The sequence below is a fragment of the Empedobacter sp. UBA6305 genome (genome assembly GCF_002440405.1).
GTDB lineage: Bacteria > Bacteroidota > Bacteroidia > Flavobacteriales > Weeksellaceae > Empedobacter > Empedobacter falsenii_B.
On the sequence record NZ_DJTP01000026.1, the window covers coordinates 1 to 57671 of the forward strand.

Annotated in this window: 48 protein-coding genes and 5 tRNA genes (1 of these 53 running past the window's edge); 26 read left to right on the forward strand and 27 right to left on the reverse strand. The window is 31.7% G+C overall.

What is annotated here, in order from left to right; translation table 11 throughout:
• The first annotated feature begins 1004 nt into the window (after window positions 1-1004).
• From B3M86_RS06735 to B3M86_RS06750, 4 genes are all read left to right on the forward strand, one after another.
• A complete protein-coding gene (locus tag B3M86_RS06735; protein WP_291067858.1) occupies window positions 1005-3164 on the forward strand; it encodes a S9 family peptidase in 2160 nt (719 codons plus the stop codon).
• Between the two features lie 171 nt (window positions 3165-3335).
• The gene (locus B3M86_RS06740; RefSeq protein WP_219034009.1) at window positions 3336-4820 is read left to right on the forward strand and encodes a peptide MFS transporter; all 1485 of its coding nucleotides are present in this window, start codon (window positions 3336-3338) and stop codon (window positions 4818-4820) included.
• Between the two features lie 29 nt (window positions 4821-4849).
• Window positions 4850-6934 (forward strand): peptide MFS transporter, encoded by a 2085-nt coding sequence (locus tag B3M86_RS06745; protein WP_219034010.1) that lies wholly within the window; start codon window positions 4850-4852, stop codon window positions 6932-6934.
• 15 nt (window positions 6935-6949) lie between these two features.
• On the forward strand, window positions 6950-7393 hold the full coding sequence (locus B3M86_RS06750; protein ID WP_125348917.1) for a thioredoxin family protein: 444 nt from the start codon (window positions 6950-6952) through the stop codon (window positions 7391-7393).
• Here B3M86_RS06750 and B3M86_RS06755 read toward each other — a convergent pair.
• The gene (locus tag B3M86_RS06755; RefSeq protein ID WP_286494961.1) at window positions 7383-9347 is read right to left on the reverse strand and encodes a ComEC/Rec2 family competence protein; all 1965 of its coding nucleotides are present in this window, start codon (window positions 9345-9347) and stop codon (window positions 7383-7385) included. The two genes, B3M86_RS06750 and B3M86_RS06755, sit on opposite strands and share 11 nt — an antisense overlap.
• 76 nt (window positions 9348-9423) lie before the next feature.
• Between B3M86_RS06755 and B3M86_RS06760 the strand changes: the two genes are divergently transcribed.
• Entirely contained in the window at window positions 9424-9861 is a 438-nt protein-coding gene (locus B3M86_RS06760) for a DUF2141 domain-containing protein (protein ID WP_260391932.1), read from the forward strand.
• Window positions 9862-9877: 16 nt separating this feature from the next.
• Here B3M86_RS06760 and B3M86_RS06765 read toward each other — a convergent pair whose 3' ends face one another.
• From B3M86_RS06765 to lpxB, 4 genes are all read right to left on the reverse strand, one after another.
• Window positions 9878-11227: an outer membrane beta-barrel protein gene (locus B3M86_RS06765; RefSeq protein ID WP_038333276.1), complete on the reverse strand. Its 1350-nt coding sequence runs from the start codon at window positions 11225-11227 to the stop codon at window positions 9878-9880.
• Window positions 11214-11771, reverse strand: coding sequence for an RNA polymerase sigma factor (locus tag B3M86_RS06770; RefSeq protein WP_038333274.1), 558 nt, complete (start codon window positions 11769-11771; stop codon window positions 11214-11216). Before B3M86_RS06770 ends, B3M86_RS06765 begins: the two co-directional genes overlap by 14 nt.
• A 13-nt stretch (window positions 11772-11784) precedes the next feature.
• Complete coding sequence (locus B3M86_RS06775) at window positions 11785-12225, reverse strand: hypothetical protein (protein ID WP_180905443.1); 441 nt, start codon at window positions 12223-12225, stop codon at window positions 11785-11787.
• A gap of 246 nt (window positions 12226-12471) precedes the next feature.
• Window positions 12472-13584 (reverse strand): lipid-A-disaccharide synthase, encoded by a 1113-nt coding sequence (gene lpxB / locus B3M86_RS06780; protein WP_286494960.1) that lies wholly within the window; start codon window positions 13582-13584, stop codon window positions 12472-12474.
• A 100-nt stretch (window positions 13585-13684) separates the two neighbouring features.
• Between lpxB and B3M86_RS06785 the strand changes: the two genes are divergently transcribed.
• Entirely contained in the window at window positions 13685-14194 is a 510-nt protein-coding gene (locus B3M86_RS06785) for a DUF2480 family protein (protein ID WP_221855726.1), read from the forward strand.
• A gap of 54 nt (window positions 14195-14248) precedes the next feature.
• Here B3M86_RS06785 and clpB read toward each other — a convergent pair whose 3' ends face one another.
• The 3 genes from clpB to epsC all read right to left on the reverse strand — a co-directional run bounded on the left by clpB (window position 14249) and on the right by epsC (window position 18713).
• Complete coding sequence (clpB, locus tag B3M86_RS06790) at window positions 14249-16861, reverse strand: ATP-dependent chaperone ClpB (RefSeq protein ID WP_286474643.1); 2613 nt, start codon at window positions 16859-16861, stop codon at window positions 14249-14251.
• Between the two features lie 157 nt (window positions 16862-17018).
• On the reverse strand, window positions 17019-17927 hold the full coding sequence (gene cysK / locus B3M86_RS06795) for a cysteine synthase A (protein ID WP_291075525.1): 909 nt from the start codon (window positions 17925-17927) through the stop codon (window positions 17019-17021).
• A gap of 12 nt (window positions 17928-17939) precedes the next feature.
• Window positions 17940-18713 (reverse strand): serine O-acetyltransferase EpsC, encoded by a 774-nt coding sequence (gene epsC / locus B3M86_RS06800; protein WP_125348924.1) that lies wholly within the window; start codon window positions 18711-18713, stop codon window positions 17940-17942.
• A 332-nt stretch (window positions 18714-19045) separates the two neighbouring features.
• Between epsC and B3M86_RS06805 the strand changes: the two genes are divergently transcribed.
• Together B3M86_RS06805 and B3M86_RS06810 are read left to right on the forward strand one after the other, a co-directional pair.
• On the forward strand, window positions 19046-19471 hold the full coding sequence (locus tag B3M86_RS06805; RefSeq protein WP_038333244.1) for a DUF2147 domain-containing protein: 426 nt from the start codon (window positions 19046-19048) through the stop codon (window positions 19469-19471).
• Between the two features lie 149 nt (window positions 19472-19620).
• The gene (locus tag B3M86_RS06810; RefSeq protein ID WP_180905440.1) at window positions 19621-21453 is read left to right on the forward strand and encodes an ABC transporter ATP-binding protein; all 1833 of its coding nucleotides are present in this window, start codon (window positions 19621-19623) and stop codon (window positions 21451-21453) included.
• 55 nt (window positions 21454-21508) lie between these two features.
• Here the strand turns inward: B3M86_RS06810 and B3M86_RS06815 are convergent, their stop codons facing one another.
• The 11 genes from B3M86_RS06815 to B3M86_RS06865 all read right to left on the reverse strand — a co-directional run bounded on the left by B3M86_RS06815 (window position 21509) and on the right by B3M86_RS06865 (window position 32912).
• Window positions 21509-22738, reverse strand: a complete 1230-nt coding sequence (locus tag B3M86_RS06815; protein WP_291075527.1) for a 3-phosphoshikimate 1-carboxyvinyltransferase — start codon at window positions 22736-22738, stop codon at window positions 21509-21511.
• A 2-nt stretch (window positions 22739-22740) separates the two neighbouring features.
• Window positions 22741-23067, reverse strand: a complete 327-nt coding sequence (locus B3M86_RS06820; protein WP_038333238.1) for a nucleotide pyrophosphohydrolase — start codon at window positions 23065-23067, stop codon at window positions 22741-22743.
• 88 nt (window positions 23068-23155) lie between these two features.
• Window positions 23156-25174, reverse strand: coding sequence for a DUF3857 domain-containing protein (locus B3M86_RS06825; protein WP_291075529.1), 2019 nt, complete (start codon window positions 25172-25174; stop codon window positions 23156-23158).
• A 7-nt stretch (window positions 25175-25181) separates the two neighbouring features.
• Window positions 25182-27074, reverse strand: coding sequence for a DUF3857 domain-containing protein (locus B3M86_RS06830; RefSeq protein ID WP_291075531.1), 1893 nt, complete (start codon window positions 27072-27074; stop codon window positions 25182-25184).
• 19 nt (window positions 27075-27093) lie between these two features.
• Window positions 27094-27543, reverse strand: coding sequence for a D-aminoacyl-tRNA deacylase (dtd, locus tag B3M86_RS06835; RefSeq protein WP_115002146.1), 450 nt, complete (start codon window positions 27541-27543; stop codon window positions 27094-27096).
• A 134-nt stretch (window positions 27544-27677) separates the two neighbouring features.
• Entirely contained in the window at window positions 27678-27950 is a 273-nt protein-coding gene (locus B3M86_RS06840; protein ID WP_221854400.1) for a hypothetical protein, read from the reverse strand.
• Between the two features lie 103 nt (window positions 27951-28053).
• Window positions 28054-28974 carry a ribosome small subunit-dependent GTPase A gene (gene rsgA, locus B3M86_RS06845; protein WP_291075533.1) on the reverse strand — a complete coding sequence of 307 codons (921 nt, stop codon included), beginning with the start codon at window positions 28972-28974 and terminating at the stop codon, window positions 28054-28056.
• Window positions 28975-28980: 6 nt separating this feature from the next.
• On the reverse strand, window positions 28981-30060 hold the full coding sequence (locus B3M86_RS06850) for a bifunctional 3-deoxy-7-phosphoheptulonate synthase/chorismate mutase type II (RefSeq protein ID WP_291067863.1): 1080 nt from the start codon (window positions 30058-30060) through the stop codon (window positions 28981-28983).
• A gap of 46 nt (window positions 30061-30106) precedes the next feature.
• Window positions 30107-30955: a prephenate dehydrogenase gene (locus B3M86_RS06855; RefSeq protein WP_280061853.1), complete on the reverse strand. Its 849-nt coding sequence runs from the start codon at window positions 30953-30955 to the stop codon at window positions 30107-30109.
• The gene (locus B3M86_RS06860) at window positions 30952-32094 is read right to left on the reverse strand and encodes a pyridoxal phosphate-dependent aminotransferase (RefSeq protein WP_291075536.1); all 1143 of its coding nucleotides are present in this window, start codon (window positions 32092-32094) and stop codon (window positions 30952-30954) included. Before B3M86_RS06860 ends, B3M86_RS06855 begins: the two co-directional genes overlap by 4 nt.
• Window positions 32091-32912, reverse strand: a complete 822-nt coding sequence (locus B3M86_RS06865; RefSeq protein WP_219034020.1) for a prephenate dehydratase — start codon at window positions 32910-32912, stop codon at window positions 32091-32093. Before B3M86_RS06865 ends, B3M86_RS06860 begins: the two co-directional genes overlap by 4 nt.
• 243 nt (window positions 32913-33155) lie before the next feature.
• On the opposite strand from B3M86_RS06865, the gene B3M86_RS06870 reads away from it, so the two are divergent.
• Window positions 33156-33851 (forward strand): ABC transporter ATP-binding protein, encoded by a 696-nt coding sequence (locus B3M86_RS06870; protein ID WP_291075537.1) that lies wholly within the window; start codon window positions 33156-33158, stop codon window positions 33849-33851.
• Between the two features lie 34 nt (window positions 33852-33885).
• Here B3M86_RS06870 and B3M86_RS06875 read toward each other — a convergent pair whose 3' ends face one another.
• Window positions 33886-34398 (reverse strand): thioredoxin family protein, encoded by a 513-nt coding sequence (locus tag B3M86_RS06875; protein WP_291075538.1) that lies wholly within the window; start codon window positions 34396-34398, stop codon window positions 33886-33888.
• 62 nt (window positions 34399-34460) lie between these two features.
• Between B3M86_RS06875 and B3M86_RS06880 the strand changes: the two genes are divergently transcribed.
• The gene (locus tag B3M86_RS06880; protein ID WP_280050663.1) at window positions 34461-34862 is read left to right on the forward strand and encodes a hypothetical protein; all 402 of its coding nucleotides are present in this window, start codon (window positions 34461-34463) and stop codon (window positions 34860-34862) included.
• 82 nt (window positions 34863-34944) lie between these two features.
• Complete coding sequence (gene ychF, locus B3M86_RS06885; RefSeq protein ID WP_125348936.1) at window positions 34945-36036, forward strand: redox-regulated ATPase YchF; 1092 nt, start codon at window positions 34945-34947, stop codon at window positions 36034-36036.
• Window positions 36037-36091: 55 nt separating this feature from the next.
• On the opposite strand, the gene B3M86_RS06890 is transcribed toward ychF, so the two are convergent.
• A complete protein-coding gene (locus tag B3M86_RS06890) occupies window positions 36092-37231 on the reverse strand; it encodes a methionine aminotransferase (RefSeq protein ID WP_114998290.1) in 1140 nt (379 codons plus the stop codon).
• Window positions 37232-37338: 107 nt separating this feature from the next.
• Between B3M86_RS06890 and B3M86_RS06895 the strand changes: the two genes are divergently transcribed.
• From B3M86_RS06895 to B3M86_RS06910, 4 genes are read left to right on the forward strand one after another with little or no spacing between them, the layout of a single operon-like run.
• Window positions 37339-39189, forward strand: coding sequence for a DNA topoisomerase IV subunit B (locus B3M86_RS06895; RefSeq protein ID WP_125348938.1), 1851 nt, complete (start codon window positions 37339-37341; stop codon window positions 39187-39189).
• A 54-nt stretch (window positions 39190-39243) separates the two neighbouring features.
• Window positions 39244-39750 (forward strand): hypothetical protein, encoded by a 507-nt coding sequence (locus B3M86_RS06900; RefSeq protein WP_125348939.1) that lies wholly within the window; start codon window positions 39244-39246, stop codon window positions 39748-39750.
• Between the two features lie 4 nt (window positions 39751-39754).
• Entirely contained in the window at window positions 39755-42322 is a 2568-nt protein-coding gene (locus B3M86_RS06905; protein WP_219034066.1) for a DNA gyrase/topoisomerase IV subunit A, read from the forward strand.
• Window positions 42322-43029, forward strand: a complete 708-nt coding sequence (locus B3M86_RS06910) for a rhomboid family intramembrane serine protease (protein WP_286494940.1) — start codon at window positions 42322-42324, stop codon at window positions 43027-43029. Before B3M86_RS06905 ends, B3M86_RS06910 begins: the two co-directional genes overlap by 1 nt.
• A 56-nt stretch (window positions 43030-43085) precedes the next feature.
• On the opposite strand, the gene B3M86_RS06915 is transcribed toward B3M86_RS06910, so the two are convergent.
• Window positions 43086-43718, reverse strand: a complete 633-nt coding sequence (locus tag B3M86_RS06915; RefSeq protein WP_038334971.1) for a C40 family peptidase — start codon at window positions 43716-43718, stop codon at window positions 43086-43088.
• A gap of 218 nt (window positions 43719-43936) precedes the next feature.
• On the opposite strand from B3M86_RS06915, the gene B3M86_RS06920 reads away from it, so the two are divergent.
• The 5 genes from B3M86_RS06920 (at window position 43937) to B3M86_RS06940 (ending at window position 44969) form a co-directional block, all read left to right on the forward strand.
• A tRNA-Glu gene (locus B3M86_RS06920) sits at window positions 43937-44008 on the forward strand.
• Window positions 44009-44102: 94 nt separating this feature from the next.
• Complete coding sequence (rpsT, locus tag B3M86_RS06925) at window positions 44103-44357, forward strand: 30S ribosomal protein S20 (protein WP_038334974.1); 255 nt, start codon at window positions 44103-44105, stop codon at window positions 44355-44357.
• A 12-nt stretch (window positions 44358-44369) separates the two neighbouring features.
• Window positions 44370-44441, forward strand: a tRNA-Glu gene (locus B3M86_RS06930).
• 286 nt (window positions 44442-44727) lie between these two features.
• A tRNA-Glu gene (locus B3M86_RS06935) sits at window positions 44728-44799 on the forward strand.
• A gap of 98 nt (window positions 44800-44897) precedes the next feature.
• Window positions 44898-44969: transfer RNA gene (locus B3M86_RS06940), tRNA-Glu, on the forward strand.
• Between the two features lie 131 nt (window positions 44970-45100).
• On the opposite strand, the gene B3M86_RS06945 is transcribed toward B3M86_RS06940, so the two are convergent.
• Window positions 45101-46837 (reverse strand): ABC transporter ATP-binding protein, encoded by a 1737-nt coding sequence (locus B3M86_RS06945; protein ID WP_291067931.1) that lies wholly within the window; start codon window positions 46835-46837, stop codon window positions 45101-45103.
• Between the two features lie 178 nt (window positions 46838-47015).
• On the opposite strand from B3M86_RS06945, the gene B3M86_RS06950 reads away from it, so the two are divergent.
• Window positions 47016-48437 (forward strand): hemolysin family protein, encoded by a 1422-nt coding sequence (locus B3M86_RS06950; protein ID WP_280045420.1) that lies wholly within the window; start codon window positions 47016-47018, stop codon window positions 48435-48437.
• Window positions 48438-48489: 52 nt separating this feature from the next.
• On the opposite strand, the gene B3M86_RS06955 is transcribed toward B3M86_RS06950, so the two are convergent.
• On the reverse strand, window positions 48490-49197 hold the full coding sequence (locus B3M86_RS06955; RefSeq protein ID WP_125348998.1) for a 3'-5' exonuclease: 708 nt from the start codon (window positions 49195-49197) through the stop codon (window positions 48490-48492).
• Window positions 49172-50377 carry a serine hydrolase domain-containing protein gene (locus B3M86_RS06960; RefSeq protein WP_291067868.1) on the reverse strand — a complete coding sequence of 402 codons (1206 nt, stop codon included), beginning with the start codon at window positions 50375-50377 and terminating at the stop codon, window positions 49172-49174. Before B3M86_RS06960 ends, B3M86_RS06955 begins: the two co-directional genes overlap by 26 nt.
• A gap of 135 nt (window positions 50378-50512) precedes the next feature.
• On the opposite strand from B3M86_RS06960, the gene B3M86_RS06965 reads away from it, so the two are divergent.
• The 5 genes from B3M86_RS06965 (at window position 50513) to B3M86_RS06985 (ending at window position 56770) form a co-directional block, all read left to right on the forward strand.
• Complete coding sequence (locus B3M86_RS06965; protein WP_219034029.1) at window positions 50513-51115, forward strand: superoxide dismutase; 603 nt, start codon at window positions 50513-50515, stop codon at window positions 51113-51115.
• A gap of 70 nt (window positions 51116-51185) precedes the next feature.
• Window positions 51186-51542, forward strand: coding sequence for a dihydroneopterin aldolase (gene folB, locus B3M86_RS06970; protein ID WP_219034030.1), 357 nt, complete (start codon window positions 51186-51188; stop codon window positions 51540-51542).
• A gap of 52 nt (window positions 51543-51594) precedes the next feature.
• Window positions 51595-51665, forward strand: a tRNA-Cys gene (locus tag B3M86_RS06975).
• Between the two features lie 476 nt (window positions 51666-52141).
• A complete protein-coding gene (locus B3M86_RS06980; protein WP_286494933.1) occupies window positions 52142-55270 on the forward strand; it encodes a SusC/RagA family TonB-linked outer membrane protein in 3129 nt (1042 codons plus the stop codon).
• Window positions 55271-55285: 15 nt separating this feature from the next.
• A complete protein-coding gene (locus B3M86_RS06985; RefSeq protein ID WP_286494932.1) occupies window positions 55286-56770 on the forward strand; it encodes a RagB/SusD family nutrient uptake outer membrane protein in 1485 nt (494 codons plus the stop codon).
• A 154-nt stretch (window positions 56771-56924) separates the two neighbouring features.
• Here the strand turns inward: B3M86_RS06985 and B3M86_RS06990 are convergent, their stop codons facing one another.
• Window positions 56925-57323 carry a DUF4296 domain-containing protein gene (locus B3M86_RS06990; protein WP_221854396.1) on the reverse strand — a complete coding sequence of 133 codons (399 nt, stop codon included), beginning with the start codon at window positions 57321-57323 and terminating at the stop codon, window positions 56925-56927.
• Window positions 57320-57671: the final stretch of a polyprenol monophosphomannose synthase gene (locus B3M86_RS06995; protein WP_291075541.1), read on the reverse strand. Its footprint extends 371 nt past the window's final position; only the last 352 of its 723 coding nucleotides appear in the window; the start codon falls outside the window, past its right edge; it ends in the stop codon at window positions 57320-57322. The genes B3M86_RS06990 and B3M86_RS06995 overlap by 4 nt, the downstream gene beginning before the upstream one ends.

Below are 57671 nucleotides of genomic sequence, written 5' to 3' on the forward strand. Positions count from 1 at the left end.
ACAGTTTTTTGGATATTGCCTATAAAAAGGATTTTGTTTTAAAAATCCTTTTTTTATATCTATCAAATTGATAAAATTAGTTTATTAATCGACCCTATTACGTGTTGAATAAAAGTATTGGCAACTGTGTTCGTTTGTCAATTCATTCTTCTTCCATCATTTGTTTCATCTTGATTTGGAAATCCTAAAAAAAATACAGTATAAGAAAAGGTATAAGACTTATTTATCTTAACATGATGAAAGGAATAAGAAATCATTTTTCAAATAGAAAATAAACAATATTTACATTATTAAGGTCTATTAAACATAATCATTATTATACACCAAAGATTTTTAGGTTAAAACACTGATTGCGTGAGAGTGCAGTTTTGAATAAACAAATTTGTAATTTAAAATGCTCTGAAAGACGCATTTTATCGTTGAGTGAAGGTATTCATATCAGACAAAATTATTTTTCTTTCGTACTAATTTTTTACTGCAACATTATTATTTTTTTTTATAAATCTCTACAGAGTTTATTCGTGTTTTCTTCGACCGTTCTTCGACCATTGTCCTCGCAAAGGTGCATTTTTCCGCAAGTTTGTCGAACGATGGTCGAACAAGAGTAAAATGAGCTATTTTTCGAGATGATGTGAAACATAGATATACAGAGGTTTGTATAGGAGTTTCAATTAACTAAAACATATTGTTGATAAAAATACTGGAGGACAGAAGTGGACAAAACCGGACATTTGTGGTCACTTTTTGTAAAAAATGTAATTTGTATTGTTTAAATGATTAAATTACAAATATTTGATTAATTTAAGTATTTTTTTTTTGAATAAAAAATATTTTTGATAAGAATGATGAAATACGATTATCTGTAAATTGTTTAAAATATAAAATAGTGAAGAGTTTTTCGTTTATATGAACGATTATAATGGATTATTCGAGGAAATGTGTTATTTGAGAAAATAGAATTGTTTATATTTGATTGTTTGAACTCACATGATTAGAAAATTAATATGAAAAAATTTATTTTAAGTTTGGCTGTCCTTGCGATGGGCGCTTATTCTTATGCACAACAAATAACCATTGAAGGGATATATGGCGGAAAATACCGCGAAAATTCATTGTACGGTGTGAACTCATTGAACGATGGAGAAAATTATACTATTCTGACAAAAGACGGATTGGTAAAACGTTCGTACGAATCGACATTGAAAAAAGGTCAGACTTCTGATATTGTTGTCGTTCCAGGAAAGTTTGAAGGTTATGAATTTAGTTCTGATGAGCGTTACGTTTTATTGCAAACTAATCCGCACCAAATTTATCGTCATTCGTTTACAGCAAAGTTTGAGGTGTATGATACGCAAACAAAATCGAAAGTATTGTTATTTGATGGAAAAGGAATTCAAGAGCCTTTGTTTTCGCCAGATGCTTCTAAGGTAGCTTTTGCTTTTGAGAATAATTTATACATTCAAGACTTAAAATCGAACAAGGTAACGCAAGTTACGACTGATGGTAAAAAGAATAATATTATCAACGGGATTAATGATTGGGTTTATGAAGAAGAATTTGGTTTCGTAAGAAATTTTGATTGGAATGCTGATGGAACATCTTTGGCTTATGTTCGTTTTGACGAATCGAAAGTGAAAGAAATTAATATTCCGATTTACCACAACAATCTTTATCCACAAGAATTACGTTACAAATATCCAAAGGCAGGGCAAGATAATTCGGAAGTTTCGTTACATGTTTTTGATACGAAGAATAACTCAACTGCAAATGTTAATTTAGGCGGAGTTCAGAATTATTATATTCCTAAAATTAAGTTCTCTACAAAAGCGAATTTATTAACGGTTGTAACGTCTAACCGTCATCAAAATAATGTAGATGTTTCGTTTTATGATATCAACACGAAAAAAGTAAATAAATTATTTACTGAAACAAATAAAGCGTGGATAGAAACGGATAATTTAACGTTAGAGTTTTTAGCAGATAATTCGTTCTTATGGACTTCTGAGCGCGATGGAAATAACCATATTTACCATTATGCAGATAACGGAAAGCTAATTAACCAAGTGACGAAAGGAGATTGGGAGGTAACGAATTACTATGGGTATAATCCTGGTAATAAAACACTTTATTATCAATCTAACTCGAATAATGGAAAACGTATTTCGACAGAAAGACAAATTTCTTCGGTTAGTTTAGATGGTAAGAAAACTACAATGTTGACGAAAAATAATGGAACAAATTCGGCTGCTTTCAGTAAGAATTTTACTTATTTCATTAATACTTTTTCGAATACAACGACTCCAAAAACAATTAGTTTAGTAGAATCTAAATCTGGTAAAGATTTGGGTGTTATCGTTGACAATACTTCTTTAAAAGATAAATTGAATACAGATAATATTGGAACAAAAGAATTATTTGTGTTGAAAACTGCGGCTGGAAATGAGTTGAATGCTTATGTAATCAAACCAAAGAACTTTGATCCAACTAAAAAATACCCAGTTTTGATGTATCAATATTCTGGACCGGGTTCTCAGAATGTAAACAATGCGTATTTCAACTCGAATGATTATTGGCACATGATGTTGGCACAAGAAGGTTACATCGTTTTCTGTGTTGACGGTCGAGGAACGGGATATAAAGGAGAAGCTTTCAAGAAACAAACGTATTTGCAATTAGGGAAATATGAGGTAGAAGATCAAATTGCAGCAGCAAAAGAGATTGGTAATTTACCTTATGTGGACAAATCTCGTATCGGAATTTGGGGTTGGTCTTATGGAGGATTCATGGCTTCGAATGTATTATTCAAAGGGAATGATGTGTTCAAAGCGGCAATTGCAGTTGCTCCTGTAACGAATTGGCGTTATTATGATTCTGTTTATACAGAGCGTTTTATGCGTACACCAGAAGAGAATGCTGCTGGTTATGACGATAATTCACCGATTAATTATGCAAACGACTTGAAAGGTAATTTCTTATTAATTTCTGGTTCTGCTGATGATAATGTACATCCACAAAACACATTCGAATTGTCGGAAGCGTTGGTACAAGCGAACAAAGATTTTGATATGGCAATCTATACCGATAAAGATCACGGGATTTATGGTGGAAACACAAGAATTCAGTTATATCGTAAAATGACAAATTTTATCAAGAAGAATTTGTAAGAAAAAAGCTGTATTTATTAGAATACGCCAATGAATAAGATGAAACATTATTCAAATTGACAAAAATCATACATTAAACAAAAAAAACCTCTGCATTGTCGGAGGTTTTTTTTATTTTCGTTGATTGCTAATAAAATCTAAATGATATATTAGCGCTTAGTTAAAGAAATTATGAGTCAAAAATTAACTTTAGAGCAAATTCAAAACTTTGAAGGGAAATACCCAAAACAGCTTTGGCATTTGTTTATGGTAGAAATGTGGGAGCGTTTCTGCTTCTATGGAATGAGAGGAGTTCTTGCCATTTTTATGGTAGATATGTTGGGATTAACGGATGCAGAATCAAATTTAAAATATGGAGCAATCCAAGCTTTTGTTTATGCATTTACTTTTATTGGAGGTATTTTTGCAGATAGAATCTTAGGATTCAAAAAATCATTAATCTTCGGAGGGTTGGTAATGGTTGCAGGAAACTTATTAATTGCAACAGATCCTCATCAATTTTTCTATTACGGAATTACATTAAGTATTATTGGAACAGGTTTTTTCAAACCAAATATTTCTTCGATGGTTGGAGAACTGTACAAAGCAGATGATCCAAGACGTGATGCCGGATTCGGTTTATTTTATTCAGGGATTAATATAGGTGCATTTTTAGGAGGTATAGTTTGTGTTTATTTAGGTAAACAAGTTGGTTGGAATTATGCTTTCTTAGCGGCTGGTATCGTAATGATAATTGGAGTTGTTTTATTCTTATTTATCCGTAACGAGCTGGGACCAATTGGAGATTCTCCACTTGAAAAAATGGATCCTAAGAAAAGATTAATTAGAGAAGTAGCCGTATATGTAGGAGCATTGGTTTGTATTCCTTTAATTTTTATCATGATTCATAATACAGCATACACAGATATGTTTATGTTTATTGTAGGACCATTGGCAATTATTTATTATTTAATTCAATTATATAAAATACCAAGTTCTAAAGAAAAAAGTAAGTTTATCGCTGCTTTTATCATGATTACGTTCTCTATTTTATTCTTTGCAATTTTTGAGCAAGCAGGAGGTTCTTTAGCTTTGTTTGCTAACAAAAACTTACATTCAACTTTATTTAGCGTTCCATTAGATCCAAACATTGTAAATAATAGTGCAAATTCATTGTATGTTATTATTTTCTCACCTTTATTAGGATTAGTTTGGTTATGGATGGCGAAAAAGAAAATTGAGCCAAACACAGTTGTAAAATTTGGTTTAGCCTTCTTGATGTTAGCAGGGGCTTATTATATCTTCTATTCATTAAGATTTTTTGCTGACGAAAATGGATTATCATCATTAGAAATATTTGCATTAGCATATTTTGCAGTTACAATTGCAGAGTTGTGTTTATCACCAATTGGATTATCAATGGTAACAAAATTATCTCCAAAACACTTAGGAGGAATGATGATGGGATTATGGTTCTTAGCATCTGCTTACGGGCAATATTTAGCAGGAATCTTAGGAGCTGGAATGTCAGATCCAAGTCCAACTGCATCTTTAACAGATAAATTAATGGCTTACACAGATGGTTATCAACAATTGGCAATTTATTCTTTAGTTGCAGGTGTTATTGTCATCGTATTGTCTCCATTTATTCGTAAATTAATGCAAGACGTAAAATAACTTTTAAGATATACTTTTAACAAACAAACATGAGTTCAAAATCGGAAAATTTCTTTGATTCAAAAGTATTAGGACACCCGTCGGGATTGTTCGTGCTTTTCTTTACAGAGATGTGGGAGCGTTTTTCATTCTACGGAATGCGCGTTTTATTAATTCAGTTTTTAACAGCTGCAGTTATTGGGTTAAATCCAGGTTGGGAATGGTCTATAGAAAAAGCAACCGCTTTATATGGAACATACGCAATGTTACTTTACATTACGCCCATCTTTGGAGGGATTATTGCCGACAAATACATAGGTTATCGTTGGGCAGTAGTAATTGGTGCGATTATTATGACTCTTGGTCACGCATTCATGGCTTTTGATACACCTATCTTTTTATATTTAGGATTGGCGTGTTTGGTTATCGGAACAGGATTCTTTAAACCAAATATGACATCTATCTTATCAGAAATGTACAAAGACTTTCCTGAGAAAAAGGATGGTGCTTATACAATTTTCTACATGGGAGTTAACGCTGGTGCATTCTTCGGAATGATGTTATGTGGATTCTTAGCAGAAAAAGTAGGATGGCACTGGGGATTCGGTTTAGCTGGAATCTTCATGTTATTAGGAACATTACAGTTCTGGTTAGCAAAACCATTATTTGGGCATATTGGTGAAGTTCCTTCAAAAACAGGAAATCAAATTACTGCTGATGATGATACACCAAAATACGAACCAGGAGAAAAACCAAATCCTTTTACAGTATTAGATCAAGTATTGATCGTTATTATGACGCTTTTAGGATTAGGATATGCGTTCAATGATCCGTTAAATGCAATTGGTGGAATTAACTTATTCCCATTCTCTATCGGAGGATTATCAGGACAAAATGTCGTTATTTTAGTAGCATTATTCTTGTTCTTCTTTGTGGTAATTCGTCGTTTGGCAAATTATACAAAAGTGGTTCGTGATCGTATGATTGCGGTAATTATTTTTGCTTTCTTCGTTATCTTCTTCTGGATGTCTTTCGAACAAGGAGCTACATCATTAGTAATCTTTGCGCGTGATAATACAGAACGTAACTTAATTGGAGGTGCTGCAATGGCATTCAACGTTTTCAATACATTATTAACAGTTGTTCCATTATTGTTCATCTCGTATGTATTGATTTTATTAGCAAAACAAACATTTAAAAAAGCGGCTTTATCTAATGTTGTTTTAGCGTTTACTTTCTTAGGAATTTGGGCTGCTGCAATTTGGATGTTAAACTATAACTGGACTTCTCACTCTTACGATGTTTCTTACCAAGCAATTGAAACGGCTAAATTAGACGACTCTGGTAAACAAGTGATGAACGAAGAAGGTCAACCTGTTTTTGATAAAACACCAGTTACGGCTTCTTATGTTGCAAATTCTACAGATAAAATTGTTACTGAAACAATTAATTTAGCTTCTCAAGACGCTTTAACAAAAGGTTCAGATATTAGCATTCACAAAGAAGGAGATAAATTTGTATTAGTTTCTCCAGAAAGTTTAGTGAAATTAGATACTGAATATAAAAATCAAAACAAACCATCTGAAGTTGTTCCTGCGAAAGTAGCAGAGATTAAAGATTCTCAAGTAGAAATTACCGTTTCTTGGTTCTCTACATTAAACTCTTTCTTCATCATTGCATTAGCTTCATTAGTTTCTCGTGTTTGGGATTCTAAATACAACCCATCAGCTTCTGTAAAATATGGTTTAGGATTAATCATTATGGCAATCGGATTCGGATTCTTAGCTTTCGGTTCTTACGGAATTTCAGAAGGCGTTCGCGTTTCTATCATCTGGTTAGTATTAGCTTATTTGTTCCATACATTGGGCGAGCTCTGTTTATCTCCAGTTGGACTTTCGTACGTATCAAAATTAGTTCCAGCACGTATGATTGCATTTATGTTCGGAATGTGGTACCTTGCAATTGCAATTGGTAACAAATTGGCAGCCATTTTAGGAGGTCAAATCGAAAATATTACAAAAGAATATTCGTTATCAACTTTCTTCTTAATTTTTACAATTGTACCAATTGTAGCAGGTTTAATCGTTATCGCATTAAATCCAGTTATGAAGAAATTGATGCACGGAGTTAAATAATAAAGATTGAAATTTATGAAATCAAGCTTAGCAATCGCTGCCCTAATTTTATCATCATTTCTTTTCGGACAAGAAATTAAATGGTTATCATTAGACGAAGCAACAAAGGAAATAAAAGCACATCCAGAAAAACCTGTATTGATTAATTTTTATACAACTTGGTGTGGATTCTGTAAGCGTTTGGACAAAGAAACTTTTACAGATAATAAAGTCGCAGATTATGTAAACAAAAATTACATTGCGGTAAAATTTGATGCAGAAACAAAGGATATGGTAAAATTTATGGGAATTCAGTACACATATATTGCGCCTGCTAAAGCGAATTATATGGCATATGCCTTTACAAACGGACAATTGAGTTATCCTGCAACTGTTTTGATGAACGGAAAAGGAGATATCAACAAAGTCGTTTTGGGTTATCGTAGTTCAACAGATTTCATAAACGATATTAAAATTTAATCGAGAAATAACCTTGTTGAGAGGTTTTCCATAAAACAGAATCAGAAGTTTTTTCGAGTTCTGTAACAATAGAAGGGTAGTTGCTGGCATCAGCAATTACCCTTTTTAAATTTTCATTATTTTCGAAAGGATAAAGATTTGATTGATGAATTAACACATAAAAAGGAATATCAGAATGTTCTTCATTTAATAAGAGCTTAAATGACTTCGTTTCAATAGAATTTGGATGTTTGATAAAATGTTGATGTTTAAAGTCTGAATCATAAGAGTAGAAACTAACATCTTTTATTCTTTCGTGGATTTTATATGGTTTAATCGTAAAATTATATGTTTTTTCATCTAAAGGATTTTCACTTAAAATGCTTAAACTTCGTTGATTTCTTATGCCGATAATACTATTCTTGTATTGATTAAAAACGATTAATTCATTCGAATGATTGAGTTGATTAATTTGGTGAAATCGTTCCACTTGAATTAGAAATAAAGAAATTAAACAAACAAATAATGCTAGTTTAGATTTTTTTAGGAACAATGGTTTTGATGCATATAAAATAACGCCAATCAAAATTGCGGTAAATAAACTGATGTAAACATCTTTTGCAATAAACTTGAAGTTCGCTAACCAATAAATATATTGATTTGAGTAATAGATAAAATGATTGAAAATCCATGTATAGATTGGAATATTAAGATCGAAAATGATGAGAAGAATACTAATTATTCCGCCACAAATCATAAAAAAGGAAGCAGGAATCAAGACTAAATTTCCAAATAAAAACAATCCTGAAAATTGATTAAAATACAAGACCGAAATTGGTAAAGTTCCTAATTGAGCAGATAAACTTGTTTCAATCATAATCTTGATTTTCTTCAGGAAACTATTTTTAACTTTCCAATAATACTCAAAAATTGGATTGAGCCAAACAATGAAAAAGACCGCTGAAAAACTCAATTGAAAGCCAACATCAAACAAATAATTAGGTTGAAAAACTAGAATGATAAAAGCAGAAAGTGAAAGTGTGTGAAAAATATTTTTTGGTCGGTTGAGTAATTCGCTAATATAATAAATGGTAATCATCAACGCAGAACGAAAAACTGGCGGTTGTAATTCGACATAAAAAGCAAAGATCCAGATAAATATTAAGCTAATAATTATTCTAATTTTTCGACCTTGTTTTAGCTTTAATAATGGTTGTAAAACGAATTGTAAAATCATGTAAATCATCATCACATGTAAACCAGAAATGGATAAAATATGCACAACTCCTGTTGCTACATAACTTTGATTGAGTTCTTGCGAAAGCTCTGTTCTATCACCCAAAAGCATAGACGAAATAATCGCTCTACTTTCAAGGGAATAACCTTGTTCTGTTAGTTCTTTTCGAATCTTGACTTTCGATTTGGCAACCCAATTTCGAAATCCATTTCCTTCTTTGTGAATAGAAATAATTTCATTTGTAAAGATTTGAGAATAAATTCGTTTTCTGTTTAAGAAACGTTTATAATCAAATTGATATGGATTTAACGGTTCTTGGATTTCTCTTTTTTCTCCTAAAATTATGATTTCATCATTGGGATATAAAATTTGTTGTTGAGGTTTGATATGAAGTAAAATTTGCTCATTCGTTTCAATATCTTTTACAACGTAATTGGTATATTTTTCGGTAGAATTAGAACTATAAACGACTTTTAGTAAATGAATTCTCGAAACAGATTCGAAATCAATTTTTGAATGTCTATTATAATTTTGATGAATATAATAGCCTAAAATCATCGAAATGCCTAAAAAAGTGATTATATTTTGACGATTATTATTTTTTAACAAAGAGATAAAAAGTAGAATAATTAATGAAAAAAATATAATTCGTAAATTTGTAGCAGGAATTAATAATTCGGATAAAATTATTCCGATTGAGAAACAAATTGTTAGGGTAAAAAAGAGATACTTTTTCATCCTAATAATTTATAAATTTTTTTACAAATAGTAGGTTTTAATTATTTGTAAATGAATTGATTAAAAAAATAAAAAAATGAAGAAGATTCTTATATTAATTGTGTTATTTTTTACTCAAATGGCAATGGCTCAAATTGATGTAAAACTATCAATCACAAACCTTAAGAAAATGAAAGGAAATTTGGCTATAGAGTTTTATAGAAATGTAGAAAATTATACAAAAGGTCAAAATGCATTCAAAAAATTGTACGTTCCAGTTGCTGATATAGACAAGTATGAAACGGTTTTTAAAGATATTGAGCCAACATTTTATGCGGTAAAAGTGTATTTGGATACGAACAATAATAAACAGCTTGATAAAAGTTTTTTGGGTGTGCGTAAAGAACCGTATGGTTTTTCTAAGAATTTAGATCCTATTTTGCGTGAGCCAACTTTTGAGGAAGCCAAAGTGGATATGACTGAAGAAAATAATACAATTGTAATCAAATTAAACAATAACAAAGGCGAAGAATAATCTTCGTCTTTTTTTGTTAAAATTTAATTGAAAAACCTATATTCAATCCTAATAAAGAAGGATTTTTAGCATCTACATTTTTCAATGGATTTAGCATATATCTATAATTTGGTTCCAAATTTATACTTGATTTATTTGATAAATTATACTCTAACTTAACTCCAGCGTTAGCGCTATAACTCGAATTATTTAAGTTATTTGCTTCGCCTAATTTATAATTTGATCTTGTATTAGTATCAGCTAATGAAATAGAATTTTTCGTTACAGCAAAATAACTTCCTCCCGCTATTGCTATAATATTGAATTTATCAAAACTTGCCAATTTATATTCAACTTCTAATGGAACTTCGATGTAATGAACTTTTTGTTCCATAGTATTGGTTTCAGAAGACAACATGGTCATTGTTGTATGTGATATATTATCACCTACAACTCGAATATTCGAATGATATGTGATATTGTTAGATGATTTTGGCATGCTTGCAGAAAGTGCATAAACACCTGTATTGATTCCCGAATTTATATTGGTTGTATTTTGTTCCAACTCAACTTTTGCAATTCCCGAACGAACATTTATCTTATCATTTAATCGAACAGAAACTTTTGCGCCATAAGCAACTGTAATGTTATTTTTGATGTTGTAATCATTAAATTCATTTGCTAAAATAGATTTTGATTCTAACACTTTTGTTGGATTGATGTACGAAGAAATCGTCAGAAGTGGAGATTTCTGTTTGATTTCTACTTTCTCTTTCTTTTTTTCCTCTTCTTGAAGAACTAATTCTAATGGTTTTTCTTCTAAAATTTTAGGATTAGTTTCTTTTTCAGAAACTTCATTTTTTGGATTGATTGAAGAATTATTTTGTACAAAATTATCTTTTTGAGTTGAATTCTTTTGAGATAATTCTAGTGTTTTATCTTCTTTTTGATTTGGAATTGTATTCGAAAATAAAGTTGATTCTCCAATTATATTTTCAAAATATGAACTTGAACTTTGAATTGTTTTTTGATTTGATTTAGAAGATTTTTTTACAGAAGAAACAATCTTATTATCAAAAGACTTTTCATTTGTATGTTCAATATTATTCCAATCTTTTTTGATAGATTCTTTAGAAGTCGATTTTGTTTTTACAACTTCATTAGTCGGCATATGATTAACGTTAATTGTATCATTTTGATTAAAATAATAGATAGAAATTCCCACAACTAAACATGCCGCAGTAGAACCAATCCAATAAAATAAAGGAATGATTCGTTTTTTCTTTTCTTTCTCGTCTAATTTCTCCTGAATATTTTTCCAAGCATCCAAAGGAGGAAGTTGTGGTTGCGAGAGTTTATCTTTAATATGTTGATCAAATTTGTTCATCTTCTGTGACAGTTTTTAATTGATTGAGTTTTTGTTTTAATAAATTTCGTGCTCTTGATAAGTTTGATTTTGAAGTTCCAACCGAAATGGTCAGCATTTCTGCAATTTCTTGGTGCGAATATTCTTCAAAAACGTAGAGGTTAAAAACTTGCCTATATTGTGGTGGAAGATTATGAACGGCTTCTAACAACTGTTGATAATCAAAATCTTCTTCAACTTCGTCGTCATCTTCCTGTGTGATAATGAGATTTTCGAAATCTTCAAAAGGTAAATTATTCTTCTTTTTTAGTTTTTCTAAATTAAGATTTACCATTATCCGTTTCATCCAACCTTCAAAAGATCCTTCGAATTTGAATTGATTTATTTTATTGAAGATATGAATAAAACCCTCTTGAAAAATATCTTGCGCATCTTCATAATTTTCGGCATAACGAAGACAGATCGAGAACAAAACAGGTGAAAACTCAACATAAATTTCTTCTTGAGCTTTTCTATTTTGTTCTTGACATTGCTTGATTAAAATTTCAAGAGAGTCACTATTCAAAACTTATTGGACTTTATTTTTCTTTGATATTTAACACAATTGAGTCATAAATTGGTTCAGTTGAATTTGGTTTATTTCCCGTCCAAAATCTTAATGTGTACTCACCAGCTTCTTTAGGTGTAAACTTCAAAGTTTTTGTTTCGTACGAAGTATTTTGCGTGCAGTTTCCATTACTTTGACTTGCATAAACACCAATGTTGTGTTTAAAAGTTGTACTTCCTTGTAAAGAGCTAAATTGAATAAAATTTTGACAAGAATTTGTTTTTTCGTACGTTACTCGAATATTTGTAGTTTTTCCTACTGGCTGAATAGAGTCTTCATGAACATTAATTGCCGTTGTTGCTAAAAAACCATAATTCATATAATCTGAGTCATCATTATTTAAACAACTAAATGTTGATAAACCTAAAATACCTACCAAAGCAAACATGCTTAATCTTTTCATTAATTTCATTGTATGAGTTTTAATCGTTATAAAAATAAGATATAGATTTTAGAAAAGGTTGCGTGAAAGAATAAGAAATTAATATATAGAATAAGAAAACCCCTTGAAAATCAAGAGGATTACTTTGTTAGAATAGGTGTAAACTTTAATTAAGTCAATCCTGAAACATTTTAATAATTAGATCTGAATGACATCTATAGCTTACAAGATTAAAAAAACAATAAAAGGTTGCGTCAAACTTTTACTTTTTTTTAATTATTTTTTTAAGTCCTCAGTAATTAGTGAAGCGGTTCTTTCTGAAGCGCCAATTCCACCAAGTTTATGATACAATTCTTCGTAGCTTTTCATGATTTTTTCACGTTTAGGAGAATTTAAAATTAAATCTAATTCTCGTTTGATATTTTCGTAAGTTAAATCATATTGAATTAACTCTTTCACTACTTCTTCGTCCATAATCAAGTTTACCAACGAAATAAAACGAATGTTTTTTACAACACGTTTTCCGATTTCGTACGAAATAGCATTTCCTTTGTAACAAACAACTTCTGGAACTTTCAGTAAAGCAGTTTCTAATGTTGCTGTTCCTGATGTAACCAAGGCTGCATGAGAAACTCGTAATAAATCATAGGTTCTATTCTCAACAATTTTCAAGTTGTTGCCTGCAATTTTTTTATAATTTTCGATTGGTTGAGATGGTGCACCAGCCACAACAAATTGATAATCGGGAAAATCTTTTTCCACTGAAAGCATCAAAGGTAATTTGACTTTAATTTCTTGTGTTCGGCTTCCAGGAAGTAAAGCAATAATTGGTCTTTCGTCTAAATTATGATCTTTTCTAAATTGTTGTTCATCAATTGGCGGAAGATTATTCAACGAATCTAATAATGGATTTCCGACAAAATCTACTTTGTAATTGTAACGTTGATAAAATTCTTCTTCGAACGGAAGAATCACAAACATTTTGTCGACAACTTTTTTGATTTTATGAACTCGACCAGTTTTCCAAGCCCAAATTTGTGGCGAAATATAATAGTAAATTTTAATTCCAAGACTTTTTACAAATTCAGCAATTCTGAGATTAAAACCAGGATAATCAACTAAAATAACTGCATCTGGCTGATAAGCTTCGATGTCTTTTTTAGCAACCGAAATATTTCCTAAAATCGTTCTCAAATTCATTACAACTTCAGCAAAACCCATAAACGCCAAATCTCTGTAATGTTTGACTAAAGTTCCGCCTTGCGTTTGCATCAAATCTCCTCCCCAAAATCTGAATTCAGCTTGTGGATCTTTTAATTTTAATTCTTTCATTAAGTTCGATGCGTGCAAATCGCCCGAAGCTTCACCTGCAATGATATAGTATTTCAATGGAAATCATTTTTCTTCTTACAAAGATAGGAGAAATCTATAAGTGGAGTAGATTTCAATGTTTTTTATTGCGTAAATTTACTCTTTCAAACAAAGAAAAATGTCAGACGAAATTATAAATAAAGTTGCCAATAGTAGTTTAGTAACAATTGATTTACAGGATTATTACCCTGATGGAGATCGTGTTGTTTTTGACTTGAAAGATTGGTTATATGAAGAATTGATTCTTAGAGAAAAGGATTTTAGAGAAAATCTGAAAAATCATGATTGGACACAATATCAAGATAAATATGTAGCGTTAACGTGTACTGCGGATGCGATTGTTCCGTCTTGGGCTTATTTGTTGGTCGCAACCTATTTGTCGCCAATTGCGAAACGAATTGTACATGGAAGTTTACAAGATTTGGATACGATTTTGTACACAGAAATTGTAGATCATTTGCCTTATGAAGATTATGTTGATGGAAAAATAATTGTGAAAGGTTGCTCTCACAAACCTGTACCAGAATCAGCTTATATTCAGTTGATTGAACGTTTACAACCAATTGTAAGTTCGTTAATGTTTGGTGAAGCGTGTAGCACTGTTCCGCTTTATAAAAAGAAGAAATAAAAAAATCCGCTCAACGAGCGGATTTTTTTACACATGAATAAAATCGTAATATACTTATTGATTAGTTCTGAAAACTAATTTATTATCTCCAGATTTTTCTTCGAAATAATCGATTAAAACCGCATCATTATCATTTATTGTTCCTTTTAAAATTTCTTTTGAAAGTTCATTTAATACATCTTGTTGAATAACTCGTTTCAATGGTCGTGCTCCGAATTGTGGATCGTAGCCTTTTCTTGCTAAATAATCGACAGCTTCTGGCGTAATATCTAATGTAATATCACGTTGTGCTAATTTCTTAGCAACTCCGCTTAAATAGATATTCACGATTCCAGAAATTTGATTTTCACTCAATGGACGGAACAAAATAATTTCATCAATACGATTCAAAAATTCTGGTCTAAAGTTTTGTTTCAATTCCTCAAAAACGACATCTTTTGTTTCATCATAAACTTGCGCCACATTATTTTCGTCAATATTCGAGAATTTATCCAAAATCGTATGAGAACCAAAATTCGATGTCATAATGATAATCGTATTTTTAAAGTTAACCACACGACCTTTGTTGTCTGTCAAACGTCCGTCATCCAAAACTTGTAACAAAATATTGAAAACATCTGGATGCGCTTTCTCAATTTCGTCCAACAAAATAACTGAATAAGGACGACGACGAACTGCTTCTGTTAACTGACCACCTTCGTCGTAACCAACGTAACCCGGAGGTGCCCCAACCAAGCGAGAAACTGCATGTCGCTCCTGATATTCGGACATGTCGATACGAGTCATTGCATTTTCATCATCGAATAAAAATTCAGCCAAAGCTTTTGCTAACTCAGTTTTCCCAACACCAGTCGAACCTAAGAATAAGAACGAACCAATTGGTTTTCCTTCGTCACTAAGACCTGCGCGAGAACGACGAATTGCATCAGAAACAGCCGTAATTGCTTCTTCTTGTCCAAGTACACGTTTGTGTAATTCGCTTTCTAAATTCAATAATTTTTCGCGGTCAGATTGCATCATTTTCTGAGCTGGAACTCCAGTCCATTTTGATACAACTTCTGCAATATCATCTGCATCAACAAACTCTTTTACTAGTTTGTTTTGTTTATTCTGTTCAAGATTATGTTCAGCTTCTTCTAAATTATTTTTTGCATTTACTAAATCTTCAAACTCTAATTTTGAGGCTTTTGCATAATCATAATCACGTTTTGCACGCTCAATTTCGAATTTGATATTTTCGATAGATTTTCTTAAATCTTGAACTTCATCGGCACGATTTCTTTCCGCTTCCCATTTTGAATTCAATTGATTTCTTTCGTCTTGAAGATTAGATAATTCTTCTTTCAAAAGATTCAATTTTTTCTCATCATTTTCACGTTTTATCGCTTCAATTTCTATTTCCAACTGAATAATTCTACGATCTAATTTATCTAAATCTTCTGGTTTAGAATTCATTTCCATTCTCAACTTAGAAGCCGCTTCGTCCATCAAATCGATGGCCTTATCTGGTAAAAAACGATCTGTAATATAACGTGTTGATAATTTTACAGCCGCAATAATTGCTTCGTCTTTGATTCCAATTTTATGGTGTTGCTCATATTTATCTTTGATTCCACGCAGAATAGAAATTGCAGATTCTTCATCTGGCTCTTCAACCATTACTTTCTGGAAACGACGCTCTAAAGCTTTATCTTTTTCAAAATATTTTTGATATTCATTCAAAGTTGTAGCACCAATCGAACGTAATTCGCCACGAGCCAAAGCAGGTTTTAGGATGTTTGCTGCATCCATTGCGCCTTCTCCGCCACCGCCAGCACCAACAAGCGTGTGAATCTCATCGATGAATAAAATAATTTCTCCATTCGAAGCAGTTACCTCTTTTACAACGGCTTTCAAACGCTCTTCGAACTCACCTTTGTATTTTGCACCCGCAACCAAAGCTCCCATATCCAATGAAAAAATTTGTTTATTCAAAAGATTTTCAGGAACATCTCCATTGATGATACGATGAGCTAAACCTTCTGCTATAGCAGTTTTACCAACACCTGGTTCACCAATAAGGATTGGGTTATTTTTTGTACGACGAGATAGAATTTGTAAAACACGACGAATTTCTTCGTCACGTCCAATTACAGGATCTAATTTTCCTTCTTTTGCTAAATCTGTTAAATTTTTAGCGTATTTATTTAATGAATTATATGTTCCTTCTGCGTTTTCAGAAGTTACTCTTTCTCCGTTTCTCAATTCTGTTACTAATTTTTTTGTGTTGTCGAATGTAACACCTCTATTTTTTAATAACTGACTTACAGGTGATACATTCTTGATTATACCTAATAATAAATGCTCTAATGTGATAAAATCATCGTTCATCTCTTTTGCAATTTCTTGTGCAGATTGCAAAATTTGGTTAGATGAATTGGAAAGATGATTTCCTTGTTGACCTTCAATTTTTGGATATTTATTGATTTCTAAATCCAGCTCTGGTTTCAACATATCCATTTTTACACCTTGTTTTTCTAAGATTAATGATAATACGTTTTCATCAACATCTATCATTCCGCCTAAAATATGAGCTGGTTCTATTGCTTGATTTTTTTTAGCAACTGCAATTTGCTGCGCTGCTTGAATCGCCTCACGACCCTTTATTGTAAATTGATTAAAATCCATTGGTTTTTAGTTTTTTATATTGGTTTTGTTTGTTGTACTTCATCAAAAAAAATTCCAAAGTAGAAATAAAACCTAAAAACTGACTTTTTGACTATATTGAATAAAAAAAGGAGACATTTTGACAACATCTCCTCTCGTTTAAAAATTTTTATAGTATTTAAAATAAACCTTCTACTGATAAATAGCGTTCGCCAGTATCGTAGTTGACAGTTAATATTTTTGCTTCTTTGTCTACTTCATTCAATGTTTTTGCAACTGCAGCCAGCGAAGCTCCTGTCGAAATTCCAACAAATAAACCTTCTACTTTAGCCACTTTTTTTGCAAATTCATATGCTTCTTCTTTTGTAATTTGAATAGAAGAATCAACAATTGAAGTATCTAAATTAGTTGGAATAAAGCCTGCTCCAATTCCTTGAATCGCGTGTGGACCAGGATTTCCTCCTGAAATGACAGGAGAATCGGTTGGTTCTACAGCGATAACTTTTGTTGAAGAGTTAACTTCTTTTAATGCTTTTCCAATTCCAGAAAGATGTCCGCCTGTTCCAACTCCTGTAATTAAATAATCAACTCCTTGTGGAAAATCTTCAAGGATTTCTTTTGCTGTTGTATTGTAATGGACTGTCGGATTCGAATTATTCTCAAATTGTTGCGGAACCCAAGCGCCTTCTATTGTTTCGGCTAATTCTTGTGCTTTTGCAATAGCGCCTTTCATTCCTAATTCTTTTGGAGTTAAAACAAATTCAGCACCATAAGCTTCCATAATTTTACGACGTTCAATTGACATCGATTCTGGCATTGTGATAATCATTTTGTAACCTTTTACAGCCGCAACAAATGATAAGCCAATTCCTGTATTACCCGAAGTAGGTTCTATAATTGTTCCTCCAGGTTTTAAAATTCCAGCTTTTTCAGCATCTTCAATCATTGCCAAAGCAATACGATCTTTTATTGATCCACCCGGATTTTGTTTTTCTACTTTAATATAAACGTTATGGTTAGGAAATAATTTATTCAGTTTAATAATTGGTGTATTTCCTATGGTTTCTAATACATTATTGTAAATCATTGTTGTAAGGTTTTAGATGATATAATTGATATGTTGTTCTTTTTTTTGTTTTTTTATTTGTGGTTGATTCTCTTGATAGACAACAGAATCTTCTTCTATACTTTCTGTAATCCAAACATTTCCGCCGACTACAGAATTTTTTCCAATAATTGTTGTTCCTCCCAAAATAGTTGCTCCAGCATAAATTGTGACATTATTTTCTATTGTTGGATGACGTTTTTTATTAGCCAAATTCTTCGAAACATAAAACGCTCCTAATGTTACGCCTTGGTAAATTTTCACATTATCACCAATCAATGTTGTTTCTCCAATGACAATTCCTGTACCATGATCGATATAAAAGTTTTTTCCAATTGAAGCACCAGGATGAATATCAATTCCAGTTTTAGAATGTGCATATTCGGAAAAAAAACGAGGAAGAATAGGCGTATTTAAATTGTAGAGAATATGTGCTAAACGATGAATTGCAATTGCAAAAAAACCAGGATAGGCTAAAATGATTTCAATTTCCGATTTAGATGCAGGATCATTTGCATAAAAAACAAAAATTAGTTCCTCTAATTCTTGTCTAAGTTGTGCAAATTGTTCAAAAAAATATAAACTAATTTGATTCGATTTCTCCTCAGGAACAATTTTTAACAAAATAGAATTGAATTGATTGAGTAAATCTTCTTTCTTGTACAAAGGATTTGGTTGTTGAAAAATCTCATCATAAATAATGGATTCTATCAAAGGTTCTACTTCTTGTTTTCTAAATGGTAAACTGTATTTCGTAAGCTGATTCATTCTTCAATCTATAAACTCTATAAAAATAGTAGACAAATGTATTCATTTTTTTATTCTTGAAGAAGAAATTGTCATAAAAATGACAAAAACCATAAAAATGCCTTCGTTTTTATTATTGCTATGTAAGCATAATAATACACTATTTTGACTTTTATGAATAAAATTTATAATTATTTGTTTAAAAATATTTATTGAATTAAATGATTGATAATTAATGTTATAAATGAATTTTTATGTTTAAAAGAGATTATTTTTATAAAAAATAAAGCGTAGTGTTTTATTTACACTAAAAAATAGTTATTTTAGTGAAATAAATTTTAAAGGATAAAAATATGAAAAAATCAATTTTATTCGGATTATTCTTTATGTTGACATCTTTAATGTATGCGCAATCACCAATAGGAACTTGGAAAACAATTGATGATGAGACAAAACAGGCGAAGTCTTACGTAGAGATTTTCGAGAAAGATGGAAAACTTTATGGTAAAGTCACTAAGATTTTAACGAAAGGAAAAGAAGATGCAAAATGTACAGATTGTTCAGGAGCATTAAAAAATAAACCAATTTTAGGAATGCAAATTCTTTCTGGTCTTAAAAAAGATGGAAAAGAATGGAATGGTGGAAAAATCATTGATCCTAATAGTGGAAAGGAATACAAAGCAAAAATGTCTCTTAACGGAAATGATAAATTAGACGTAAGAGGTTTTATCGGGATTTCTCTTGTAGGAAGAACGCAAACTTGGCAACGAGTTAAATAAAAATCAAAACAAAAACGAAAAGGTTACTCTGAGTAATCAAACCCACAAAATTTTACTCTATAATGACTATTTCTAAAAGAATAGTCATTATTTTTTTTACGTAAATTTGTAACTTCAAAACTAAGGTTTTGATTTTCTAAAATACATCAATGAGTTTAACTAAAAGAGCGTTCTCGTACGCAAAACCATATAGAACTTCGTTTGTTACAGCGATTATATTCAATTTACTCTATGCACTTTTCAATGTAATTGCATTGGCTTTTATGATGCCAATTTTGAGTGTTTTGTTTGGTGAAAAATCACCTGGAGTTATCGCAAAACCTATTTATTCTGGTGATTTGGGTAATCTGAAACAATTTTTTTCAGATTATTCAGCTTATTATATGAATGAGCTTTCTCAAACTCAAGGACCAGTTTATGTGTTAGCGATTTCGTGTGTGATATTTATTATTGCATTTTTATTTCGAAATATTTTCAGTTTTCTTTCAGAAACTTGTTTGGTAGACTTACGTTCGGGTGTGACACGTGATTTACGTGTTGATATTCATAACAAAATTATTGATTTGCCAGTTGCTTATTTTACTGAAAAACGAAAAGGAGATATGATTAATCGTATTTCAAGCGATGTAAACGAAGTAGAATCTAACATCTTAAATTCAATTGTAGAGATTGTTCGTTCGCCAATTATGATTATTGTTTTCGTTGTAGTATTATTTACAGTTAGCTATCAATTAACAATTTTCGCTATTTTGGTTTTTCCGATTATGGGAACAATTATTTCGTTGATTGGAAAAAGTCTGAAAAAAGCTGCTGCTCATGCGCAAGACGAATTATCTAACATTATTACTTATGTAGACGAGACACTTTCTTCGCTTAAGATTATCAAAATTTTTAACGCAGAAGATCAAGTAAAAGGTCGTTTTGATGAATCGATTAATCGTTATCGAAAATATCTTCAAAAAGTAATGAAAAAACGTGCTTTGGCTTCACCAACAAGTGAATTTTTAGGTGCTGTTACAATTGGATTAATTGTTTTTTTTGGTGGTAAATTATCGTTAGAAGGAAATGGTTTAACAGGATCACAATTTATTTTTTATATCGCAACATTTTATACATTATTAGATCCGATTAAACGTTTTTCGAAAGCATTATCAGATGTACAAAAAGGAGAAGTTTCTGCAAAGAGAATTTTTGAAGTTTTGGATGCTGATGTTTCGATAAAAGATGTTCCAGATGCTAAAGGAATTGATGCGTTTGAAGATAAAATTGAGTTTAGAAATGTCACATTTGCTTATGGAAAACATAATGTGATCGAGAATTTTAATTTAACAATTAATAAAGGAGAAACCGTTGCTTTAGTTGGGCAATCTGGTTCTGGAAAATCGACTTTGGCGAATTTAATTACTCGTTTTTGGGATGTGAAATCAGGTCAAATTTTGATTGATGGAATTGATATCAAACATATAAAATTAAATGATTATCGCTTGTTATTTGGTTTGGTTACGCAAGATTCTATTTTGTTTAATGATACAATTTTTAATAATATTTCATTAGGTGATAAATCTCCAAATTTGGAAAAAGTAGAATATGCTGCGCAAATTGCAAATGCGGAAGAGTTTATTGTAAAAATGCCAGAAAAATATCAAGAGTCAGTAGGAGAGGGAGGTAGCAAGCTTTCTGGTGGACAAAAACAACGTTTAAGTATTGCGCGTGCGGTTTATAAAAATCCACCGATTATGGTTTTGGATGAAGCAACTTCTGCTTTGGATACGAAATCTGAAAAATTGGTACAAGTTGCCTTGAATAATATGATGCAAAATCGTACTTCTTTGGTTATTGCGCACCGTTTATCAACAATTCAGAATGCGGATAAAATTGTAGTAATGGAAGCAGGTAAAATTATTGAACAAGGAAATCATCATTCACTTATTGAGAAAAAAGGTGTTTATGCCAATTTGGTAAATATGCAGAATTTTGAATAAATGAAGTATATACAAACTAAAAACTCCGCTTTTAAGCGGATTTTTTTGTTATATTTTAAATCGATTTAATTTCAAAACCTAATTGTTTCCAGTCTTCCCAAAATGTTGGATAAGATTTTTCTACGACCATTTCATTCTCAATTCGAATTGGGTAAATTTGCGACAAAGGCGCCATACACATTGCCATTCTGTGGTCGTTATATGTTGCTAAAGTAGGCGTTTTTTCAAAATTATTATAACCTTCTATCGTTAATGAATCGTTTGTAATTGTTATAATTGCTCCAAATTTTTCCAACTCATTTTTAAGTGCGATTAAACGGTCGGTTTCCTTGATTTTTAGTGTTTCTAAACCAGTTAAATGACATTTTGTTTTCAATCCCACACAAGTTGCAGCAATTGTCTGTGCAATATCTGGAGTATTGATTAAATTTAATTCGATGATAGATTTTGGTATGAAATTATCTTCATTTTTCAATGTTAAAACTCCATTTTCAAAAGTTGAAATTACACCAAAATTTTCTGCATAAATATGTTGCAAAGCTGAATCTCCTTGTAAAGAATCTTCGAAATAAGTTGAGATTTTAATTTCAGAATTCTGCGATAAAGCAATCAAACTATAATAATATGAAGCTGAACTCCAATCAGATTCTACTTGTAATGTTTGAGCTTTGATGTTTTCAGTAAAAGGAATTTTGATTGTATTTCCTTCGAAAATTGCATTAATTCCAACTTTATTCAATAATTGAATTGTCATTTGAATATAAGGAATAGAAATAATTTTTCCATCCAAATTAATCGTTAATCCATTTTCTAATTTCGTTCCAATCAAACATAAAGCAGAGATATATTGAGAACTAATGTTAGAAGGGATTGTAATAGAATCTTTCGTTATTTTTTTTCCAACAATCGATAAAGGTGGATAACCTTCGTTTTCTTGATACGAAATTTCTGCACCCAGCTCATTCAAGGCATCAACCAAAACTTTTATTGGACGTTGTTTCATTCTTTCAGAACCTGTCAACGTTATTTTTCGTCCATCTTGAATAGAAAAATAAGCCGTTAAAAATCGCATGGCAGTTCCCGCGTGGTGAATATCAACTAAATCACTTTTGTTCGCTAACGCTTTTTGCATTAATTGAGAATCTTCTGAATTTGAAACATTTTCTAATGTCAAAACATTCTCAAATAATTGACTTAATAACAACAAACGATTGCTTTCGCTTTTAGAACCTGTGATGGCTAATTGATTGTTTATCGGAGATTTTAGAGCAGAAATTTCAATCATATTTATTTTAATTTATCATTATTTTGATGACGATCGTGGTCACGTTTTGTTTTATAATCTAATTTTTTGTAAAAAGCTGATTCTAAATCAACACCTGTTTGATTTGCCAAACAAAGCGCTACAAAAATAACATCTGCCAATTCTTCGCCAAGATCTTTGTTTTTATCAGATTCTTTCTCCGATTGTTCACCGTAACGACGCGCAATAATACGTGCAACTTCTCCTACCTCTTCAGTTAATTGTGCCATATTTGTTAATTCGTTAAAATAACGAACACCATGTTCTTTTATCCAATTATCAACGTCTGTTTGTGCTTGTTTAAGGCTCATCTTATTTTAAATTTTAAAAGTTAAAGGTACAAAAATAAAAAGCCAACTCGTATTTGGAGTTGGCTTTATTCGATGTTTAGAATATTTTTTATTGTTTTACCAAAATCACTTGCTGACTTTCTGCATTAATAATATTTGTTAAAAATTCTTTCAATGGTTTATAGTATTGTGCAGGTAAAATACTGTATGGAATAACTTTTTGGGCTTGAGCGATAATAAAACCATCTTTTTCAATTACTTTATATGCATATCCACCAGCTTGATCGGGCATTGTAAATTGCTTTTCAGTTGGTAAAGATTCGACTTTGTAACCTTCTGGAATTTTAATTTTAACTGTATTTGTATTCGTAGTTGGTGCACCAAACTCAATATTGTAATTACGTTGATCTAGATTTAAATTATGTTTTGTATTCGCAACAAATAAAAATGGATTGAATAATATTTTATTTCCAGCCACATCTACTTTTACATCATCAAATTTGAATTGATGACGAATTACATTTTGTTTGTTATCTTGTGTTTTAAATTCTGAAATTTCAAAATTATAATCTTCTACAAATTCTTTTTCGAACGCTTTTGGATCATCTGCGATTTCACTTTTATCAAACATATAAAAATAATTATCGCGAACATTCGAAAAAATTCCAGTTAATGTTCCGTCTGCTTTTAAATCTGCCGTAATTGATATTTTATCATTGGTCATAACCGAATTACGAAGAGGAACTTCTTTTATTCCTTTGTCATTTACCATAAATCCACGATCGTTAATTGCTCGAATTGGTAATAAATTAATTTGAGCATTTTTATCAGTTGCATCCATTAAATAAAATTCATTATCTATTGTTGCTCCAACAATTACATAATTCAATTTGCTACGTGAAGGAAACGAATAATTGATTAAACCATTTTGCAACGTACTCAAAACAATTGGATTTGCGTCTAATCCGGCTTTACGCAACATAGCTGTTAACATAAGATTGATATCCGCTGAATTTCCAGATTTTTCGTTAAATGCTTTTCGGATTCCTTTATCTGTATATTGACCTAAATAATCATTCCAAGCCATGTTGTTTTTTACATAATTGTAAATTGCTTGAGCTTTTTCAATATTTGTAGATTTTCCAACAATTGTAGCGTTTACAGTTTCATCTAAAAAATTATTCCCATTTAATTGTCGACCAAACTCTTCATGATCCATCAAATCTTTACCAATACGTTCCCATGTTGTAGAAAAATTTTCTGAAGTTCTACCAGGAGCAACAAAAGAAGCCAACTCAAACTGAATACTTGCTAGCATATTTCTTGGATTAAGCACATAAGCTTCGCGAGAATAAGAAGGTAAATTAGTTAATGAATAGGTTTGCGTGTCAATTTTTAATTTGTGGTTACTTGATGTCGCGCCTTGATTTCCCATATTTCCCCCAAAAGATGAAACACCTCTGTTTCCAAAAGAAGTAGTTGAAAAAGTATCATCTTTAGAATTTTTTGTTAATTTTGGAGCAAATGCACCTCTCAAATCTTGTTGATAATTAAAATGTTCTTGATTTTGCATCGTCAAATTACTCGCAACTACAGGAATTGATTGTTGAAAATACCAGGTATCCGTACTTCCATAAAATGGAGAAATAATTTCGTACGTATATTCTAAGATTGATCCATTTTTTACATTTGGAAAAGTAAACGTTTGTTTATCCATAAAACGATGAACTTTATCTAAAAAAATATCTTTTTTCTCGACTTTTTGTTCAACAATTTTTCCGTTTTCAAGGTTATAAGTAACCGCTTTTAAAGTAATCAATTTATCTTGATCTGATCCTGAGCTTTTGTAAAGAGGAATTTCTATTTTTAAAACATCATCAGGTGTTTTATCCTTATCAAAAACAATTACTCTATAAAAAACTTTTTTTGTTTGCTCAACACCGCCTTGATTGGTATTAAAACTAACTTTATAATTTCCGTCAGCATATAAAACTTCTGCTGGAGCATCAGCTTGAATTGTACTTTTTGTTTTCTCGAAATCTTGTTTAGATAGTTTTCCAAATTTTACATCTTGTGCAAAACTCGAAACAGTTGCAACTGTCGCAACAATCGTAAATATTGTTTTCATATTAGTGTTATAATTTTTCTAAAAGTAGTTTTGTGTTGTCGTAACCCGAAATTTGTCTTCTAAATTCTACATATTCGTTGTATTTTTCTTTCGAAAAAGTTCCAGAAAATTGTTTGTAAATACGTTTTATTTCGAATGCATTATTTTCTTTCGGATTGATTTCTAATTGATATTCTCCAAAAGCAGATTTCACGGTTATAGCATCAAATTTTTGTGGTAATTTATAACCAGAAGGAAGTGTCAATGTATACGAAACTTCGTCAACATATCCTGTCTCGATGTTGAAATCAAACTTTCTATCTTTCATTTTTTTGACAGAAGTCTCTTCTTTATTCACTGGAATAATATTCAGAATGATGTTATTTCCTTGAATTTTAGCATAATTTGGTGCTGAAAACTCGAAATTTGAAGTAAAAACAGCATTTTTCCAATCATTATTAAATTCTTTCTTTTTGAATGATATTCCTTGTAAGTAAGAAAATCGATTTTTTAAACGAACATCAAGATCTTTTTCGCTTAATTGATTAAATCTTGCAAAATTCTCATAAATCAAACCTTTGGAAGTTTCAGAAAAATCAAAATTTAATGTTCCATCTGCTAAAAGTGTTGCATTTCCATTGACGAATAATTGATTATCTTCTGTTTTGAATTGTTGCGAAGGAATAATTTTTCCGCCTTTTTCATCAACAATTAATACTTTTCTATTTCCTGCAAAATCACCTAAATAATTATAAGGAGCTGTTTGACTTGTTGCTTCTAACCAAATATCTTTTCCATTTAGAGGTATATAAACAATCATGTGATTTCCTTGTTGATACATCATTTGTTCATCAATATCAATTGGATTTCCAGCAAATAATATGGTGTGATACGATTTGATATTCACTGCATCTAACATTCCAATCATATAATTAGATAAGGCTTTGCAATCGCCATAACTTTTGCTCTCAACATAAGAATTTGGAAAAGGCGAAAGTCCTCCAATTCCCAGTTGTACGCCAATATATCGAACTTTATTTTGCAAATATTTGTACAAAATCTGAACTTTTTCTTCATCCGACTTTGCTTCTTTTACCATATTTTGAAAAACAGATTTTTGAGCTGGAGTAAAATCTAATTTTGTACGAATTAAATTATCAAAAGTCCATTTTCCGTAATCATTCCAATTGTCAAAATTTCCTTTAACACCATCGATATTGATTTGATTTGAAGCTAAAATAGCGCGAGGAAATATTTTTTGACTTCCAACCATTTGATCTTCTTCATTAAATGCCAAAACATTGTTTAATGAATAGCTCAAATTATTGTTATCTCCTGTTTTTGCAATGTCAAAACCTTTAAAATTATCTTCTTTCAATCGAATAGTTGAAGATGTTTTATTTACAAATTGATAAGACGATTTTTCGATTGATAAATTCGCTGCTCGTATAGGTGACCAACGCGGAATCCAAAGTGTATTTTTGTTCGTTGTAACAATTTTATAATGTATCGTGTAAGGATAATTTGTTGGTGTGTAATTCAAATATTTTATACGATCATCCGTGTACATTTGTCCACCTGTTACATAACTTTGGTCACCAAAATCTTTGGTCTTGAATTTTTTAATTTCTTTTCCATTTGCATCATACAAAGTTGCCTCGAATAAGTCAATTTTTGTATTTGCATCATAATTCGCTTGCGCACCAACATAATTATCGCCCGCTTTACTCAAAACCGTTACGACAACGTCTTCCGTATATTTTAATTCATCAACTTTTAGAAGTTCTATTTTTTCTTCATTTTTTCGTACAACAGCATAAGCATCTTTTATCAAATCGGCTGGAATTTGATCGACTGCATAGTTTTGCGCAAAAGAAAATGAACTAATAAAAAAAGTTGAAAAAAGTAGAGTTTGTTTCATTCAATATCTGTTAATCAAGTTATTCTTTATTTTTTGAATCGATAAAAATAGTTACAGGACCATCATTCAATAATTCGACTTTCATATCTGCACCAAAAATTCCTCTTTGTACAGGCTTGAAATTTGATTCTAAAACGTTCAAAAATGTTTCATATTGTACGTTTGCTATGTCCGGTTTTGACGCTTTGATATATGACGGACGATTTCCTTTTTTCGTAGACGCATGCAACGTAAATTGAGACACAACCAAAATATCTCCATTTGTTTGCTGTACATCCAAATTCATCACATCATTTTCATCATTGAAAATTCGGAGTTTAATTATTTTTTTCGAAATCCATTCAAAATCTTCCTTCGTATCATCAGGTTCAAAACCAACCAAGGCCAAAATTCCGCTTTCAATTTTTCCTGTTATTTCTCCATCTACCATTACAGAAGCATGTTGCACACGCTGTAAAATCACTCGCATAATTCTTGTTTTATTGATTTAAAATCGATTTGAATTTAAGAAATTATTAACAAATAAAAAAACGTTACAACTCATCTTTTAAATGTGTTATAACGTTTGTTGTAATTTAAGTTTAGAAAGCAATCGCTATAGGTTTAAGTTAGTTGGTTAAAATAGATTTCCTCATCTGCAATTATCGCATAATATAACTCATAGAGCTTTGACATTTTTTTTGCATTGATGATTTCTTGTTCTATATTTTTTATTCTGTTTTCTTTATTTTCAGAATTATCAAATTCAGCAATCCACAATTTATTTGGATTTAATGGTTTCCAATTTAAATCTTCTAAATGCAATAAAAATCTTTCTTTTTGTTCCTTTGTACATTCCTCAAAATCTAAAGCGATTTTTACGGATAAATTGCTCATTCAATTAATTTTAACAAAAATAAAATGAGAAATTGAATTATTTTTACGTGAAACCGTAATTTGAGAAAATAAAAAAGCCATTTCATAAGAAACGGCTTTTTTATTATTTTTCGGTATAAATATCTTCTTCTAAAAAAGTGAGATAATTTTCGTAGCGAGAAACTGCGATTTCACCAATTTCTACTGCATAACGTACAGCACATTTTGGCTCGTTAACGTGAATACAATTATCAAATTTACAATTGTGTTTCAGTTCTAAAATTTCAGGAAAATAACCTTGTAATTCGGTTTTGTCGATATGAACCAAACCAAATTCTTTAATTCCAGGCGTATCGATAATAAAACCTCCAAAAGGCCATTCGTACATCTGTGCAAAAGTTGTGGTATGTTGTCCTTTGCTATTAAAATCAGAAACTTCGTGCGTTTTTAAGTTTAAATCAGGATTTAAAGTATTCAACAACGTTGATTTTCCAACGCCAGAATGTCCCGAAACCAAACTTACTTTATCTTTCATTCGATCTTTTACAAGATCTAAATTTAGACCAGTTTCAGCCGAAATATCTAGACTTTCGTAACCGATAGAATTGTAAATTGATTTATAAATTTCTAACTCAGCCATTTCATTTTCTGTGTACGAATCCATTTTGTTGAATAAAATTACAACAGGAATATGATAAGCTTCGGCAGTAATCAAAAAACGGTCAATAAAACCAAACGAAGTTTTGGGATTAGAAAGCGTTACAACCAAAAAAGCAACGTCAATGTTAGATGCAATAATGTGCGTTTTTTTGGATAGATTAACAGATTTTCGAATGATGTAATTTTTGCGATCATGAATTTTTGTAATGACAGCAATATCATCTTTGTCAATCTCAAACTCAACCTCATCTCCAACAGCAATTGGATTGGTATGTTTGATATTGGCTATTCTAAATTTTCCCCTAATTCTTGCCTGATAGGTTATACCATCTTCGGTTAAAAGATGATACCAACTACCAGTAGATTTTATGACAATTCCTTTCAATATTGTTTAAATTTTTTCTTCTTTTTTTACCATAATTTGGTTTTGTTGCGCAACAGATTCTTGGTGAATTGCTTGCAATAATTTGTCAACAAAATCTTCAGATAAACCTAAAGAAACTCCTGCTTTTACAGAATTATCTTTGATTTGTTTCCAACGATCTGGCTGAAAAACTGCCACATTATGTTCTTTTTTCAATTCTCCGATAGAGTTTGCAACTTTCATACGTTGAGCAATTGCATCTAAAATAGAGTTATCTAATTCATCAATTTGATGACGTAAATTTTGAATTCCAGTTTTGTAAATTGCATCTGGATCATCAGAAACACGAATTTCTAAATCTTTTAAGATTTCTAATAAACGAGCTGGTGTTACTTGTTGCGCTGCATCAGACCAAGCTTCATCAGGATTGTTATGCGTTTCGATCATCAATCCATTGTATTCGAAGTTGAAGGCTTGTTGCGCAACATCGAACAATCCTGTTCTGTTTCCGCAAATATGTGATGGATCACAAATAATTGGCACATTTGGCAATTTATTTTTGAAATCTAATGCAATTTGCCATTGTGGGTCGTTACGGTATTTCGTCTTTTTGTACGTTGAGAAACCACGGTGAATAGCACCTAAGTTTTTGATTCCTTGACCTTCTAAACGCTCCAAAGCACCAATCCATAAATCTAAATCTGGATTTACAGGATTTTTAACCAAAACAGTTTTATCTGTATCACGTAAAGCTTCTGCAATTTCTTGTACAGTAAAAGGGTTTACTGTAGAACGAGCTCCAATCCATAAAACGTCAACATCATATTCTAACGCTAATTTTGCGTGATTTGCATTGGCGATTTCAGTTGCGATTTTCATTCCGAATTCGTCTTTTACTTTTTTCAACCAGTTTAACCCGATTGCTCCAACTCCTTCAAAACAGTTTGGTTTAGTACGAGGTTTCCAAATTCCCGCACGGAAAACTTGCACATAATCTTTGTCCAAATCTTCGGCGATTGTCATCATTTGTTTTTCACTTTCTGCACTACAAGGTCCAGCGATGATCATTGGTTTGTCGTATTCTTTTATCCAGTTATTGTTTTCCATAACATTTACAAATTTAAGGTTTAATATTTATTTTATTTGAGAGTAATTATTTATTTAATATTCGACGTATGTCGTTTGTGTTTTTTAAATATTGATGAATATCTTCTGCATCTTTTTCTTCGATCATTTTTCTGATTTTAGAAATTTGTGTTTGATAAGCATCAATAGCATTGAGTAAATTTTCTCGATTCTGAATCAAAATTGGCGTCCACATATCTGGTGAACTTTTTGCCAAACGAACTGTAGATTCGAAACCAGATCCAGCCATATCAAAAATTGCATCTTCATTCTTTTCTTCTTCCAAAACTGTTTGTCCTAAAGCGAAAGATGTAATATGTGAAAGATGAGAAACGTACGCAATGTGCGCATCATGCGCATCCGAAGTCATTGTTTTGACATTCATCCAAAGCGATTGATAAATTTTTCTCACTTTTTTTACTGCTTCTTTTTCGCTTTGTTCAACATCACACAAAATCGCAACTTTGTTTAAAAACAATTCAGGAAAAGCTGCTTTTGGCCCAGAATTTTCCGTTCCTGCGATTGGATGTGTAGCAACAAATTGTTTTCTTTTGAGGTGATTTGCTACTTTTTTACAAATTCCAGCTTTTGTCGATCCCATGTCCATTACAATTGTTTTATCATTAATTTGATCTAAAATTTCTGGTAAAACATTTTGAATTGAATTAATTGGAACTGCAATTACCACTAAATCTGATTGAGAAAGCGCTTCATTCAAAGGAGCAATTTCATCTACAATTCCTAATTCTAAAGCTTGTATTTGATGTTCAATATTTTGATCAACACCGATTATTTTTTCGGCAACACCAACTTTTTTTAACGCTAAAGCAAAAGAACCTCCGATTAATCCTAAACCGATTACTGAAATTGTTTTCATGCTTCTAATCTTTTCTTTACTTCAATCAACTTCTCGACGGGTGCGCAAAGTGAGAATCGAATAAATCCTTCACCATTACTTCCGAAAATACTTCCTGGCGTGATAAATACTTTTTTATCGTATAAAATTTCATCAATAAATTCTTTATCATCTTTTCCTTCTGGAAGCTTCGCCCAAATAAACATTCCTGCTGCATTGGGATTATATTTTACATTTAAGAGATCAGCGATTTCCCAAATAATTTTTCGTCTTTCTGCGTAAACTTTTGTCAACTCATCGTACCAAGAATCATCAACTAAAAGAGCTTTTGTAGCGGCTTTTTGTATAGCAAAATTCATTCCCGAATCCATATTTGACTTTACTTTTAGAATAGAATTAATAAAACTTTCTTTTCCAATCACCATTCCTACTCGCCAACCTGCAATGTTAAAGGTTTTGCTTAATGAATTCAGTTCGATACAAACATCTTTTGCACCTTCAATTCCTAAGATGCTTGTCGGTTCATCGTTCAAAATAAAACTATACGGATTATCATTTACGATTAAGATATTGTGACGAGTTGCAAACTCTACTAATTTTCTAAGAACGTCTTTTGGGGCTTTGGCTCCGGTTGGCATATGTGGATAATTGAGCCACATAATTTTTGGTTTTTGCTCGGCTAATTTTTCTAACTGATCAAAATCTGGAAGCCAATCATTTTCATTTTTCAAATCGTAGAATAAAGGTTCTGCTTGCACTAATTCTGTAACAGATGAATAAGTTGGATATCCAGGATTTGGAATTAAAACTTTATCACCTTCATTCAAAAATGCCATCGAAATGTGCATAATTCCTTCTTTAGAGCCCATAAGTGGCAAAATTTCTGTTGAAGGATTGGCGTCTACATCAAATTTGTTTTTGTAAAAACTTGCCATTGCTTCGCGCATTTCTGGAATTCCGCGATAACTTTGATAGCCATTGATTCCGTTTCGTGAACTTTTGATTAATTCCTCGATCACATCTGGATGAGGTTGTAAATCTGGACTTCCAATTCCTAATGAAATGATTGGAATGTCGGTTTTCATGTTCGCTATTTCTTGTAATTTTTTCGAGAAATAATATTCTTGAACACTTTGTAATCGTTGGGCTTCTGCTATCATTTTTTCCCCAGTTTATATTCGCCTAATATTTCTAAATCCGTTAACTTTCTTGCAATTTTTCCAAGCAATTCATAATATTGTTCTTTTTGCTCGAACGTAATGTCAATATGGAAAGAGTATTCCCAAGGTTTTTCAATAATCGGAACAGATTGTATTTTGTCCATATTTATTCCACATTCTGCAATTTGATTTAATACATCTACTAAAGCACCAGCTTTATGTGGAACAGAAAAACGCATCGAAACTTTATTGAAATCTTCGTAATCGTTGTGCTCGCGTTGCAATACAAAAAAGCGAGTAAAATTATCTTGAAACGTCTGAATACTTGAAGCTAAAATGTCTAATCCATATACTTCTGCCGCTTTTCTTGAGGCAATTGCAGCAACATCATTCAAATCTTGCTCAATAATATCTTTGGCTGTTAATGCAGTGTCGATATCATTTACAACGCGCCATGTTGGATGTTTTTCAAGGAACTTATCACATTGTAACAATGCCATTTGGTGCGAACGAACTTCTTTTATATCATCTAAAGTTTGTCCTTTTTTTACCATCAATTGATGTTGAATTGATAAATAAATTTCTCCAACAACTTTCAAATTATATTTCGTTAGCAATGCATAGTTTGGTAAAATTGCCCCAGCAATTGTGTTTTCAATTGCCATGATTGCTTTTTCAACTTTTCCCTTTGCAAGCGACTTTGCTAAAGTTTTGAATGTGTCGCATTCTACAATTTCGATGTCATTTCCTAAATAATTATTGGCAGCTTCGTGATGATATGAACCAATGTAACCTTGTATTGCAACTCTTTCTTTCATTTTTTTCCACAAAAAAAGTCCCACAAATTGCGGGACTTTATATTATCTTATTATGAATGTTAACAATCAATTTTGACAACGCAGTCCCTGCTCTCCTGGATAATATCCAAAAAAGTAAAAAAAGAATGCGTTAAAATAATTGAATGTTGCCATTTCGTTTTTCTAATTGTTCTACAAATCTAAAAAATAATTTTTCAGTTATCCAAATCTTTTTTGCTAATTTTATCGAAAATTTTTCATCAAATGGGAATAATCATTACAGATTTAGTAAAAAAATACGGTGAACAGATGGCTTTAGACAAAGTTTCGTTTTCTATCAATAATGGCGAAGTTGTTGGCTTACTTGGACCAAATGGAGCAGGAAAATCGACATTGATGAAAAGCATTACCAATGCAATAAATGCAGATTCTGGTGAAATTTCTGTGAATGATTTTAATGTTTCGACGCAGCCAATTGAATCGAAAAAGTTGATTGGATTTTTGCAAGAAAATAATCCATTGTACATGGATATGTATGTAAAAGAGTATTTGGAATTTGTCACAAATATTCGAAATGTGCCTAAATCAAAAATTGATGAAGTCATCGAAAAAGTAGGTTTATTACCAGAAAAACATAAGAAAATTCATCAATTATCAAAAGGATATAAACAACGTGTTGGATTGGCGCAAGCGATTATCTCGAGCCCAGAAATTTTGATTTTAGATGAACCTACAAATGGTTTGGATCCAAATCAAATTATTGAAATTAGAGAAGTAATTAAAGAGATTGGAAAGGAAAAAACAGTGATTCTTTCTACACATATTATGCAAGAAGTAGAAGCGCTTTGTTCGCGTGTAATCCTATTGAATAAAGGAAAAATTGTGGCAGATCAACCGATAGAAGAGTTTAAAGGACAATATAAAAACTTGGAAGAAGCTTTTCATGTTTTAACGCAATAAAAAAATCCGCTCATTGAGCGGATTTTTTTATGAATTATTTCTTTTTCAAGATAAAAACTTCTTTGATTTTTTCCGGATCAACTTTGTCGTTTTTCGATGTTTTTTCAAGTTTTGAAATCAAATGATTTACTTCTTCTTCAGAAGCTGGACCACCAAGATTTTCTCCATTTACGCGAGAATCTTCTAGAACTTTTCCGTTCGAATCTAGAATTACCCAAAAAGGTAAACCTTGATTTTTTCCACCTAATTTCTCATTGACAGCATCTCCGCCTGGCGTTTCTAAATTTTTCTTTTCTGCACGTTCTTGCACGGTAATAAATGTTTTGACATAATTCGCATCAAAATATGGTTTCACAGCTGGATCGTCCATATTTTTTTCCATCTTTTTACACCATCCGCACCAAGAAGCATGAAAAATTAAAAAGACATTTTTATTTTCAACCTTCGCTTGGTTTTGAGCTTTTGTTAATATTTCTGTTGCTGTTTGCGCGTTTACGATTCCTGCGAAAGCAATCATAAAACTTACGATTAAGGCTTTTAATTTCATTGTAATAAGTATTTAAGTAAATGTAAATAAATAATTGTATTTTCAATAAAAAATTAACACTTATGAAACATTTTTTAGGATTTATCTTTTTGCTATTTCTTGTGAGTTGCGCATCCAATAATATAAAAACAATTGAAGGAAAATGGAAACAAGATTTTTTGGATTATAAATCGAAAGTGGTAGAAGTTCCTTTGTCGAAAAGTGATGCGATTATGGATGTTTCAAGAAATAAATCAAAATTAAAAATAGAATTTGATTTTCATGACGATTATGAAAAAGATGTGACAGATTCTGTTGTGTTTAATTTTCCTCAACTCAAATTCAGAAAAATAAATCTTGATAAAACTTCTAATTATTATGATTTAACTTATAATGCGACTTGCGATTGTTTTTATGGTGAAATGAAATCATATTCTGGAAATGTATTAAATATAAAATTGAACAGAGTTTCTTCGGTTAAATAAATTTAATGGAAATCATTATCTTTGCACAAAATTATTAGAACATCGTTCTAATATTCAATCATTAAAAAAAGAGACAACATATATGAAATGTGGAATTGTTGGATTGCCTAATGTTGGTAAATCTACTTTATTTAACTGTTTGTCGAATGCAAAAGCGCAATCGGCGAATTATCCTTTCTGTACAATTGAACCAAATGTAGGAACAGTTTCTGTACCAGATACTCGTCTAAATCAGTTAGAAGCAATTGTAAATCCAGAGCGCGTTGTGCCTGCGGTTGTAGAAATTGTAGATATTGCTGGTTTAGTAAAAGGAGCAAGTAAGGGAGAAGGTTTAGGAAATCAATTTTTAGGAAATATCCGCGAGTGTAATGCAATTATTCACGTTTTACGTTGTTTCGAAAACGAAAATATTACACATGTTGATGGTTCTATTAATCCATTGCGTGATAAAGAAACAATTGATATTGAGTTGCAATTGAAAGATTTGGATACAGTTACAAAACGTATCGATAAATCTAAAAAAGCAGCAAAAGCAGGAAATAAAGACGAACAAAAAGTTGTAGAAGTTTTAACAGCTGTAATCGCTCATTTAGAAGAGTTGAAAAATGTTCGTGAAATGGATTTGGACGAAAAAGAGCAAGAAATTGTAGATTCGTTACAATTGATTACTTCTAAACCAGTTTTGTACTTATGTAATGTAGACGAGTCTGCTGCAAAAGACGGAAACGAATGGGTAGAAAAAGTGAAAGAAGCTGTAAAAGATGAACACGCAGAAGTGTTAATTTTAGCGGCACAAATAGAAGCTGATATCAACGAGTTAGAAACGTTTGATGAGCGTCAAATTTTCTTGGAAGAATTAGGATTAGAAGAGCCAGGAGTTAATCGTTTGATTCGTTCTGCTTATACATTGTTAGATTTAGAGACATATTTCACAGCAGGTGTAAAAGAAGTTCGTGCTTGGACAATCAAAAAAGGTTCTACAGGACCACAAGCGGCTGGAGTTATTCATACCGATTTCGAGAAAGGATTTATTCGTGCAGAGGTAATCAAATTTGAGGATTTTATTACATACGGATCAGAATCTAAATGTCGTGAAGCAGGAAAATTAAACGTAGAAGGAAAAGCGTACATCGTACAAGATGGTGATATTATGCATTTCTTGTTTAATGTTTAAGATTTAAATTATATCTATATAAAAAGCTCAATCGAAAGATTGAGCTTTTATTTTTCTACAAACTTTTCAAATTTTCTAAAGCCATTAAAAGTGTTTCATCCTTTTTAGCAAAACAAAATCGGATTACTTTGTTATCTGTTTTATCATGGTAAAATGCTGAAATTGGTATTGTCGCAACTTTATTTTTGATGGTTAACTGTTTTGCAAACTCATCATCAGATAAATCACTTATTTTAGCATAATTTGCACTTACAAAATAAGTTCCTTCGCAAGGCAAAACTTCAAAATTTGTTGAAGCTAAACCTTTAACAAATAAATCTCTTTTTTGTTGAAAAAAATCATTCAAATGCAAGTAATGATCAGGTTTTTCTAAATAATCTGCAATTGCATATTGTGATGGTGTATGCGTAGAAAAAGTATTGAATTGGTGACATTTTCTAAACTCTTTCATCAATTCTTTTTCGGCTAAAATATAACCGATTTTCCAACCAGTTATGTGAAATAATTTTCCGAAAGAACCTACGATGAAAATCTTGTCTTTTACTGATTTTAATTTTGCAAAACTTTGATGCGATTTTCCATCAAATGTAATGTGCTCATAAACTTCATCTGCAAGCAAATAACAATTTGAATCTTTTAGGATTTGTTCAAATTGTTTTAAATCATTTTCGGATAAAATTTTTCCAGTTGGATTATTCGGATTATTAACGATAATCAATTTCGTTTTATCATTAATTTTTTTCTTCAATTCTTCAAAATCGATAGAATATTCAGGATATTTTAGCTGAATTGGAACAATTTTTCCTCCAAATAATTCAACCGTTGGTTGATATAAATCGTAAGCAGGTTCAAAAATAATTACTTCATCATTTGGATGAATTAATGTAGAAACAACATTAAAAATCGCTTGACTTGCACCACTCGTAATGTTAATTTCATTCTGAAAATCGTAATCAGATTGATAAAGATTAGAATATTTTTCTGAAAGTAATACACGCAATTTTTCGACGCCAGTCATTGGCGCGTACTGATTGTAATTTTGTGTTGAATAATAATTTAAACGACTAATTAATTCAGAATCTGCATTAAAGTCAGGAAAACCTTGCGCTAAATTAATCGCTTGATGTTCATTTGCCAATTGACTCATTACCGAAAAAATGGTTGTCGAAACATTGGGTAGTTTAGATTTTATCATATTGGTAAATTAGGTCGTTTTTGCTCAAAATCAAAACAATGAACCTTAATATTTTTAGGAAATTTTTTCTTATTTTTGTAAAACTCGTTTAACACTCAACAACTCAAATGTCAGAATTAGATCAACAAGTAAATTATACGGAAGACAATATCAAAACCCTTGATTGGCGCGAACATATTCGCATGCGACCTGGGATGTATATTGGGAAGCTGGGAGATGGTTCGTCTCAAGATGATGGAATTTATATTTTGTTGAAGGAGATTGTAGATAACTGTATCGATGAATTTGTGATGGGTGCAGGAAAAACAATCGAAATTAATCTGCGCGAAGATGAGGTAACGGTTCGTGATTATGGACGTGGAATTCCGCTTGGAAAAATGGTTGACGCCGTTTCTAAGATGAATACAGGTGGTAAATATGATTCACAAGCTTTCAAAAAATCGGTTGGTTTAAATGGTGTTGGTACAAAAGCTGTAAATGCGTTGTCAACATCGTTTCGAGTGCAATCTATTCGAGATGGAAAAACACGTATTGCAGAGTTTGAGCAAGGGATTTTAGCAAATCAAGAAGATGAAAAAGAAACATCTTTACGAAAAGGAACTAAAATTACATTTATCCCAGATAAATCGATTTTCTTGAATTTTAAATTCAGAAAAGAATATGTAGACAAAATGTTGAAAAACTATGTTTACTTAAATCCAGGATTGAAAATTATTTTCAATGGAGAAGAATTCTTTTCGAAAGACGGATTGAAAGATTTATTGAATGATAATATCGAGGAAGAAACAATTTATGATATCATCCATTTGAAAGGAGAAGATATCGAAATTGCGATGACGCACAGCTCGAAATCATATTCGGAAACGTATTATTCTTTTGTGAATGGTCAAAATACAACGCAAGGAGGAACACATTTAACAGCTTTTAAAGAGGCTGTTGTGAAAACTGTTCGCGAATTTTATAATAAAAATTATGATCCTGCGGATATTAGAAAATCAATTATTGGAGCAATTTCGATCAAAGTAATTGAGCCAGTTTTTGAATCGCAAACAAAAACTAAACTTGGTTCGAATGAAATTGGACCAGGAATGACAACGGTTCGCACGTTTGTAAATGATTTTATCAAAACGAATCTTGACAACTTTTTACATAAAAATACAGAAGTTGCGCAAGCATTAGAACGCAAGATTAAACAATCAGAAACGGAACGAAAAGAGCTTTCTGGAATTCGAAAATTAGCGCGTGATCGCGCCAAAAAAGTTAGTTTACATAACAAGAAATTGCGCGATTGTCGTCAACATTATAATGATCCGAAAGCTGAATTACGTTTAGATACAACTATTTTTATTACCGAGGGAGATTCGGCAAGTGGATCGATTACCAAAAGTAGAAGTGTAGAAACGCAAGCGGTTTTTAGTTTGAGAGGAAAACCGTTGAATTCATACGGTTTGACAAAGAAAATTGTTTATGAAAACGAAGAATTTAATCTTTTACAAGCGGCATTAAACATCGAAGAAGGATTAGAAGATTTACGTTACAATAATGTTGTAATTGCAACTGATGCTGACGTCGATGGAATGCACATTCGTTTGTTGATTATTACATTTTTCTTACAATTTTTCCCAGAATTGATCAAAGAGGGACATTTGTATATTTTGCAAACACCACTTTTTCGTGTGAGAAACAAGAAGGAAACACGTTATTGTTATTCTGAACCAGAACGTATAAAAGCGTTGGAAGAAGTTAAAAATCCAGAGATTACACGATTCAAAGGATTAGGTGAAATTTCGCCAGATGAGTTCAAACATTTTATCGGAAAAGATATTCGTTTAGAACCAGTAATGATTGGAAAAGATCAAACCATCGAAAGTCTTTTAGAATTTTACATGGGAAAAAATACACCAACAAGACAAGAATTTATTATTAACAATTTGGCTGTAGAAGCTATTAAAAATTAGAATATTATATAAAAAACTTACTTTCTATCTAACCTAAACACCTATTTTATAAATATGAAGAAGAATAATAAAAATGTGATACAGCTCTTTAAAATGCTAAATTTCACCATCGTTATTTTAATCATTCTAAACCTTATTATGTATGCTGGTATTTTACCTTACAAGTATCACATAATACCACCTTATGTTGTTGCAATTTTTATAGCGTTGTTTATTTATGTAAGCTATAAAAGTGGAAATCAATTTTTTGCGATAGACACAAAAGGTGAAACCATAACTTTTGAAACGAAGAATGTTGGATTTTTATCCTTCTTAGATTCAAAAACGAACAAAATCGATTTACCGAAGTATAAATTGATCAAATACGATTTTCAGAAAGGAATTCTTTCAAAAAACGTTGTCTTTTATATTAACAGTAAAAAGAATCCTACCAATTTAACAAAAGTCAAATTTCGTTTAGCATTCATTTCTAACCGAAATATTAATATTATTTTGACTGAATTAGACAAAATTGTGGAGTCTAATTGTATGGTCAAAAACAATGTAGAAGTAGCTATTTAACATGATGCAAGACAATCAAGAGAGCATCAAGAAGGTTTCTGGTATGTACCAAGAATGGTTTCTTGACTATGCCTCTTATGTAATTTTAGAACGAGCAATTCCATCTATTTATGATGGGTTGAAACCAGTTCAGCGTAGAATTTTACATTCAATGCGCGAGTTGGAAGACGGACGATATAACAAAGTTGCGAACATTGTAGGAAATACGATGAAATATCACCCGCATGGTGATATGGCGATTTCTGATGCAATGGTTCAAATTGGTCAAAAAGAATTGTTGATCGATATGCAAGGAAACTGGGGAAATATTTACACTGGTGACCGAGCAGCTGCGTCGCGTTATATCGAAGCTCGATTAACTAAATTTGCGTTAGAAGTTGTCTATAATCCAAAAACTACAAAATGGCAACCATCTTATGATGGTCGAAATAAAGAACCAATTGATCTTCCAATCAAATTTCCTTTGCTTTTGGCACAAGGAGTAGAAGGAATTGCAGTTGGTTTGTCAACAAAGATTTTGCCACACAATTTCAATGAGTTAATTGATGCGTCAATTTTACATCTGAAAGGAAAGAAATTTCAAATTTTCCCAGATTTTTTAACTTCTGGATTGGTTGATGTTTCCGATTATAATGATGGATTGCGTGGTGGTAAAGTGCGTATTCGTGCAAAGATTTTGCAAGAAGATAAAACAACGTTAAAAATTACGGAAATTCCTTACGGCACAACGACAGGATCTTTGATTGATTCAGTTTTAAAAGCCAATGATAAAGGTAAAATCAAGATCAAAAAGATTGAAGATAATACAGCGGCTGAAGTTGAGATTTTAATTCATCTTGTTCCAGGAAGTAGTCCAGACAAAACAATTGATGCATTGTATGCATTCACGGATTGCGAGATTTCTATTTCGCCAAATGCGTGTGTGATTAATGAACAAACACCAGAATTTTTAACAGTTTCTGAAATTTTAATTCACAATACAAACAATACAGTTGAATTGTTGAAAAAAGAGTTAGAAATTGAGTTAGATGAACTGCAAGAACAATGGCATTTTTCTTCGTTGGAACGAATTTTTATCGAGAATAGAATTTATCACGATATCGAAGAAGAAGAAACATGGGAAGGTGTAATTTCTGCGATTGATAAAGGGCTGAAGCCACATATTGCGCATTTAATTCGTCCAGTTACGGAAGAAGATATTACGCGTTTAACAGAAATTCGAATCAAACGTATTTCAAAATTTGATTTAGATAAAGCACAACAATTTATTGAATCATTAGAAGATAAAATCGAGAATGTAAAACATCATTTAGCAAATTTGATTGATTATGCGATCGATTATTTCAAAAACCTAAAGACAAAATACGGAAAAGGAAAAGAACGTAAAACAGAAATTAGAACATTTGATACGATTGATGCGACAAAAGTTGCCGTTGCAAATACACGTTTTTATGTGGATAGAAACGAAGGTTTTATCGGAACTTCATTGAAAAAAGACGAGTATTTATTCGAGTGTTCTGATATTGATGATATTGTGGTTTTCAAACATGATGGTTCGATGATTGTGACAAAAGTTGATGCAAAAACTTTTGTTGGAAAAGGAATTATTCATGTTGGAATTTGGCATAAAAATGATAAACGTACCATTTATAACTTGATTTATCGCGATGGTAAAAATGGTCCGGCTTATCAAAAACGTTTTGCTGTAACGGGAATTACTCGCGATAAAGAATATGATTTAACGGCTGGTAATAAAGGTTCGGAAGTGTTGTATTTTTCAGCAAATCCAAATGGAGAAGCCGAAGTTGTATCAATTATTTTAAAAACTCATCAACGAATCAAAAAATTAAAATTTGATATTAATTTTGCTGATTTAGCGATTAAAGGTCGTGCATCAAAAGGAAATTTAGTAACAAAATATCCAATCAAAAAAGTAGAATTGAAAGAGGAAGGAGTTTCGACTTTAGCACCTCGTCAAATTTGGTTTGATACGGATACAAAACGCCTAAATGCAGATGGATTGGGGATTTTATTAGGTTCTTTTAAGGGTGATGATAAAATTTTAACGATTAATAAAAAAGGTGAAGCAAAATTGGTTTCGTTTGATTTGAGTAATCGTTTTGACGAAGATTTAGAAATTATCGAGAAATGGAAACCTTCAAAACCGATTTCTTGCGTGTATTATGATGCAGAAAAAGATCGTTATTTTGTGAAACGTTTCCTTTTAGAAGATACATTTTCTCCACAAACTTTTTATACGTTAGAAGATGGTAAATCATCAATAAAAGTTGTTTCGACAGATTATTTACCAGTTATTGAGTTGATTTTCCCGAAAGTAAAAGGTTTAGAAAAAGAACCAGAAGTGATAAATTTAGAAGAATTTATTACAGTTAAAGGAATTAAAGCGCAAGGAAATCAATTGACGACATATAAATTAAAACAGATTAATGTGTTAGAACCGCTTCCATTCGAAGAACCAGAAGAAGAGGAGGAGTCAGAAGAAGAGCCGCAGCCGACGCTATTTGATGCGATTGAGGAGGATAATAATGAAGAAGAAAATATAGAAGAATAATGGGAGACATCTCTATTGTGGCATTAGTCGTTATTGGATTGAATGTTTTGGTAAGTTGGAAAGGTTTTAACGATTTAGCTTTTTTTGAAAAATATAAATTCCAAGTAGGGTCGATATTATATAATAAGGAATACTATAGAATTTTAAGTTCAGGATTTTTACATGTTGATTTTACTCATTTGTTATTCAATATGTTAACTCTTTACTTTTTTGCGAATCCTGTTATCGGTTTTTTTGCAAGTCCAGAAGGATTTTTATTAGGAGACTTTTCGAATGCTAAACTAAATGTAGGTTACGGAATGTTTCTTTTAGTTTTTTTTGCAGCGGTTATTGGCGGAAATCTTTTGTCTTTGTTGATTCACAAGAAAGAAACTTTTTATTCGGCAGTAGGAGCTTCTGGAGGAGTCACAGGGATTTTATTCGCTGCAATTGCAGCTTTTCCTGAAATGGAATTAAGATTATTTTTTGCTTTACCAATTCCAGCCTGGATTTTCGGAATTTTATATTTAGGATATTCAGTTTATGGAATGAAAACTAATTTAGGGAACATCGGGCATTCAGCGCATTTAGGTGGAGCAATTGTGGGATTATTATCTGCAATATTATTTTATCCAACAATTTTACAAATCAATACATATTATATTTTAGGAATGATTGTTCCATTAATTGTATTGCTTGTGATGATTTTGAGAGAACATCGAAAATAAAAAAATAAGACAAAAAAAAAGCATCAAAATTACTTGATGCTTTTTTTATGATAATGTTATAATATTCTTTTTACGTATAAGAATTTTGGTCCCCAATATCTATCATTTAAAGAAGATACCATAACACCTTGAGAAGTAGATGAATGAATAAATTCTAAAACTCCATCTTTATTTCTTCCATGAACAATTCCTACATGCGAAACTCTACCACGACCTCTTGTTGCAAAGAAAACTAAATCTCCTTCCTTTGCTTCGTCTGTACTAACTGTAAAACCTTCTCTTGCCTGATCTGCAGATACACGAGGTAAATTTTTATTGAAAGTTTCGAAAACGTTTCTAACAAAGGCAGAACAATCAATACCACTTCTTGTTGTGCCTCCGTATCGGTAAGGTGTACCAATATACGTTTCTGCTTCTTTTAATAAAAACCCTGCAAACAATTCATTCGTTTCTTCTAAAACGCTGTTTAACACAACCATAGATTTCGCTTCATCGTTAATTTCTATTGGTGTAACATCTAAATTGGCATGTTTATTGATTATTTTAGCTTGAGCTTCAATAGCTCTTGGTTTCGGTACGAAACTTCTCGAAGAATATTCTGTAGCTTCACTAACTGGGGTTAAAGATGAACATGATGTAATAAACATCGTGCAAACCACTGCAGCTACACCTAATATCGATGCTTTCATATATTGAGTATTCGTTTGTATAAATTTTAATAGCACCGCTAAAGTAATTGTTAAAATTATAACTCATTATATATAAGAGTTGTTTTGACAAAATATTAACTTCCTTAACATTTTTTAACAAAAACATATTCAAAAAAACTTTTAAATATATTTGGAAGTCCAAAAAATTGTTCTACATTTGCACTCGCTTTTCACAACAAGTGGTTAAGCCGTCATGCGGCCCATTCGTCTAGTGGTTAGGACATCAGGTTTTCATCCTGGAAACAGGAGTTCGATTCTCCTATGGGCTACATAAAAGTGTTTTAGAAAATTATTAAATTAATTTGGCGAGATAAAATATTTGTTTATATCTTTGCCGAACTAAAATAGAAAGAGATTTAAGTTATGGCAAATCATAAGTCAGCATTAAAAAGAATTAGACAGTCAGCGGTAAGACGCGATCGTAATAAATATTATCACAAATCAGCTCGTACAGCTATTAAAGCTTTAAGATCTGAGTCTGATAAAAATGAAGCAGAAACAGTTTTTCCGAAAGTTTCTTCAATGATTGATAAGTTAGCAAAAAGAAACATTATTCACAAGAATAAAGCTTCAAACTTAAAATCAAAGTTAGCGAAACATATTGCGGGATTAGCTTAATAAAATAAAAGTGGTCCCTTCGTCTATCGGTTAGGACACTAGATTTTCATTCTAGAAAGAGGGGTTCGATTCCCCTAGGGACTACAAATTAATAGATGGATTGCATTATTGCAATCTTTTTTTTCCTTGTTCATAGTTGTTGATTTTTTAAACAACCAGTAGAATACTGTGTAAAGGAAATTGTTTTTTGTGTTTTGTTTGTAAAGGTTAATCATAATGTTTAGATGATTAATCGGGAATGAAAATGTCGCTGTATAATTCAACTTGGTTCAAATTATTAGAATTATACATCGACTTTTCTACAACTCCCAACACAAAATGACGTTCATTCAAAATAAATAATATTCGAATTAATTAATTCATATTAAGTGGTCCCTTCGTCTATCGGTTAGGACACTAGATTTTCATTCTAGAAAGAGGGGTTCGATTCCCCTAGGGACTACAATTTGACTTGATTAAAAAAAATAGTATAAATTTTTCGAAAATTGTTTGGTAATAAAAAATAAACGTTTATTTTTGCACCACAATAATACGAAAGGAGGTCCCTTCGTCTATCGGTTAGGACACTAGATTTTCATTCTAGAAAGAGGGGTTCGATTCCCCTAGGGACTACTAAAAAGCATTCAGATTTGGATGCTTTTTTTATTTTGAAATAGTTTAGTTTATATTGATTTATTGCGATCAATAAAAAAGCGTTTGAGGAAATAAACTTCAAACGCTTTTTGCTTTTATAAAAGATCCTTTTATAGCTTTGGAATAGCTTCTATCAATTCTTTGGTATAGTTTGTTGTCGGATGCGCATAAACCTTGTCTGCATCGTTCAATTCTTTCATTTCTCCGTGTTGCATCACCAATAATTGATCGCTCATATATTTTACAACCGCCAAATCGTGCGAGATAAATATATAGGTAAATCCAAATTCTGTTTTCAAATCATTTAATAAATTCAAAACTTGTGCCTGAACAGAAACATCCAACGCAGAAACAGATTCATCACAAATGATAAATTTAGGATTTAAAGCCAAAGCACGAGCAATCCCAATTCGTTGACGTTGCCCACCAGAAAATTCGTGCGGATATTTGTTCAAATCTTGATCTGATAAACCTACTTTTTGCAAAAGAGATGAAGCCGTTTGTAATCGTTCCGATTTATTCTGACCAATTTTATGCACTTGCATTGGCTCCGTAATAATTTGCGCAACGGTTTGTCGGGGATTCAAACTTGAATATGGATCTTGGAAAATAATCTGAATCTCTCTTCTTAATTTACGAATCTCCTCTTTTTTCAGTTTCGTAATATCTATACCATTATAATAAATTTCGCCAGCAGTTGGTTTTTCTAATAACAAAACAGTTCTACTCAATGTTGTTTTTCCAGAACCCGATTCGCCAACCAAGCCCATTGTTTCACCTGGATAAACTTTGAACGAAATATCATCGACAGCTTTTACATTCGGGATGGTTGCATTTCCAAATAAAGTCGAAGGATAGAAGTATTTCTTCAAATTCTTAACCTCTAAAATTGGAGGATTTGCATAAATTTTTTCGTGAAAAGCTTCGCGTTCTTCTTCTGTATAGATTTCAGTTTCGAAATTTGGATTTTCTAAGAAATCTTTCACCGTAGGTAAACGTTTTGCGCGTTCATCCAATCGAGGTCGACAAGCAATTAATCCTTTTGTATAATTTTCTTTCGGATGATTAAAAATTGTTTCTACATTTCCTTGTTCCACAACATCACCACGAAACATCACCAAAACTTCTTCACAAACATTCGCAATCACGCCCAAATCGTGAGAAATAAACAACATGCTCATGTTATTTTTTTCTTGTAATTCTTTCAACAAATCTAATGTCGCTTTTTGTACTGTAACGTCCAAAGCAGTTGTTGGTTCATCGGCAATCAATAATTTGGGTTCACAAGAAATCGCCATTGCTATCATTACACGTTGCTTTTGTCCACCAGATAATTCGTGTGGATAAGCTTTATAAATACGTTCGGGATTTGGTAATTTAACTTGTTCAAAAAGATGAAGAACTTTCTTTTTAGCTTCTTCTTTCGATAAATTTTGATGCAAACGAATCGCTTCCTCCACTTGTTCTCCGCAACGCAAACTTGGATTTAGAGAAGTCATCGGTTCTTGAAAAATCATTCCAATTTCATTTCCTCTTATTTCTTCCAGTTCTTTAGGCGAAAGCTTAAGTAAATCTATCATTTTATCATCTTGACGAAAAAGAATTTCACTTTCGGGATGAATTGTCGCATTAGGAGACAATAAACCCATAATAGCTAATGAAGTTAACGACTTTCCAGAGCCAGATTCTCCAACAATTCCTAATGTATCGCCTTGTTCTACTTTGAAATTGATGTTATTCAGAACTTGTTTATCTCCAAAAGAAATCGATAAATTTTTGACTTCGATAATATAATGTAAATCTTGCTTTTGCATGGCAAATTGTTGCTTGGTAAATGAAGTGGAAATTTAGTGATTTTTTTAATCATTTTCTCGAATCAATAATTTCTAAGATTTTGTATTTATAAATTTTGTAATTTTGCTACGAATCAAAACGTTGTGATTTTTAATTTTTTTTATTAATTTAGATGTATTGATTTACTGACTTATAAAAACTTATAACAAGTCAGTTTTTTAAATTCGAAGAATGGATACATACTCCCAGATTTCGACATTGTTTTTAGTCGCTAATCACAATGTCGCCGATGAAATTTCTGTAGCAAAACTTTTGCTTACAATTTTCCTTGTTTTATTAAATGGTTTTTTCGTTGCAGCCGAGTTTGCAATTGTAAAAGTACGTTCGTCACAAATTGAAGTTAATCAAGATATTAACGAAAGAACTTCAAATGCTGCAAAACGAATCGTTAATCATTTAGATTCTTATCTTGCCGCAACACAGTTAGGTATTACATTAGCTTCGCTTGGTCTTGGTTGGGTTGGAGAAAGCTCTTTAACTCCTGTAATCGTAAAACTTTTTGAAGTAGTTGGTTTAACTTCTCCTTCTTGGACAGCGATTGCGCATAATGTTGCGTTCCCAGCAGCTTTCGTTATCATTACTATTTTGCACATTGTTTTTGGTGAATTAGCACCAAAATCTATCGCAATTCAGTATCCAACAAAAACTACATTTACAGTAGCTTGGCCACTTCGTGCATTTTATTTTGTTTTCAAACCACTTATTGTATTAATGAATGGTTTGGCAACTGTTATTTTGCGTGCGGTTGGAATTCATCCTATTCATGGTGGAGAAATTCACACAGAAGAAGAGTTGAAAATGATTATTACAGAAAGTTCTGAAGGTGGAGCAATTGAAGAATCTGAGCGTAATTTAATTCAAAATGTGTTTGAGTTTGATGATCGTCGTGTGATGAATATTCAAACGTTGCGTAAAAATGTTTCAGCAATTAATATTAATACTTCTGTAAAAGATGCATTAGATTATGCGATTAATGAAGGTTATTCGCGTTATCCTGTTTACGAAGAAGAATTTGATAATATAAAAGGTGTCATTTACGCAAAAGATTTAATCAAGCAATTGTTAGAAAATCCAAATCAAACTGAAATTGAAGGATTGTTACGTGAGCCAATTTTTATTTCAGAAAATGCGTTGATTAAAAATGTAATGAAACAATTTCAGAAAAAACATATGCAAATTGCAATTGTAACAAATGAAGTTGGTGAAGTTGCAGGGATTGTTTCGATGGAAGATATTTTGGAGGAATTGGTTGGAGAAATTCAAGACGAATATGATAACGAAGATCCAATTGTTTCTCGTGTTTCTGAAGGTGTTTATAATATAAATGCACACAATGCGATAAGCGATATTAATCGTTTAGTACCGTTTAGATTCGAAGAAAGCGAACATTATGATACGCTGGCTGGATTGATTTCTGAATGTTATCCTGATAAGGAATTAACGGAAGGAGATTTGATTGATTTGGAAGAATATACAGGAACAATTATCAAAATGTACCGAAATTCTGTTGAGCAAGTACAATTGAAAGTGAAAGATGAATTGATTGAAAACTTCCGCGATGAACCAGATTCAGCAGAAGATGATGAAAATTAATCATTAAATATAAAAACAAAAAAATCCGCTCATTGAGCGGATTTTTTTGTTTTTATATATCTTCTTTTCGTTGTAAAGGTTGATCGTAGCGCATTTTCCTGAAAACATTAATCAAGGTTACAACATCTTTTTCACAATAATCTTTGATGCGTTCAACATTGTTTTCATCGTAATATACACGCGCAACTTGTGAACCATCGATATCATCTTTTGGAGTTGGAATTTCGAAAACATTTGCCAATAAATCTAAGGATGTAAAGTTCTTGTAATCACCAAATTTCCATAATTCCATTGTATCCAAATGCTGAACTTCCCATGGTTTTTTACCAAATAATTGCAAAATAGCTGGAATTTCAATTTGATTAATCATCATTCGGCGAGCGATGTACGGAAAATCAAATTCTTTTCCGTTGTGCGCACATAAAATATGATCAGGCTTGAAAAAGTTTTCAATCAACATTGAATTGAAATCTTCTAACAATTTTTTCTCATCATGTTCATAAAAACTTTTGATGTGAATAAAAGAATCTTTGACCACAATTCCGACCGAAATACAAACTATTTTCCCAAATTCAGCCATAATTCCAGCGCGTTCGTGGTAGAATTCTTCAGGAGAAATCTCGTTATTATTGCGTTGATAAGCTGTTTTCTTTTCCCAAAGAGCTTGTGTTCTTTCAGACAAAAGATTCCAATCATCGGTTTGTGGAACCGTTTCGATGTCTAAAAATAATATTTTACTGTATTGAATTCGTTGGATCATTTTCTTTCACTTTTTGATTAATTCGCATCGCTTCGTCTACCAATCGATAAACATCGCCATCTGCAATTGGACGATTATTTGGCTGATCATTATGCGTTTTTCCAGTTCGAACAACAACTAATTTTTCTGAAGGAATTACAATGATACGTTGTCCCAAATGTCCTAACATTGCATAAAAAGGCGTTTTGTAATTGTAATCCATCCAAACTGAATAACCATAAATTTGTGGTTCATTTGGTCCAAACGCTTTTTTGTTTGGTAAAACCATTTTCTGAACAAATGCTGAATCCAAAATTTGTTTTCCGTACCAATTTCCATCATTCAATAATAATTGCCCAAGTTTGGCAAAATCTCGCGCTGTCGCATTGAAGCAACAATAGGTTTTCTCCATTCCTTTCGGATTATCTTTCGACCATTGCGCATCTAATTCCATACCCATTGGTTGCCAAAATTCTTCTTGAAAATATTGCGATAACGATTTATTTTTCACTGCGCGTTCAATCACAATTCCTAATAATTGCGTGTCACTCGATTGATATTTGAAATGTCCGCCAGGTTGAGAAACAAATTTTCGATCTAACATTTGTTTAACGATATCATCACCATAATACGCTTTAGCAGTAGGATTGAGTGGGAAATAATAATCTTCGTCCCAATCATAACCAGATGTCATCGCAGATAAATCGCCAACGGTACATTCAGCTCCAAATTTATCATCTTTAAATTCAGGAATGAAATCTGTTATTTTTTGATCTAAACCTTTGATATAACCTTGTTCAATCGCTTTTCCCAACATCATTGTTGTGAATGTTTTCGCCATCGAAAAAGAATTGGTAATATCATTTTGCGCATATCCATTAAAATAATATTCGCTCAAAATTTGATTATCTTTTATAATAACCAATCCAGCAGTTCCGAAATCGTTCATCTCCTTTTCGAAATTAGCTGACAGCGAAAATTGATTATAATCTAAATGTTGATGCCAAACTCGCGGTGCATCTGCCAAAATTACATTGTTATCAAAATCTTTGTGATCGTTGATATTCGCAGTGCTTTCACCTTTCATATAGGTTAATTTTACGCCACGAAAAATGTAGTCATTCCCTGTTGCATAAAGAATTAGGATTAATACACAAATGATTATGATGAACCATTTTATTATTTTCCAAAGTATTTTCATTTCAAAAATTTAGAATCTTTTACTAAAATAAGCTTTTACTATTAAATAATGTTAAAATTCTATCATTTCGGAATCATATTTGTTGAGTTATTGTGTATCTTTATACAAGAAAATTAAATCTAAAAAATAAATATTATGGCTTTTGAATTAGCAAAATTACCTTATGCATTTGATGCATTAGAACCTCATATTGACGCAAAAACAATGGAAATTCACCATGATAAACACCATGCTGCGTACACAAATAATTTGAATGCTGCTATTGAAGGAACTGATTTAGCAAACGCTACAATCGAAGAAATTTTAGCAAAAGGAACTGACAAACCAGCTGTTCGTAACAATGGTGGAGGTTTTTATAATCACAATTTATTCTGGGAAATTTTAACTCCAGGTGGTGCTAATCAACCAACTGCAGAAGTTGCTGATGCAATTAACGCTGCTTTTGGATCTTTTGAAGCTTTCAAAGATGAGTTTTCTAAAGCTGCTGCAACACGCTTTGGTTCTGGATGGGCTTGGTTAATCGTAAAAGATGGAAAATTAGTTGTTACATCAACTCCAAATCAAGATTCTACTTTGATGCCGGTTGCTGATGTACAAGGATTTCCAGTTTTAGGATTAGATGTTTGGGAACATGCTTATTACTTAAACTACCAAAACCGTCGTCCTGATTATATTGAGGCTTTCTTCTCTGTAATTAACTGGGATAAAGTTGCGGAAAGATATGCATCTGCAAAATAATAAGGTTTAAAAAAATTAAACAATACAAGACTTGTGTAGAAATACGCAAGTCTTTTTTTATCTTTGAACTATGGGAATAATTATTTTAGAAAATATAAAAATATATTCGAATCACGGATGTTTAGATGAAGAAGCACGTATTGGTTCTGATTATTTGGTTGATTTGGAAGCGCATGCAGACTTTACGAAAGCAACAGAATCGGATGAATTGATAGATGCTTTGGATTATGTTTCGTTAAATAAAATTGTGAAGGAAGAAGTAGGTATTCGTTCAAAACTTTTGGAACATGTTTGTAAAAGAGTCTTAGATCGTATAGGTCAAGAACTTACGAATGTCACGTATGCAAAAGTAAAATTATCTAAGCTGAATCCTCCTATTGGTGGGCATGTAGAAAAAGTGAGTGTTATTTTAGAAAAATCGTATTAAACTTTTTTTTTCTGAAATTATTGCTATATTTGCAATCCAAAACAACGGGAATGGTTCCTTGACCGAGAGGCTAGGTAGCGGTCTGCAAAACCGTCCACAGCGGTTCGAATCCGCTAGGAACCTCAAAAAGCACTAATCAATTTGATTAGTGCTTTTTTTATTTTCGTCCATTTATTTTTCCACAAAAAAACCTCACAATAGGTATCGAAAAGCTTTTAAATCTATCAACTATTAACTGCTTTTGATAGTTATTATCTTATGCAATATTGTGAAAACAACAATATTATATATAAGGATGATTTTAGTTGTTTTGAAGTCTGTTTGATTTTTATATTAAGTCATTTTGTAAGAAGCATAAAAATTTATTTTTTACAATTTTTTTCATCTTCTGAAAATCAGGTTGTGCGTTTTAGTACAATTATTATGTTAAAAATAGTTAAAACGTCATGTTTAAAATTTTACTTAATTATTCCATTAAATAATAAACAAAATCATTCATTATTTATGTTAAGTAAATTCTAATTAAAATTGAATGAAAGTTAAAATAATCTCGAAGTTAAAGATGTCAAATATCATTGTAGCATCAATTTATATTAAACATGAGAAAAAAATTAACTTCATTAAGCTTATTCGCTTTTCTTGGTTTTGCTGCATTTTCGTATGGGCAAACGAAAGGAATTATAAATGATGGCAATGGTTTTCCAGAAGCAGATGTGCAAATTAGAATCAAAGGTTCAGACAAAGTAGCTTACACAGATGAAAATGGAGAATTTGATATTGATGCTAAAATTGGTGATATTTTAATCATTAATGGAAAAGATTATGTTGTTTCGAGCAATCATTTAGGTGTTATTAAATTACAGTCTAATACTACTGTAGATCTTGCAGAAACGGTTGTAACCGCTTTTGGTGTACAGAAAAAGGAAACTGTAGTTGGTTCTGTGGGAACTATAAAAGCTGAAGATATAGAAAACAGACCTTTATCTAATGTGGCAAAAGCTTTAGATGGTGCTGTAGCTGGCGTACAAGTTTCAACTGGTTCTGGTCAGCCTGGTTCTGGATTGGAAGTGCAAGTTCGAGGAGTAGGTTCTTATAACTTATCTAGTTCGCCATTGTATGTTGTAGACGGGGTTATCTACACAGGAAGTTTACAAGATTTGAATCCAAATGATATCGAATCATTGACCGTTTTAAAAGATGCTGCTTCAACTTCTTTATATGGAGCATCAGCTGCAAATGGAGTTGTTATGGTGACAACAAAAAAAGGTAAAAAAGGTAAAGGATCTTTTAGATTATCTTCAAATACAGGAGTTGTAACGAGAGCTATACCAGAATATTCGAGAGTTGGAGCAGGAGATTATTATGTTGCTACTTGGGAATCTATGCGAAATGGCTATTTAGCTTCAAATTCTTCTGCAACATTAGCACAAGCGAATGCTTATGCTTCAACGAATTTAATTACAAATAATCTTAAAAATAATATTTACGGAGTTGCCGATAATCAAGTTGTTGTAGATGGAGTTTTAACTTCATCTGATGCTTTATACAATGATTTTGATTGGCAAGATTATATCTCTCGTGTAGGGTCTTTTCAAAAGTATGATATAGATTATTCGGGTGGTGATGAGAAGACAACATATTTTGCAGGTTTTGGTTATAATAAAGAATCTGGTTATGTGATAAAATCTGATTTCGAACGTTATAATGCACGTGTAAATGTAGATTCTCAAGTTACAGATTGGTTAAAATTAGGAACTAATTTATCAGGAAGTTTAATTAAATCGAATCAAGCTGATTCTAGTGGAGGTTCTTCTTATATCAATCCATTTTATTTTACACGAGCAATGGGGCCAATTTATTCGCCTTATTTGTATGATGCAAATGGACAACGTGTTTATGATACAGAAGGAAATCCTGTTTATGATGGAAACGAATCTCGTGGTAGAGGTTCTAGTGCAAGTTCTGGACGAAATGTGTTGCAAGAAACTTTGTTGAATAATCAATATCAAGATTCTAATTCTATTAATTCAAGATTTAATGCAGAGATTAAACTTGCAAAAGGTTTAACATTTACTTCAAACTTATCATATGATGTAAGAAATTACAAATACAAAGAATATGGTAATAAAGAAATTGGAGATGCGTCTGGTACTGCTGCTTTAGAAATTACGGAATATAAGTATACAGGTACAACATTCAATCAAATCTTAAATTATAGAAAATCATTCGGTTTACACAACTTCGATGCAATCTTAGGTCACGAAAGTTTTGAGAGAAAAACTGATTATTCTAATATTCGTAAAACTGGAGAAACTGTTTCTGGTATTTATGAACTAGTCAATTTCTTGAATACAACAAGTGCAACGGGGTACAATTACATCATTAGAAAAGAAGGATATTTTGCACGCGTTAACTATGATTATGCAAGCAAATATTTGTTGTCTGCTTCTGCTCGTTTAGATAAGTCATCTCGTTTTTCGGATGAAAATAATCAAGGTATTTTCTGGTCTGTAGGTGGTGGATGGAATATCCACAAAGAAGATTTCTTAAAAGATTCATCAGTTATTAATGAATTAAAATTACGTGCTTCTTATGGACAAGTTGGGAATGATGGCGGAATTGGCGAAGAACCAGGTTATGAGGTCGATTTAGATTTATATTCTTTGGGATATAACAATGGGACAGAATCGGGAGTCTTACTTGGTCAAGTTGGTAATTCTAACTTAACATGGGAATCTAAAAATTCGTTTGATGTAGGATTAGATTTTGCATTGTTCAGAAATAGAATTTCAGGATCATTAGAATATTATTTACAAGATGTAAAAGATATGATTTTCGCTGTTCCTGTGCCAAATTCTGCTGGAGTTCCAGGAAATTCTATTTATCAAAATATTGGTAAAATGAGAAATCAAGGAATCGAGCTTTCATTAAACTTTGGGATTGTTAGAAATGATAAATTCTCATGGGATTTAGGTCTGATTGCTGCTCATAACGAAAACGAAATGTTGAAAATGGCTAATGGAAAAGATGATGCAATTATCAATGGAACAAAACGTATTGCAGAAGGTCATTCTTTGTATGATTTCTGGTTGCGTCAATGGTATGGTGTAGACTCTTCGGATGGAGCAGCTTTGTATGTTCAAGATCCAACAAAAGCAGACGATTCTAATACACGTACAGTTAACGGAACTAAAGTAACTACTAATTATGCGAATGCATTGTATGATTATTCAGGATCATCATTACCAGATGTTTATGGTAGTATTACAAATAATTTCAGAGTTGGAAATTTTGATGCTTCAATTATGTTGAATTATCAATTAGGAGGAAAAACATATGATAGTAATTATGCGTTATTAATGAGTTCTTATCCACAAGGACAAGCAATTAGTACAGATATGTTATCAGCTTGGAAAAGTCCAGGAGATGTTACAAATGTGCCAATTATGAGTACTGCGAATACAACAAATGCTTCTGCTGCTTCGTCAAGATGGTTGGTTAGTTCAGATTATTTAACAATCAAAACAGTACAATTAGGTTACAATTTCGATAAACGAGCAATTGAAGGAATTGGTTTAAGCAATTTGAAAGTTTATGTTTCTGGTGAGAATTTATATTCTTGGACCGCAAGACAAGGTTTAGAACCAGCGCAGTCATTCAACGGTACAACAACTTATCGTTACACTCCGTCTCGAACAGTAAGTTTAGGACTAAATGTTTCTTTCTAAAAAAATGAATTTACAATGAAAAAGATAAAATTATTACTAGTAGTTATTGGATTATCATCATTTTCGTTATCATCATGTAATGATGATTATTTAGATGTTGTTCCGACATCCTCAGTAAGTGATCAAACAATTTATTCTACAGCAGATAACTTAATGGCTGCAATAAATGGAATGCATAGAAATATGTATGTTAGACAAAATGAATCTCAAGGTAATAATGGTTATACAGCACAACTGATTATTACAGATGTAATGGGAGAAGATGTTGTATTTCCTTCTACTGGAAATGGCTGGTTTGTAAGTGAATTAAGATGGATTTCTCAAAGCAACAATTCTTCTACAACTTCATCTTATCCTTGGACATTTTGGTACGAAATGATCAAAAATGCTAATAACATTATTACATACGGAGATGATGCATCGGGAGATCAGGATATAAAAGATCAAGCTATTGGAGAAGCCTATGCTTACCGTGCATTTGGATATTTTCAATTAGTTCAGTTGTATGGTAAAAGATATGTAGCAGGTGCCGCAAATTCTGATTTAGGAGTTGTTTTAAGAGATGATCCAAAAGATGTTGATCCAAAAACGCGTGCAACTGTACAAGAAGTTTATACTGAAATTTGGAATGATTTAGCCAAAGCAGAAACTTATTTAACAGGAAAAAAAGCGTCTAATGCTTCACATTTTTCGATCGAAAATGTAAAAGGTATTATGGCAAGAGTTGCTTTGGTTCAGCAAGATTATGCAAAAGCTGCTGAATATGCTAACGAGGTAAAATCACAATTTTCGTTAATGTCACAAACGCAATACAAAGCTGGGTTTAATGATTATTCAAATCCAGAATGGATGTGGGGCGTAACAATTCAAGAAGATCAATCCGACTATTTCGGAAATTTCCATGCTTATATGTCTCGAAATTACAATTCATCTCAAATTCGTACTGCTCCAAAAGTGATGAATACCAATTTGTACAATGCTTTTCCAACAACAGATGTTCGTACGCAAGTTGTGGATCCGACAGGAAAGCATACAAGTTTAGATTTACCGTCTAACTATTCACTATTTGCATATACATCTCAAAAATTTTTAGCACAAAGTACATCAAGTTCTTTAGGAGATGTACCGTTTATGCGTGTGGCAGAAATGTATTTGATAGAAGCAGAAGCGTTATATAAATTAGGAAAAGAAACAGAATCTAAAGCAGTATTAACAACTTTAGAAAAAGCAAGGGATACATCTTTCACAGGATTTACAACTTCTGGGGATGCATATTATCAACAGATTTTACTGAATAGACGAATCGAATTATGGGGAGAAGGATTTAGATTCTTCGATTTAAAACGATTAGGTCAAAAATTAGATCGTACAGGAGCAAATCACAATGCAACTGTTATTAACAACGTTTATACAATAGAGCCAACAGATTTAAAATGGCAATGGATAATTCCTGTCGCTGAAATCAATTCGAATCCGTTGTGTGAACAGAATCCATCGTGATAACATTTTTTATATATATCTTCTCCTCATAGAGAAATATAACATTTTTAGAGGTTTTCCATTTGGAAAGCCTCGATTTTATTTAAAAAAAAATTATGTATACTAAAATATAGTAAACAAAAAAAAACTCAAGTGATTCACTTGAGGGTTTTTGTTATTTTTCTGCTTTTATGGTATTATTTAAGCTATTCTTTTGATTTTTTTGACGTTCTTTTTCTTCGTTAGATAATTTATCTTCAAGATTTTTTTTCACATCATTCAGCATTTCTTTGAATTTTTCAGGCTGCATCATATAATATTTGTAACTCTCAGAAAATTGATGAAATGTGATATCATAACTTTTCATAATATCTACCGCATCTTTTGCTAAATCGATACTTTGATCTTGATTTTGAATAGGAAACATCTGCAATCCTTGTTGACTAATATATAAATCAGTAAGAATATCAATCATTTCAGATTTACCGATGAGATCTTTTGGTTTGTCGTAATTTTTTGGTGCGCAACTAAAAATACTCAAAAAAATCAGTGATAAAAAGATCAAGTTTTTCATAATTTGCCAAATATTTTTCTTAATCGTAACGAAATTACACCAAAAACGGCTTCTCCAATAATATCAGAACTAATTTTTGATTCGCCTAAAGTTCTGTCTGTAAATATAATTGGAACTTCTTTTAGTTTAAATTTTTTAATCCAAGTTTTGTACTTCATTTCAATCTGAAATCCATACCCTTTGAATTGTATTTTATCCAAATCCAGAGACTTCAACACGTTTGCTCTATAACCAACAAACCCTGCTGTAGCATCATGAACAGGTAATCGCGTGATGATGCTCACATATTTCGACGCAAAATAAGACAATAAAACTCTGTTCATTGGCCAATTCACAACATTTACACCA

Excerpts from the sequence above, each read along its gene's own strand:
- B3M86_RS06745 (WP_219034010.1), top strand. The coding sequence starts at position 4,850 with ATGAGTTCAAAATCGGAAAATTTCTTTGATTCAAAAGTATTAGGACAC.
- clpB (WP_286474643.1), bottom strand. The coding sequence starts at position 16,861 with ATGGATTTTAATCAATTTACAATAAAGGGTCGTGAGGCGATTCAAGCA.
- B3M86_RS06830 (WP_291075531.1), bottom strand. The coding sequence starts at position 27,074 with ATGAAACAAACTCTACTTTTTTCAACTTTTTTTATTAGTTCATTTTCT.
- B3M86_RS06955 (WP_125348998.1), bottom strand. The coding sequence starts at position 49,197 with ATGATCCAACGAATTCAATACAGTAAAATATTATTTTTAGACATCGAA.
- B3M86_RS06815 (WP_291075527.1), bottom strand. The coding sequence starts at position 22,738 with ATGATTGAAATTTCTGCTCTAAAATCTCCGATAAACAATCAATTAGCC.
- B3M86_RS06915 (WP_038334971.1), bottom strand. The coding sequence starts at position 43,718 with ATGAAAGCATCGATATTAGGTGTAGCTGCAGTGGTTTGCACGATGTTT.
- B3M86_RS06965 (WP_219034029.1), top strand. The coding sequence starts at position 50,513 with ATGGCTTTTGAATTAGCAAAATTACCTTATGCATTTGATGCATTAGAA.
- B3M86_RS06865 (WP_219034020.1), bottom strand. The coding sequence starts at position 32,912 with ATGAAAGAAAGAGTTGCAATACAAGGTTACATTGGTTCATATCATCAC.
- B3M86_RS06765 (WP_038333276.1), bottom strand. The coding sequence starts at position 11,227 with ATGAACAAATTTGATCAACATATTAAAGATAAACTCTCGCAACCACAA.
- B3M86_RS06735 (WP_291067858.1), top strand. The coding sequence starts at position 1,005 with ATGAAAAAATTTATTTTAAGTTTGGCTGTCCTTGCGATGGGCGCTTAT.
- cysK (WP_291075525.1), bottom strand. The coding sequence starts at position 17,927 with ATGATTTACAATAATGTATTAGAAACCATAGGAAATACACCAATTATT.
- B3M86_RS06880 (WP_280050663.1), top strand. The coding sequence starts at position 34,461 with ATGAAACATTTTTTAGGATTTATCTTTTTGCTATTTCTTGTGAGTTGC.
- B3M86_RS06820 (WP_038333238.1), bottom strand. The coding sequence starts at position 23,067 with ATGAGCCTTAAACAAGCACAAACAGACGTTGATAATTGGATAAAAGAA.
- B3M86_RS06910 (WP_286494940.1), top strand. The coding sequence starts at position 42,322 with ATGGGAGACATCTCTATTGTGGCATTAGTCGTTATTGGATTGAATGTT.
- B3M86_RS06805 (WP_038333244.1), top strand. The coding sequence starts at position 19,046 with ATGAAAAAATCAATTTTATTCGGATTATTCTTTATGTTGACATCTTTA.
- B3M86_RS06755 (WP_286494961.1), bottom strand. The coding sequence starts at position 9,347 with ATGAAAAAGTATCTCTTTTTTACCCTAACAATTTGTTTCTCAATCGGA.
- B3M86_RS06840 (WP_221854400.1), bottom strand. The coding sequence starts at position 27,950 with ATGAGCAATTTATCCGTAAAAATCGCTTTAGATTTTGAGGAATGTACA.
- B3M86_RS06895 (WP_125348938.1), top strand. The coding sequence starts at position 37,339 with ATGTCAGAATTAGATCAACAAGTAAATTATACGGAAGACAATATCAAA.
- B3M86_RS06875 (WP_291075538.1), bottom strand. The coding sequence starts at position 34,398 with ATGAAATTAAAAGCCTTAATCGTAAGTTTTATGATTGCTTTCGCAGGA.
- B3M86_RS06785 (WP_221855726.1), top strand. The coding sequence starts at position 13,685 with ATGTCAGACGAAATTATAAATAAAGTTGCCAATAGTAGTTTAGTAACA.
- B3M86_RS06825 (WP_291075529.1), bottom strand. The coding sequence starts at position 25,174 with ATGAAAACAATATTTACGATTGTTGCGACAGTTGCAACTGTTTCGAGT.
- B3M86_RS06740 (WP_219034009.1), top strand. The coding sequence starts at position 3,336 with ATGAGTCAAAAATTAACTTTAGAGCAAATTCAAAACTTTGAAGGGAAA.
- B3M86_RS06855 (WP_280061853.1), bottom strand. The coding sequence starts at position 30,955 with ATGAAAACAATTTCAGTAATCGGTTTAGGATTAATCGGAGGTTCTTTT.
- B3M86_RS06950 (WP_280045420.1), top strand. The coding sequence starts at position 47,016 with ATGGATACATACTCCCAGATTTCGACATTGTTTTTAGTCGCTAATCAC.
- B3M86_RS06985 (WP_286494932.1), top strand. The coding sequence starts at position 55,286 with ATGAAAAAGATAAAATTATTACTAGTAGTTATTGGATTATCATCATTT.
- B3M86_RS06980 (WP_286494933.1), top strand. The coding sequence starts at position 52,142 with ATGAGAAAAAAATTAACTTCATTAAGCTTATTCGCTTTTCTTGGTTTT.
- B3M86_RS06990 (WP_221854396.1), bottom strand. The coding sequence starts at position 57,323 with ATGAAAAACTTGATCTTTTTATCACTGATTTTTTTGAGTATTTTTAGT.
- ychF (WP_125348936.1), top strand. The coding sequence starts at position 34,945 with ATGAAATGTGGAATTGTTGGATTGCCTAATGTTGGTAAATCTACTTTA.
- B3M86_RS06905 (WP_219034066.1), top strand. The coding sequence starts at position 39,755 with ATGCAAGACAATCAAGAGAGCATCAAGAAGGTTTCTGGTATGTACCAA.
- B3M86_RS06870 (WP_291075537.1), top strand. The coding sequence starts at position 33,156 with ATGGGAATAATCATTACAGATTTAGTAAAAAAATACGGTGAACAGATG.
- epsC (WP_125348924.1), bottom strand. The coding sequence starts at position 18,713 with ATGAATCAGCTTACGAAATACAGTTTACCATTTAGAAAACAAGAAGTA.
- B3M86_RS06890 (WP_114998290.1), bottom strand. The coding sequence starts at position 37,231 with ATGATAAAATCTAAACTACCCAATGTTTCGACAACCATTTTTTCGGTA.
- dtd (WP_115002146.1), bottom strand. The coding sequence starts at position 27,543 with ATGCGAGTGATTTTACAGCGTGTGCAACATGCTTCTGTAATGGTAGAT.
- B3M86_RS06810 (WP_180905440.1), top strand. The coding sequence starts at position 19,621 with ATGAGTTTAACTAAAAGAGCGTTCTCGTACGCAAAACCATATAGAACT.
- rpsT (WP_038334974.1), top strand. The coding sequence starts at position 44,103 with ATGGCAAATCATAAGTCAGCATTAAAAAGAATTAGACAGTCAGCGGTA.
- B3M86_RS06960 (WP_291067868.1), bottom strand. The coding sequence starts at position 50,377 with ATGAAAATACTTTGGAAAATAATAAAATGGTTCATCATAATCATTTGT.
- B3M86_RS06850 (WP_291067863.1), bottom strand. The coding sequence starts at position 30,060 with ATGGAAAACAATAACTGGATAAAAGAATACGACAAACCAATGATCATC.
- B3M86_RS06760 (WP_260391932.1), top strand. The coding sequence starts at position 9,424 with ATGAAGAAGATTCTTATATTAATTGTGTTATTTTTTACTCAAATGGCA.
- B3M86_RS06750 (WP_125348917.1), top strand. The coding sequence starts at position 6,950 with ATGAAATCAAGCTTAGCAATCGCTGCCCTAATTTTATCATCATTTCTT.
- B3M86_RS06860 (WP_291075536.1), bottom strand. The coding sequence starts at position 32,094 with ATGATAGCAGAAGCCCAACGATTACAAAGTGTTCAAGAATATTATTTC.
- B3M86_RS06900 (WP_125348939.1), top strand. The coding sequence starts at position 39,244 with ATGAAGAAGAATAATAAAAATGTGATACAGCTCTTTAAAATGCTAAAT.
- B3M86_RS06775 (WP_180905443.1), bottom strand. The coding sequence starts at position 12,225 with ATGAAATTAATGAAAAGATTAAGCATGTTTGCTTTGGTAGGTATTTTA.
- folB (WP_219034030.1), top strand. The coding sequence starts at position 51,186 with ATGGGAATAATTATTTTAGAAAATATAAAAATATATTCGAATCACGGA.